This is a genomic window from Paraglaciecola sp. (assembly GCF_051252315.1).
In the GTDB taxonomy this organism is placed as follows: Bacteria; Pseudomonadota; Gammaproteobacteria; order Enterobacterales; family Alteromonadaceae; genus Paraglaciecola.
Genome location: NZ_JBPOFP010000010.1, coordinates 1 through 57,671 on the forward strand (window position 1 = coordinate 1; position 57,671 = coordinate 57,671).

Here is a 57,671-nt window from a genome sequence, read left to right on the forward strand (position 1 = left end):
GACAAGAAACCTTACCTGATGTAATTGGTGAGAAAGCTATTATGGGATTGTCGTTACAAGTCGATAAACCCAATACCGTGCATCAAGCGATTTTAGATTGGCATCATAATGCCAAGGAAAAGGGCAATGAGATTCAAATTAGCATGGATGAAATTGGCATTTGGTACGAAGGCTTAAAACCTGATGCGGATGACCCAGAACATAATGTTCTGCGTCAACAGGTCTTATGGGGCAGCTTAATGGCAGGCGCTTCTGGTACAGAATGGTATTTTGGTTATCGTTTTGACCACAATGATTTAAGTTCTGAAGATTGGCGTGCTAGGGACAACATGTGGAAACAAACAGCCATCGCTGAACAGTTTTTAACTGGATTCCCTCTCCATGAATTTTCTCCATCCGATTCTGTCACCCCAAGAGGAGATGATTTTGTGTTAGCTTCTTTAGGTCAAACTTATTTGGTATACTTGCCTAAAGCAAACGGTGACAATTTAATAAATTTGCCAGATGGACAATATAAAGTGACCTGGTTTAATCCAAGAACAGGTGGGGAGCTTGTTAATGGCACTGTTGAGGTTGTTTCAAATGAAAATAAAAACTTTGGTTTACCCTCAACTGATTTAGATAAAGATTGGTTAGCGGTTATCTCTGTATTGTAATTCAAGCGGACTTTGTTCATGATACAAAGCATAGAGATGGGTATCTCTATGCTTGATAAGCCTTAATATGCAAGGTTTAAGCGCTCCCTTCTTATTTTAGGTTTATTTATTACGCGGACACATCATGAAGCTTCGTTTTCTAGGTTATCGACTGAAGATAATATGGTTATCATTGGTAGTTATTTTCAGTCTGTTTAGCCATCACACATATGCTAAAGACTCACTACCTTATCTAACCAGTTTTGAGTTGCCATACTCTACCTATTTACGAGACATGCAATCGTCACCCGATTCTGTGCTAAATCAGTTAATAGATAACCCACCAAATGCAACGTCTAGCAATATTGTAAAAGCTCAATATTTTGCCACCTTAGGGCAGGCTTATTACAGTTTAACTTATCCACAAAAATCCCTTGAGCAAGCAAGTAAGGCACTGTCATTTGTATCGGTAGAAACGGAACCTTGGTTGGCCCATAATTTACGGATATTTGAAGCATTGTCTTTAGAAATGGCTGGGCAACATGATAGGGGGCTAGAAGGAACAAACGCTGCGATTAAGTGGGCTGAAAAACATGATAATCGGCAAACCTTATTATTGGGGTTGTACACAAGAGGCACTTTACACAATAGTTTAACCAACTATTCATTAGCTTTGGCGGATTTTCAGAGAGCTTATTCATTAGCTACGGATGACCATGGCACTATTTCTCGGGCGGATATTGCTGGTATGCAAGCACAAGTCTATGAATACCGACAAGAAGCTGCTTTAGCTATTCCTTTATTTGAAGAGGCGGAAAAGGCTTATCGAGAAAATCAGGCCTGGGGTGAACTGAGTATCATTTTGTATGGGCTGGGCAGAGCCAATAGAGACATAGGTAAGCAAGAGTTAGGTCAAAGTCAGCTTGAAGAGTCATTATCATTAGCCAAACAAATAAATGATCAACAAGGGGTGGCTTACGCCCTAAAAGATTTAGCTAAAATTAGTATTGCTCTTGGTCATTTCGATAAAGCTAATCAACAATTGAATCAAGCTGCGGAGATTTTATCAACGGCAAATAACGCGCATTTGCAATTCGATGTGTTGGTAACCTTGTCCAAACTTAATTTGCGACAGGGCAAGCTCGAACATGCTAAAGAATACTTGCTTCAGGCTAGTGGCTATTTGGACCGTGAATCCATGCCTATTCATGCGATTCAATATGACGAATACAATGCCAAATTGTTATTTGAACAAGGCGCTTTAACACAGGCCTATGAGCTTATTCGTTCTTCATATTCGGCCTATAAAACTTATAGTAATACTGAGAGTTCAGAGCAGTTACATAGGTTACGAGTACAAAGTGAGTTGGAATCATCTAACCGCCAAAATTTAATTTTAAGTCACAAAAATGAATTACAAACATTAGAGTTAAAAAATCACAGGAGTGACAGTTTAAAAATGTTTGTGATTATTTGTTTGTCCTTTGGTGCCTGTGTGTTGCTAGGAGTAATTTTGTATCGAGGCACCTTGTATAACAGAACCTTAAAATCATTAGTTAATACTGATGAGCTAACAGGTTTAGCTAATAGGCGCTTCATTTTAGAAAAACTGAAGGTTCAATTGAAATTCAGCCAATCGAATAAAGCAGATCTTTGTGTTGCTATGATTGATTTGGACTGGTTTAAACAAATTAATGATCAATATGGTCACTTTACTGGAGATAAAGTGCTAAAAGAATTTGCAAGGATATGTGCCGCTACCATAGGAAAAACAGACATCATTGGACGTATTGGCGGAGAAGAGTTTTTACTTGTTATGCCAAATGTAAATTGCCAAAACGCTAAAATAGAGTTAGAGAACTTAAGGCTGAAAATCGCTAATTTGGCGGATAACATTAACTTACCGGAGACGAAAGTAACCATTTCAGTGGGCGTCAGTAGTAGTTTGGCAACTGATACTTTAGAAGACCTGATACAGCGAGCTGACAGCGCATTATATCAAGCAAAAGAAACTGGACGAAACCGGGTTGTGGTGTGTGACAACCAATAATATCTCTGAAGTTGACCATGACGAATTCAGTTTAGAAGGGTTTATTCTTACCAGCAACATAGTAGAGCACCAATACAAATCTTATCTAGAGTTTTGGTTACTGACAAAAAATGGTCCAGCTAAAGTTGTCACTAATATTCAACAGCAAGTATTTTTTATTGCTCAGTCTGATTTTGACTCCGCCGAAACTTTGCTGCAAAACGCAGGCATAAGGTATTCATACAAAAATATAGAATTAGCAACGTTTGAACATCAGGCGATAGGTGCTTTATATTTTGCCTCACACAACCCCCATTTTAAAGCTAGAACCCTGTTAAAGCAGCACCGTATTAAGTGTTATGAAGATGATATTAGGTTGCCAGAGCGATATTTGATGGAACGTTTTATTTATGGAAGTGCCAGCGCTTTTTGGAAGGGAAAAAACCTAAAGCCTGACAAAATTAACCAAAGTCAGTTTGTTGCAGTATCTAATGTGTCACTAAAACCTAGTCAATATATTCCAAGCTTTAAACTTCTATCCTTGGATATTGAGTGCAGTGAAAAAGGAGTGTTGTACTCTATTGGATTAGCTGGCGAACAGTATCAATCAGTGATTATGATTGGCCCAGCAAAAGCCAGTGAACCTTGGATCACTTGGGTAGCGGATGAAAAATCATTGTTAGAGAGCTTTGTAGATCAGGTGAATCAATTTGATCCTGATGTGATTATTGGTTGGAACGTGGTGAATTTTGATTTTCGCTTGTTAATCAAACGAGCTGCATTACATAAGGTTGCGCTAAAAATTGGGCGAAATAACCAATTACTCCAATGGCGAGATGCTAGGAATGAAACCAATCAAGGTTATGTTTCTATGCCGGGCAGGGTGGTAGTGGATGGCATTGATGCACTTAAAACTGCGACTTACCAATTTGATAGTTTTAGTTTAGAGAATGTTGCCCAAAGCTTGTTGAATAAAGGAAAAGACACAGAAAACGTAGACGACCGTATGGCACAAATTAATCATGATTTTGTGCATAATAAAGTTAAATTAGCCAAATATAATTTACAAGATTGCGAGTTAGTCCTGCAGATTTTTGCCCACACGAAAGTGCTAGATTTTTTGACCTTAAGGGGCCAGTTAACTGGCTTGGAATTAGATCGAATGGGCGGTTCAGTTGCCGCCTTTATCAATCTATATTTACCTAAGTTACATCGATCTGGGTACGTTGCTCCTAATCGTCCTAAGGATGGTGGTTTAGCCAGCCCTGGTGGTTACGTAATGGACTCTAAGCCTGGTTTATATACCCATGTCTTAGTATTAGATTTTAAGAGTCTTTATCCTTCTATTATTCGCACATTTAAAATCGACCCATTAGGTTTAGTTGAGGGATTAAAAGAACCTGAAAATAGTGTTCATGGTTTTTTAGGCGCCAAATTTGATAGGAACAAACATTTCTTACCCGATATTATTACATCTCTTTGGCAGCAAAGAGACCAAGCCAAATTAAACAAAGACTCGGCTCGTAGTCAGGCTATTAAAATTTTGATGAACTCTTTTTATGGTGTTTTAGGATCGGGGGGGTGCCCTTTTTACGATACCCGATTGGCTAGTTCTATTACTATGCGTGGCCATGAGATTATGCAAACAACAGCTAAGTGGATTGAACAAGAGGGGTATCAAGTTATATATGGCGATACCGATTCAACCTTTGTTTGGCTAGATGGCCAGTTTGGTAGTCGAGAGGTTCAAGAAATTGGCCAGCAATTAGCGGCTAAAATCAATCACAAATGGACTGAAAAAATTAAACTCGAACATGAGTTAGATAGTGAATTAGATATTGAGTTTGAAACTCATTTTAGCCAATTTTTGATGCCTACTATTCGAGGGTCGGAAAAAGGCAGTAAAAAGCGATATGCAGGGCTTAAAGTGGGTGAAAATGGTGAAGAGTTAATCTTTAAAGGTTTGGAGAATGTTCGTTCAGATTGGACAAAGCTAGCCAAACAATTTCAGTTAACCCTGTATGAAAGAGTCTTTGCGAAAAAGCCTGTGGATGAATACGTACGGCAAACTATTCAGGATATTCAACAGGGAAAAAGTGACCACTTATTGGTATATCGAAAACGTATTCGACGTCAGTTAAACCAGTATGTAAAAAATATACCACCGCATGTACGGGCTGCTCGTTTAGCTGATGAACGAAATGCTAATTTAGGTAAAGTGTTAAGGTATCAAAACAAATCTTGGGTGAGTTATGTGATGACGCTAAACGGCCCTGAACCTGTCGAATATTTAGAAAGTCGAATTGACTATGATCACTATATTGAGAAACAGATCCAACCCATCGCGGAAGGGATTTTGCCTTTTGTCGGCAAGTCTTTTGAAAGTATTAGTAGTCAGCAGTTAGGATTATTTTAAAGGGCGAGTTTTAGCATTACGAGGTTAAATTCAGCTAAAAATACAAAAAAGGCTGAATATATATTCAGCCTTTCAATTGATATTTGTTTAATTACTTCAGTAAATGAAGATTATTTTTGTTTAGTTAACCAAACAAGCAAGTCAACGTAATCATCAGGGGTCATATCTCGGGTAAATGTGGCTTTATATTTACCGTTTACAATAAACGTCGGTACACTTCTCAAGCTTTTACGGTATTTTTGAATCGTTTTATTGTTTTTTTGGACCATGCTATTCACACCAAAACTGTTCGCCATTTTGTCAAAATCAGCGGGTTCAATGCCATTTACGATAAATACATTTTTTAAATCTTTAAGGCTAGTGACAGAGGATTTTTGAACATGAATATATTTAAAAATAGCGAGGTTTAATGCGTCTTCTCTTTTAAGAGCTCGACCTACCATCATAGCTCGGGTGGCTTCATCCTGAGTTTTAGGACCTGCACTGCCCATGAAGTTCACATGTACTTTTTTGAAATCAGTACCATCAGCTAATTTATTTTTAAGATTTTTTACAATTGGCTCAAAGTTGTAACAATGCGGACACCAAAACGAAAAGAACTCAATGATTTCGGGTGTAGCCGATGCTTTTTCATTGACAACTTCGTAATGTTCACCTTCGTTCCAAAGTGCTTGCCCGCAAGCTTGTAGTGGAATAAAAATAGCTAATAAAGCAGTAAGTAGAATTTTTTTCATAATATTGAATTCTCATTAAATCAAAACTAACGCAAGATTATCATAGCTGATTTAAATTGCCGACTATAGATTGTAACTAGTTATATTGATTAAGGTTTGGTTCAGTTTGCAGATTATAAGTAGAAATAAAAAACGCCCCTGAAAAGGAGCGTTTTAGATAGTTAACGTAGGTCTATTAGAATACGTAGTTAGCACCAAAACGAATTAAGGTGACATCTGTGTCATTTTCGTCGTTAGTACGTTTAGTCACATCCACTTTAAAGGCAATATTAGTATCGTAATCATAACGAAGTGTGGCTGATATCACACTGCTTTCAGAAGTCTGAGAATCCAGCATACTTTGTACAATATTGTCATTTAGTGCACCTGTGATAATTGGACTAGCTGCTTGTGTTGGCAATGCGGTTAACGGCGCTCCTACTTGAGCTTGTACACCTTGATCAACTAACATGCCAATTGGGGTAGCAGCAAATGCAGCGATTTGTGGTGCCGCTAGTTGTGCGCCTAATAATTGATTGACTTGTCCTTCAAATTTCGCTTGAAATGGAGCATCTGATTTTTCATAAGTCACAGACGGCGTCCAAGCCCCCATTCTTAAACCAGCTGTTACATAGTAAGCGTCCGTTTTAGCGATAAAGGTATTTGCTACATCGATGATGGTCATTTCAGCACCGACAAACCAATCGAACTTATCAATTTGAACACTGACTCCGTAAAACTCACCTGTGTCCTCTTCCCATTGTAAGGAATCTGCTAAATCACCAAATCCTAGTGCAGTGACTAAGGATAAACCTCCAGCGGCCGCTACTAAATCACTACTGTCTGAGCTAGCTATATCTAAAGAGGTTTTTGCTGAAGCTGCTACAGCACGAATTTTTAACCAATCGTAAGTCGCTTCTGCTGAGAACAGCATAAGGTTGTCTGCATCTAGATCTGTGCCAAAAACAGGTGCTGTAAAGGCGCCGGCTGAGGCGGTGAAGTTATATTCCCAATCTCCTGCGTAATTAGCGTAGTCAAAACGTACACCTTCGATGTTATTAAATACCACGTCATAGACTGATTTTGGCGTGGTGATCCAATGATATGAATAACCTACGTCTGTTGAAGCTGAGTAGTTGAATAAGGGTAAACGTAATCGACCCGCTGAAATGCTTAGGTTATCAGTGGCTTCATAGGTTAAATAAGCCCATTCAAATTCTGGGTCGTAGTTATTATCACCTCTTGCGACTAATTGGCCGGTGGCAGTCATTTTATCGTTTATATCGCCACTGACTTGAATGGCAAACAAACTTTCTGGTGAAAAGCTGACTCGATCGTCATAGCCATACAATGACTTATCTGACTCGGCCATACCACCAATAAAGTTGGCAAAACCGTTAATTCTTACTTCTGCTTGTGCCGCAAAACATGTAGAGGCACACAAGGTTGCTACTGTGATTATTTTTTTCATTTTTGAAATCCTCAATTAGTTTAATGGAATGGCTTTAACTGCACCCGTTACGGCAGCACTATCAACATAACCAATCGCATTTTGGTTATCTGCAATTACAGATATGACAGCAGCGTCGTTATCTACTTCTTTAGGCGGAATGCCCTTTCCAGTAAAAACTAACTTAGACCAATAGGCTGATACTTGGCTGGAACTTCTACCTAATGTGTCGGAATCAAAGGAATTTCTAGTTGAACTACTTGGGACTTGGTTTATTGGAATGGCTTCTTTACCACCCGAAAACTTATTGGATTTACCTAAAAATATCCGTTGTACGGATTTTTTATCTAATGCAGCGTCGTTACTCGGATGAACTACAACTACAATTTCCGCTAATGACGAAAAAGCAATAGAACAGCCTATAGCTATGCCTATTACGGATTTATAAAGTGTTTTTGTGTGCATATTGCAACCCTTAAATTTACAGATGAAAAACAACATGGAATTCATCTTTATTACAATTTAAGTCCTTCTTCAGATAAATCTCAATAATAATAATGAGTTACAACTACCGTCTATTTGGACCTCTTCTCGCCGAGCTATTATGGCAAAAAAGTTCCCATTTATAATTATAGTAAGGTATGTTTTTTTATACCTTGTTATGGGTTTTGCATAACTTTTTTGAAAAATGGACTCACGAGTGTTAAAAAATGAGCATAGTTAACTTATTGTTAAACTTATTATTATTTTTACCTGTACCGAAGTTTGACGTTTTAGGAGACGAATTAGGGGTAGATCAGCCTAGCATTTTAGGGGTTGTATCTAATACCTAACAGTTTTATTCCTAAGTCAATTTCAAAGATAGCCGTTAATGAGAATTTTGCTAATTTTATTTGCGTGTTTGAGTAAATAATAATCAATAAAATTAGGTAGATAGAAAATTTTAGGTTGATATCTATATACTAATTGGTGATTCGTGAAGAGCGGAGTACTGCTCTTTCAAAGATAGTATTTGTTGTTCCCAGTATTTTCCATCAGCAAACCATGGGAAGGCTTGCGGGAAAGCAGGATCCTGCCAACGTTTAGCTAACCAAGCCATATAATGCACCATCCGCATAGCCCGTAACGGTTCTATGAGTGCTAATTGATTTGAATCGAAATGGTGGAACTCTTCGTAGGCTTCAAGTAGCGTATCTAACTGGATAAATTGTTGCTGTCTATCACCTGATAGCATCATCCATAAATCTTGTATCGCGGGACCAGAACGGCAATCATCTAAGTCTACAAAGGTGGGGCCATCTCGCCATAATATATTTCCTGGATGGCAATCTCCGTGTAACCGGATACTGCTAGAGCTCACGTATCGTGACTGTGTGACTTTGACAACCTGTTCCAAAATAGTAAAAAAAGCTTGGTGTAACTGATTTGGAATTAGAGAACTATTGTGCAACTCCTCTAAAGGCGTAATGAGATGTTCATTAATGCTAAATTGCGGTCTATATTCAAAGGGCTTACTCTTGGCTACTGCATGAATACGGCCGATGAATCTTCCCATCCATTCTAAATGGTCAAGGTTATCAACTTCAAATTGTCTGCCACCGACAGAATTAAATAGTGCAAAATAAAAACCGTTATATTGATGTAGTGATTGTCCGTTAAATTTATTTGGTGGAACAACTGGGATTTCATGTGTGGCTAGTTCAATCGAGAAGTCGTGCTCTTCTTGAATTTGTTGTTGAGACCAGCGTTGCGGACGATAAAATTTAACCACGTAACGTAATCTATCTTCAGCTACAAATTGGTAGACTCGGTTTTCATAGCTATTTAATGCCAATAGTCCAGAATCAACTCTAATTCCTACGGATTCAATCGCATCTAAAATCAGGTCAGGAGTTAGTCCCGAAAAGTCGAAGTTACTCATAAGTTAGGGTACAAAAATTTACTTTTTGCAGCTACAGTTCTAACATCTTCAAGGTGATCAGCAGTGGATAATTCAAAGCTAAACTCAGTGACTGTGTCTGTTAATTTATTGGGGTGAATAGCAATACTTACGGGTAAATTTAATATTTCACCGCTAGCCACAGTGACTTCAGTAGCACCAATAAATTTGTGCCCATCTAAACCATTAATTGAGATTTTATATTCGTGTGAATGTTGAGATTTATTCAGTAATTTTAATGTATATACATTCTCTATTAGGCCATTACCCGTTTCACGATATAGTGAATTACGATCTCTAATCACATCGATAGCTAATGGTTTTCTTGACACGATTTCAAATACTAATAAAGCGGTCATCAATACCAAAACAACAGCGTAACCAATTAATTTTGGTCTAAATATTTTTGTGGTTCCGCCAGCTAGTTGATGTTCAGAAGTAAAACTAATCAGCCCTTTCGGATAATTCATTTTTTCCATTACACCATTACATGCGTCTACGCAGGCGCCACAATTGATACACTCGTATTGCAAGCCGTTACGTATATCAATACCCGTCGGGCATACTTGTACACATAAGTTACAATCAATACAGTCACCTAGGCCTTTTTCTGAATTTTGTTCTCTGCTGGTTTTTCTGCCTCTAGGCCCTCTGTATTCTCCTCTTTTATTGTCATAGGCTACTGTGAAGGTGTCTTTATCGAACATTGCGGATTGAAAGCGAGCATACGGGCAAATATGTAAACACATAATTTCTCGCATCCAACCTGCGTTTCCATAGGTACACACAGTAAAAATGATAATACTTAGCGTTGCCCAGAAACTAGATGACAAGGTAAAAAATTCAATTAATAAATAATCTATCGGAGTGAAATACCCAACAAATGTAATAGAAGTCAGTAAAGCGATAGTGAGCCATGCAAAGTGTTTCAATACTTTTCGCCACACTTTGTCGAAATCAGTTTTACGCTGATCGAGTTTCATACGTTTATTTCGACTGCCTTCAATTTTTTCTTCGAACCAAACGTAAATGAAAGTCCAAGTCGTTTGCGGACACATAAATCCGCACCATACTCTTCCAGCAAAAGTCGTAACAAAAAACAATGCAAAAGCTGAAACCATCAATATCCAGGCTAATAAAGTTAGGTCTTGAGGCCAAAGAGTGAGGCCAAATATATTAAATCTCTGGGCCCCAATATCAAATAAAATGGCTTGGTGACCCTCATATTGTATCCAAGGTAGGATGGCGAACACGCCCAGAAACCATAATCCTAAAAAACGTCTAATATTCTCCATCATGCCCGTTACAGCACGCACATATATTCTACTTCTAGGGGTATAGGCGTTGTCGTGTTTGTTTTTATCGGGTTTGTGAACTTTGACAGGTGAGATGTTTTTTACTGGAATGCGCTCACTCATTATGGTTCCTTGAGAATTCAATATGCTTCAACAAGCCTAGTATATCAGTTAGTTATATCAATCCGTAGTGGTAATCAAAGCTAGTGTGCTTTTATCATGCGTGTGTATTAGTTATCTATAGTTATAAATTGCCATAACCATAAGTGGTTTATTGTTCACTGGGTTTTAGCCTATTATTCTATTCATCTAGTAAACCTGTGTTGTGGATATGTTTAAATTTTTTATAATTACTTTTGAAATTCTGGCTTTAGTGATGGTGCTTCGTACATCATTTGTGCAGTTTTGGTTGTCTGATCTTCAATCGTCGACTGCTGATTGGATGTTAGAGCTGTCTATGGTTATTGATAATCAGCAACTTGAAAAATTAAGAAATGAAATAGCGCCACATACACAGAACTTAAATGGATATCAAAGAGACTACTTACGTCAAATCACTGAAAATAAAGCAGGATTAGATAGTTTTAATCAATTCTATTGTCAAAACGGAGATAAAAACCCATTTATTTATGGTGCTAGTCTTCAATATGTTTGTAGTGAAATCGGTCGTGCGGGTATTTTAAAGAGCTAATTCTATAGTCAATTTAATCCGTATTTTTAAGCTGAATAACAAATTTAGCGCCGCCTAGTGTCGAATCAGTCACAAAACACTGGCCTTTGTGCCAATCAATAATTCTTTTCACAATAGCGAGCCCCAAGCCAGCGCCACCTTGGGTTCTATTGCGACTTTCATCGGGTCGATAGAATGGATGAAAAACCTTGTCACGTAAATCTGGCGCAATACCTTTGCCATCGTCTTCAATACAAATCTGTGTATATTGGGCATCTTTGTATATGTTTATATGCAGTTTATGTTTGGCATAACGAGCTGCGTTAACGATTAAGTTACTTACGGCGCGTTCAATAAAATGTTCATCGGCCAATACATAAATGTCGTCTCCTTGTAACTGAATTTGAATTCCCTGAAGGTGACTCGCTGTAAGTTTTTGGGTTATTTTATGACACAACTGTTTAACTGGAATTTCAGTCCAATTCATTTCAGGTATCTGCACATTACTACTGGCATAATCCAGCATCTCTTGCACTAACCTTTCTAATTCGTTGATATCCTGTTGCATTTCAAGCCAAGGCTCTGATGAATTTTGTGGTTGCATCGCTAGGGAAAATTTTAGTCGAGCTAATGGTGTTCTAAATTCGTGAGCGACAGCGCCACTCAGCTCTCTTTGGTTTTGGATTAGTTCATTAATTTGGGCTCCCATGTCATTGATCGCGTGTGCTATGGGAGATATGAGTGAATTTTTACCAATGTGGTTTGGAGCAATAGTGCCATCTGGTAACACTTGAGATACGGTTTTTTGTAAACGAGTTAAATCACGCCATAATGGCCAAGTCCATAATGCAATTACAACGCCTAGTAATAAGAAAAAAACGATACTGTAGATAAAAAATTGTTGTGAATTCGAGCTTGGTTTGGGCAGAAGTATTTCTAACAATTGTAATTCGTTAACTTTTATATAAAGCTGTTCTCCTAATTGTGGATCTAAAAACGTTAACACTTCTCCTTGGTTTAATGCGGCTAGGTCTTCAGGACTCCAAGCAATATCTTTAATTAATTTTGTTTGAGAGTGGAGGTCCAACTCTTTCAATAATGCGCTTAAATCTAGTTTTTGTTTATTGGCGGACTGAATAAATGTTGCGTATGAAACACCTATAGGCGCAACTTCATTGACTATAAATAACCTCTCTAAACCAGCACTTAAACCAATGAGTGCGAGTGTGATGAATATATATAAGCTGATAAATAAACGGGTCATTAATCATTCCATGCATCGGCAACAAAAAAGAAGCCTTTGCCCCAGATCGTTTTAATTCGATACGGGTGTTGGCTATTGTCTAGCAGCTTTTTTCGTAGCCTAGAAATCCGCACATCAGCGCTACGATCTAGGCCATCATACTCTCGGCCGATCAGTTCTGTGTATAAGGTTTCTCTTTTTACAAGTTGTGAAGGCGTTTCGGCTAATTTCCATAACATGTCAAACTCATGACTGGTTAACATAACGTCCGTACCGGCAAGTGTGGCGGTGCGTGTCGAACGGTCTATGACTAATTGACCAAAGGTAAGTTGCTCTTGATTGTTGGATGATTGAACAGGTTTTATACTACGCCGCAACAAAGCGTTAATACGAGCTAATAAAACCCTAGGTTCAACGGGTTTTATGACGTAGTCATCTGCGCCAATCTCTAAACCAAGAACGTGGTCAAAGTCATCATTCTTTGCCGTCATAAATAGCAGTGGTCCGGCGTAATGTGGCCGAATATTTTTACATAAAGTAAATCCGTTTTCGCCTGGTAACATTATGTCTAACACTAAAATGTCAGGTGAAAAGTTTTGTACTTCAGAGAGTAGGTGTGTCCCATCAATAAGGGTTTTAACGATAAAATTATTATCGGTTAAAAATTTACATATGAGTGCGCTTAACCTTTCATCGTCTTCGACTAACAAGATTTTTTTCATTAGAAAATGCTCCAAGGGTTACGTACTCTTCTTCTCGTTTTAGACAATTGCTGGTACTTAACTGATAGCGTATGGGTGAGAACAGTTTGGTTATCTTTATTCTTAAGTTGTAATAATCCGTTTTGGGTTATTTCAATCGGGATTTGATTTAAAAATTCCCCTTGTTTAGAGCACGCTATTTTTTGATTATCTAAAAATAGACAGTATAAATTAGCAGGTAAGTTTTCAGTTTTAACATGGATAATCATCTTACAGACATCCCCAGCCTCTTTGGCAATGCATACATTTGGCTGAATAACCCACGCAGGGGGCATCGCAGCAATCTTATGGCAAAAAAAGATACTGATTATTAAGAAAATTGGTTTCAACTTATTAACCCATTAAAAGCGATAGGCAATACCCATAAATATTCGTTTAACATTTGAGCTCTGTACTAAAGGGCTGGCGTACATTGATTTTGGTAGGGCCCGATAACTCACATTTGCTAGCCATGCCCATTTATCGTTAATGGGTTTTTGCAGCGCAAGTGCAATATATTTTTCAACTCCCGCTTTAGCACTGAACCATTGACTGGGATCTGAAGTATCTGTTTGATTTACCCCATAGTAATAATTGACTAACTTTTCAGATTTCCAATCCATCCCAACCTGAGTGCTTAGGTGTAAGTCTTGCCAAACCCAATGAAAGCGATATGCCAATTCAACTATGCTTCCCTTATGAACCCCACTGATATCATTTTGCCAACTAGCTGAAAACTCCATATCGTCGAGGAAATAGTGCCAGCGTATACCTGCATTCACAGCCCACTTACGTTTAGCTATTTGTTCTACCGAAATTCTAATATCACTAGGCGAACTTATACTCTCATCAAATTCTTTTTGCTCTTGATCGTTTGGGCCAAAACCAGGTGGCACGATTGAGCTGATATTACCGTTTGGAATTAATATATTGGCAGGGTGAAAAAAACTAAAAAAAGCACGTTCTTTATCAAGTGTAATAAAGGTTTCGCTGGCAAAATGATTTTGATTTAACCACTGGTAGCCTAATTCACCATTATCAAAATATGCGCTTTCTGCATACCAAGCAATATCCGGTAGTAAGACTAGTGGAATATGATCTCCATCAACAAGAGGATTGGTTTTAACCCCTAGCCCCATAGCTAATCCAATTTGCCAACTATCTGTTTCAATGCAATTTTGCTCTGAGCACGCAAAGCTCATGTTGACGTAACAAAGCAGATATAGGCAAAATACAAGGCGTAAAAAAGCTAACAAACAGGGCTCCTAGAAATATTGAACATGCATAGGTTAGCAAAATTTTCGGGCAACTTGTGCCAGGGTTACAATTATTAACATTTAGAAGAAATTTGGATCGTTATTATGAGTTTGAATTACCTACACTTTGTTTGAACTAAATTATAGAAGGATTTGTATTATGCTTAAAAAACAAAAAAGAAATGTGGGTAACCAACTTTGTGTGCTTGTCATGGGAATGATTATTGTCACCTTGGCAGCGTGTTCTGGTGATAATAAGGTTAAGGTTGACCCTGAACCTCCAAGACCCACTTCCGTCCCTGAAATTAACTCAGCCACTACATTTGAAGGACCTTTAGTTCTTGCTGGAGAAAATGCAGTGGGTCAGTTTCTTAGAAATGGCATTTATTCAGCTACTTTCCAATATTCAACGGAACAAAGGTTGGAAACAGCGTTGCCTGCGGCCCCTACGGCTGACGAAAGTGCTTCTAGTAATTTTTCTGTTACTAATACTCAAGAAGTGGGTGTAGATGAAGCCGATAGGATTAAATATAACGGAGATACTTTATATATTGCCGCTGATGCGCAATGGCATCTTGATAGTCAAAGTCCGGCCCATGTAAGGGTGTTAGAAAGACAAAGCGACTTATCTTTCGCCGAATCGGCGGTATTGCCTCTTATTGATGAATATTCACATATTGATGGGTTATATGAGCAAAATAACCATTTAGCCGTGTTAAGTAATACAGGACAAATGTATACATTATATAGCTTCGCGCCAGAACCTTGGTTACCGGTTGAAAGTAAGCTTTTATTGGACATTTACGATACCAGTTCACCAGCCTCTCCAATTGCTAAGAATCAAGTTAAGATAGATGGAACTATGTTATCTAGTCGCAGAATTGGCGATTATTTATTTATCGTGAATGGTTATACAGCGACGGTTGATGGGCTCAATACAAATGCCAGTAGCGACAAGGAACAGTTAGATAATTACCTCGCAATTCTTGATACCCCAGATAGCGAATTGATGCCTAAAATATATATTGATGGCGACGAAGGTACGCCACTTAATCAGCCTGCAGATTGTATGATCCCACAGCAAGCTTCAGATAGTGATGGTTATGCCCATTTATTAACTGTGATCCGTATTAATATGACTGATATTTCAGATATTTCAGCAAGTTGTATTAGCGCTGTGGCAGAAGTGATGTATATGTCTCAAGATAATCTGTATCTAACATCAAGCCTAGATAATAAAACGGTTCTTCACAAAATGTCCTTGGATTCAGAGTTAACATATCAAGCTACGGGAGCAGTAGATGGCGTCATTGGCTGGCGTAGTGCGGCGAATTTACGTCTAAGTGAATACCAAGACAATCTACGAATAGTGTCAACTGATTATTCAGCAGCTGATCCGGTGCACAAATTATCTGTATTGGAACAGGTGGGTAATCAATTGCAAGTAATAGGCTCGTTGCCTAATGAAAATTCTCCAGAACCTATTGGTAAGCCGGGTGAAGATATATATGCGGTACGCTTTTTTGCTGACCGAGGTTACATAGTGACGTTTGAACGTATCGATCCTTTATATGTTATCGACTTATCTACTCCAACAGCACCTTCAGTGTTAGGTGAATTGGAAATACCTGGTTTTTCTAATTATTTGCATCCCTTGGATAATGGTTACCTATTAGGCGTAGGTCAGCAAGTTAATCCTAGGCTTCTTCCTGAAGATGGCTCAAATTTGAGTGAAGATACTCTGGTGATTGAACCTGTATCGGAAGAAGGGATGAAAATTAGTTTGTTTGATATAACTGACCCAAGTGCCCCAACGGAACTCAGTAAATTAGTATTTGAACAAAGTTATACACCTGTTGAGCATGATTACAGAGCTTTAACCGTGCTTAACACAGGGGGAAGTTATCAACTCGCATTACCTCTAGAAACCTGGGGGCAGTCAACTACCGAAGAAAGGCGGGTTTGGTGGTCACAAAATAGTCTACTGCTGTTGGAAGTTGACACTAACGCCGACAAGCCTGAGTTGATACAACGAAGTCAAATTACGGTTAAGCCAGATCCTGAGCAATATATTTATGGTGGACAAGATCGAAGCGTTATTCATGGGCAAGAAGTCTATTATATTCATGGCGATCAAGTTTGGCATACTCAATGGGTTGAGGATGGAAATGTACTTGGGCCATACTAATATCTTTGATAAAGGTTGGCGTGTGTAAATCGCCAATCTTAATTTACTGTTAGTATGCGAAGCTTTGGTATTAGAAAAGGTAAAGTCAGAATGAATAAAGTAGCTTTTATATTTATCCTAACATTAGGGCTTAGTATGGTGGAGTATGCTTATGGGCAAGCTGTTGTTGAAATTGAATGGCATGCACCACAAGAATATACAGATGTAAAACCTAGTCAGACTAAACGAAGTCGATTCATGCAATCTACTTTTACGTCTATTGATGCCTACATATTAAAGTTAGCTCAGTCATTTCCAGCTGGATATAGATTGAAATTGAAGGTCACAGACCTAGACTTAGCTGGTCAAGTTTGGCCAGCGTCTTTTGCTGGACTTGGCAATAGTGCTTCAGATGTAAGAGTGATTAAACGTCTTGATATCCCGCGTATGAATTTTAGTTATGAATTAACTAATGCAGAAGGAGATATTGTAAAGCAGGCTAACGTCAACTTGAAAGATATGTCATTTCAAATCGGGCATAGTAAACACTTTGCAAGTGATTCTTTAACTTACGAAAAAAATATGTTGAAAAAGTGGTTTTTGAAAGAATTTAAAACTGCTTTTATCCACTAAATGAGCTTTCTACTCAAAAACTATATGTCTGGTTGTATACTGACCTTAGTTGAATAAATCTTATAATTATTTTTCCCCGCATGTTTTGCCGCATAAAGCGCCGTGTCCGCTTGTTTCAAGATTGTTTCAGGCATCAATACTTGTAGCGGAGTTGATAATGCGACACCGACACTTATTGTGATCCGATTGGCTACACTACTGTATTCGTGCGGTAGGTTATGAGTTTTAAGAGAATCAAATATATTTTTAACCATCTCCTCTGCGCCAGTCAGATCTGTATTTGGCAGCACACAGACAAATTCTTCTCCACCATAACGAGCCACGAAGTCACTTTCTCTTTGTAGGGCCTTTGAAATAATTTCAGCTACACATTTTAAGGCCTCATCTCCAGCAGCATGACCGTAATTGTCGTTATATAACTTGAAAAAATCGATATCAATAAGTAATACAGCCACCGATGATTTTTGTCTTACGGATAGCTCAATATCGTGTTGTAACCTAATATCTAAAGCTCTACGATTGGCGATATTGGTTAACCCATCAGTCATCGACATAAGTTCGAGTTTTTGGTTTTGTTGTTTAATGGTGTAAGCGAACTCTTGAAAAGCTTCTGCTAAATCGGTTATTTCGTCATTCCCTTTAAGTGAATCAAATTGAATATTGCCTTCTGTTTTGTTTTTGACTATTTGGTTAACCTGACGAATTCGTTTTATGATCCTTTGTTGAATGAATAACAAAATCGCAAATATTAGCAGGATTACCGCGATGATTATCATGCCAATTAAGCGAATCTGTTGTTGGCTTTTTAAAGCAGAGTCAGCGACTTGTTCAAATATCTTATCTTTCGTTTCATCGGTGCTCATTTCCAATAAACGTGAAAAATCTTCAATTAAATGACGCATAAAGCTTTCTCGGCCTATCACTCGCCCAGCCAGTTTTAAATGGTTGATAATTAAATATTCCAACCCTTCGTCTGAGAAAAGGTTTTGTTCAAATTGACGAATGATGTCGCTTTTAGTTTGTGGAGCATTGGTTTCGGCTAATACCGCTTTGGTTGCCGTTATTTTATCTCGAATCTGTGCAAATAAACTTCTGGCTTCTTGCATGCGTGTAGCGCCTACTGCATGGTCGGTCAATATCATTAACTGAGGGATTTCTGCAAACCACAGTAAATCAATCTTTTGGATTTGAGTATTTTTTTGTTGCTCGTATGAAGGGTAGGCTTTTACAAAGTTTGCATATATGTTTTTATGTTTTATCTGCAGTTGTTTCTCGATATTGGCTTTTTGCCAAATTAAGTCTGAAAACTCTAATAGTTCTAAGTTAATCACCTCTAACTGTTTTTCTAAAAAGCTGTTATTCAGTTTTTGATTGGATAAATCTATAATATGATTAATGTAAGTATTAAGTTTTTGCTCTGCCAAGCGTTTTGCTGCATCTGAGTTAGCGTTGGCTAATAGGTCGGTAAAATCAAGTAACTTAGTCGCTTCGTTATATAAATCTCCAGAAAGCGCTATTTCGGGCAAGGCGTTATTTGAGATGTTGTTTAAGATAGTTTCAAACGACAGGAGTTTCGAAAACGTTATCCAACTCACTAATAGAAATAGACTAAAAATAATGCCTAAAGCAAAACTAAAAACTCGAATGATAGGAAAGCGTATAAAGGGTCTTGTTGTCATTTATCTATCCTCACAATTCGGCCATCAATTTTAGGTTTGATGTAAGGATTTTTTTGAATATTTAAGATCACTATGTCTGAAATGAGGGGTAAAGAGGCGTTTATGGCGTGCACCTCTAGTTTATTTGAAAAACTAATAAAGCCATCTCCACCATTTGCTAAATAGTCAGATGTTGCCACTGTATAACTTTTATTCAGGTTTATTTTCTGGCCCGAAACTTTTATGTTACTTATTCGCTGGCCCACTTTATGACTTGCAGTGAACTCGTAGCTAAGCCCCGATACATGGGGAAATTTTCCTCTTATAAGTTGAACTTCGCTGACGCCGTGCTCTAGTGCTTGTTTAATTTGTTCTCCCGTTGCTGATACCCTGGTAATTCGGCTTCTAAAGGGGAGCTCTGTGGCTATATCTCGGCGAGTAAGTCTTTGGCCTTTGGGGTAGATTTTGTTACCTCGTATTAAGCCTCCGTTGATAAACCCTATATCAGCTTGTTTGTATTCTCTAATTGTATCAGCAACAAAGTTAGCGAAAGCATTCTCTTTGGTTCTAACTGACTCCCTAAGTGTATCTATGGGGTTGCCCAGCTCTCCTATAGTTTGATTTAGCAAGCGATCGAGTCTGTGATTGTATTCGTCAATTTGATGATTGACTTGCGGGTCTTCAGGGTAATCAGATAATAAAACTTCAGTATGTTTCACTTCTACAGATTGTGTCGAGTTCTGTAGCCAATTTATGTCTAAAATTAAGGCTCTGTCATCCTCAGACAAGCTATATACCTTAGGGTGGGGTAGAGTGTTAACTTGGCCATTATCTTGATCTGAACGCGCTCTAATCGCGATATCTATGGTCCCAGAATCTAATAGCTTTTGATAATAAGAACGATTTTTTGAAAATACCATAACAATCACGTCAGCACCTTCTCGTCTTAATTTTTTAGCTTGTCCTTCTATCATGGTTTGGGATTCAAACACCCTAACTCGATTAAGTAAGTATTCTTGAACGACGTCTTTTGGTAATACAGACATAAAGCCAATTTTTCGGTTGTTCTTGTTGACGATAAAATCGTCATAAATACCTTCAATGTTGCCCGTAGTAAGTGGGTCAATGATATTGCTGGCAATCAGAGGAAATGCCGCTTCGTTTGCTCTTAATGACAGTTCGTCTTCATAGTAACTAAATTCTCTTTTTCTAACTGTCATTAAATCCGGTTCTAGGGTATTTAAAATATCAAAGATATGGGAACCACGATCGAAACCTGACATCGGACTTGGGCCTAAACTGCCTCCACCAAAAGTGAAGATAGTATTTTCCGTATTGCTTTGTCTGATATGTTTGAGTAGAGAATAGAGGCGGCTATAGCCTCCTTCTTTGGGATTGGATATGTCTTGCATATTAGCTGCAAAGACTATTTTTACGTGATTATTCTCAGTCGCAAAGCTGTTTGATACTAAGCAAAGATTACAAATAAATAGTAAAACAACACGTAAGGTCAAAGATTAGCACCAAAAAAGAGAGTGTGTTTATACATTGTACAAAAAACCGCGAAAGACGGTAGATCAATCGCGGTTTATTTTTACATCTTTAATACTAATTAACTAGATTATTGGCTTTAAAGGTTAGAAATTGTCTCTTTCTGTTCCTTTAATTTGTCAATTTGCATACTAAAGTCAGCTAATTTAGCTTTTTCTTTATCGATGACCGCTGGTGGAGCATTGCTAACAAACTTTTCGTTGGCTAACTTGCCACTGGTTCTGGCACAGTCTTTTTCGAGTTTATCTAATGCTTTGGCAATACGCGCTAATTCGGCGTCTTTATCAATTAAACCCGCCATTGGGATCATGATTTCTAATGCGCCAAGTAGAGACGTTGCACAAGCTGGAGCTTGTTCATCTTTATTGAGTGGTGTAACGGCCTCTATTTTTGCAATAGACTGCAAGAATATGTTGTTTTCTTCCAAACGTCTTAGGTCTTCATTAGAAGCATTACGGATAAGCACTGATAGAGGTTTGCTAGGTGCAATGTCCATTTCACCACGAATTGTCCTGATGGCTAATACAAAACCTTTAACCCATTCCAAATCAGCCATAGCAGTGGCATCCACTTTAGACTCATCATATTCAGGATAAGCTTGATTCATTATGGTGGCAGATTGGCAATCAGCTAATGGTGCAACGCTTTGCCAAATGGTCTCAGTAATAAACGGCATAATCGGGTGCATGAGTTTAAGCAAGGATTCCAATACAGTAACTAATGTGTGGCGTGTGCCACGTTGCTGTAGCTCGTCGCCTTTCAACAATACTGGTTTGGTTAGTTCAATATACCAACCACAGAACTGGTCCCAAGTGAATTCATACAATATTTTAGCAGCGATATCAAAGCGATAGGTGTCCATTGCTTCGCGGTAAGCTTTAATTGTGTGCTGGTATTGCCCCATAATCCACTTATCAGCCAATGACAAGGTTTTAGGAGCTTCAGAGGTAAATCCACAATCAAACTCTTGAGTATTCATTAATACAAAGTTACTGGCGTTCCATAACTTATTACAGAAGTTTCGATACCCTTCTAAACGTTTCATGTCCCAATTAATATCGCGGCCAGTAGAAGCTAGAGCAGCTAAAGTAAAGCGCAATGCGTCGGTGCCGTGAGACTCAATACCATCTGGAAATTGTTTCTCGGTTTGTTTTTTGATCTTTGCCGCCATTTTCGGCTGCATCATATTACCAGTACGTTTTTCTAATAAGTTGTCTAACGAAATACCGTCGATCATATCTAAAGGGTCAATCACATTTCCTTTAGATTTAGACATTTTATTGCCTTCGTCATCACGTATTAGGCCGGTCACATACACGGTTTTAAAGGGGACTTGAGGTTTGCCATTTTCATCTTTAATGAAGTGCATAGTCATCATGATCATTCTGGCTACCCAGAAGAATATGATATCGAAACCCGTTACTAATACATCGGTAGGATGGAAGGTTTTTAAGTCTTCGGTGTTTTCTGGCCAACCTAAAGTAGAGAATGTCCATAACGCAGATGAAAACCAAGTGTCTAACACATCGTCATCTTGTCTCAATGTAACACTGGCGTCTAGATTGTTGTCAGCGCGCACTTGCGCTTCGTCTCGACCTACATAAACCTTGCCGCTTTCATCATACCAAGCCGGTATTCTGTGGCCCCACCATAATTGGCGAGAAATACACCAGTCTTGAATATCGTTCATCCAAGAGAAGTACATGTTTTCGTATTGTTTTGGTACAAACTCTATGTCGCCATTAGTCACAGCTTCGGTGGCTACTTTAGCTAATGGAGCAGCGCGCACATACCATTGATCCGTTAACATTGGTTCAATGACCACACCGCCTCTATCACCATAAGGAACGGTTAAGTCGTGATCTTTTATTTCATCTAATAAGCCGATTTCTTCGAATTTGGCCACGACTGCTTTACGAGCGGCAAACCTTTCTAAACCTTGAAATGCTTCAGGCAATTCTGCTGATTCAACATCACTTGCTTCACCATTGGTATCAAATACTTCTGCCTCTTGACGAATTTCGCCAGTAAAGGTCAAAATGTTGATCATGGGTAATTTGTGACGTTTGCCAACTTCATAATCGTTAAAGTCGTGGGCTGGGGTGATTTTTACACAACCTGTACCTTTTTCCATGTCAGCATGTTCATCACCAACAATTGGGATTTTACGACCGACTAGTGGTAACTCTATAAATTTGCCAATCAGGTCTTTGTATCTAGGATCTTCTGGGTTTACTGCAACACCTGTATCACCTAATACTGTTTCTGGACGTGTGGTAGCGACAATTAGGTAATCTTTGCCATCAAGCGTTTTTACGCCATCAGCTAAAGGATAACGGAAATGCCACATGTGGCCTTTTTTGTCTTTGTTCTCTACTTCAAGATCAGATATAGCCGTTTGTAATTTAGGATCCCAGTTTACTAAACGTTTGCCGCGATAGATTAAATCTTCAGAGTGAAGTCGAATAAATACTTCGTTAACAGCACTTGAAAGCCCTTCGTCCATGGTGAATCTTTCGCGATCCCAATCAACAGAGGTGCCTAAACGACGCATCTGATTAGTAATGGTATTGCCCGATTCTGCTTTCCAATCCCAAATTTTTTCAATAAATTTATCACGGCCTAACTCTTTACGAGTTGGGCCATTTTCTGCTGCCAATTTACGTTCGACTACCATTTGAGTGGCGATGCCCGCGTGGTCTGTACCTACTTGCCATAAAGTATTGTTACCAGACATACGTTTATAACGAGTTAATGCATCCATAATGGTTTGCTGAAAAGCATGGCCCATATGTAAGCTGCCAGTTACATTTGGCGGTGGGATCATTATGCAGTAAGGTTCGCCTTCACCAGAAGGTTTAAATTGCCCACTGTCTTCCCAGTTTTGATAAATTTTTTGTTCAATATTTTGTGGATTAAAAGTCTTATCCATTTTCTTGTGTCTCGTTAATGCTAGAAGCGGGCTGGGTATCGAGTTGATTTCCTGCTGCTCTATAATGTTTATATCGTTCTCTGGCTTGTACTTTTAACGCCTCTAGGGCAGGTACAAAATCAATGACTTGTCTAAATCTTTGATGAAAAACCGGAATTGTGTCTGTTAAATTAATTAGTACAGGACGGTTAAATTGGCTTGGGGCTTGCCAACATATTTCTACTGGAGCACCGCCTACAGGGCCTTCTCCAGCTAAATTGTGCGGAACAAACGCATCGTTTGGTAGCTGCCACAATAATTCGTCAAATTGTTCTGCTTGTTGTTGATCTTGGCAATAGATCAGACATCTTTGCTTGTTACGATAACTGCGGGTTGCCAACAAACAAGCCAGCGCAAAGTGCGCTGGCTGTTGGTTTATTTCTGCAGTTTCATCAAGAAGATAAAACGTCACATTAGACATTTAGTTCTTAGCCTTAATCAATAATTGGGTATTAATCTTCTGTCTCAATGCCAGCGCGATTCATTAAAAACTGCGACAACATAGGTACTGGTCTACCTGTAGAACCTTTATTCTTGCCACTCACCCAAGCTGTTCCCGCTATATCCATGTGAGCCCAATTGTATTTGCGCGTAAAGCGAGATAAGAAACAAGCTGCAGTAATAGTGCCTGCAGGTCGGCCACCGATATTGGCCATATCAGCAAACGGACTTTCGATTTGTTCTTGATACTCGTCCCATAACGGTAAACGCCAAGCTTTGTCACCACTTTGTTCCGAAGCGTTAATCAGTTCATGTGCAAGAGGATTGTGATTACTCATGACACCTGTTGCATGTTTTCCTAATGCGATAACACATGCACCGGTTAAGGTGGCGACATCAATGACCAATTCAGGATCAAAACGTTCTACATAAGTGAGTGCATCACATAAAACCAAGCGGCCTTCTGCGTCAGTATTGAGAACTTCGACAGTTTGACCTGACATAGTCGTCAATATGTCACCAGGACGATAGGCGTTAGCGTCGGGCATGTTTTCACAACCCGCTAATATGCCAACTATGTTGATTGGCAGGTTTAATTCACAAATGGTATGCATAGCACCGAGTACACCGGCTGCACCACCCATGTCGTATTTCATTTCATCCATGCCTTCACCTGGTTTGATTGAAATACCACCTGAGTCAAAGGTTAAGCCTTTACCTACTAATACAATAGGAGCTTGTCCAGCGGGCCCGCCTTTATGTTCCATAATAGTCATAATGGATTCATTTACAGAACCTCGACCCACAGCTAAGTATGAGTGCATGCCCAATTCATCCATTTGTTTTTCGTTTACCGAGCTAACCGATAAGTTTGCATACACTTCAGCAAATTGTTCGGCTTGTTTTAGTAAATAAACTGGGTTGCAGATATTGGGCGGCATGTTAGCAACGTCTTTAGCTGTTTTACTTCCTTCAGCTACAGCTAAACCATGTGCTAGTGCACGTTCACCGGCAGGCAACTCTCTACGAGTAGGAACATTAAACACAATTTTACGTAAAGGGCGGCGTAGCTCGCCTTTTTTGGTTTTAAGTTGCAAAAATGTATATAACGAATCTTGTGTGGCTTCGACAGCTTGACGTACTTTCCAGTAGGTATCACGACCTTTAACATGTAATTCTGTCAAAAAGCTTACCGCTTCCATTGAACCGGTTTCATTTAAGGTTTTAATGGTTTTAGAAATGATTTGTTTATATTGGCGTTCGTCTAATTCTCTTTCTTTTCCACAACCAACCAGTAATACACGTTCACTAAGAATGTTTGGCACATGGTGCAATAATAACATTTGCCCCGCATGGCCTTCTAAATCGCCTCTTCTAAGTAGATTACTTATGTAACCTTCACTGATGATATCCAGTTGCTCAGCAACTGAAGTTAAACGTCTAGGTTCAAATACACCTACTACAATACAGGCACTGCGTTGCTTTTCTGGGCTGCCACTTTTAACGCTAAATTCCACTATTATTCCTCAGTGCTAGACGGTTTAACTGTATCTGTAATATTCTAACCTAGGTCGCTTATTTCTAATTAATAAAACGCTAGGATTGGGTTATACAGTGATTATATTGTAAGATTAATTTTAGCTAGGCTAAATCTAAAAACATATTAGGTTTTAGAGCCTATTTTCGGGCTATAATTAAATTAAACTTGTGAAAACGTTAAGTTTACTTAAAATTTCCCATAGTGCCACTAAAAATACTACTTTTCCTATGGATACATTGTGCTTATTTTCCGCTATTTAGTTTTTGAAACTCTTAAGTCTCAGTTGGCTGTTTTTATGCTGCTGATGGCAATTTTTATTACGCAAAAATTTGTGCGTGTTTTAGCAGAAGCTTCAAATGGTGAAATCCCTGCCGGCTTAGTGTTAGGATTTTTAGCTCTTAGTACACCTGTTCTGGCGTCTTTAGTTTTGCCGTTAAGTTTGTTTTTAGGGATCATGTTGGCTCATGGCAGGTTGTATGTTGACAGTGAAATGGCTGTGATGCGCGCTTGTGGAATTAGTGAGTGGTATATCACTCGGGTGATGATGGTACTCGCTGTCAGTATGTCAGTGGTTACCGCGGTATTAACTTTATGGCTAGCACCGTTAGCAGTGGAAAGTGAATATCAACTTGAAGATGAGCTTGGAGCCAAAAGTGGTTTAACAACCTTGATCCCAGGGCGATTTCAACAAACCGCCAATCAGCAGGCCGTGATGTTTGTACACGATATTGATAATGGAGAATACGGCCTTAGAAAAGTGTTTTTAGCACAAAGAGGTGAGGGAGACGCCGAAGATAATGTACGAGTAGTATATGCGCAGACGGGTGGAGTCATAGCGAGCCCCGATGGCTCTGAAAAATTAGTACTCAACAAAGGTAAACAATACGAAGGTAAACTAGGCCAACAAGATTATCGTGTTATTGAATTTGACGAATATGATATTCAAATAGCAGAACAACAAGCACAAAAAAAGCGTCGAAAATTAACGGCGTATTCAACACCTGATTTAGTCAAAGACCCATCCATTGAGGCTATTTCGGAATTACACTGGCGAATAGCTATTCCTTTGTCGTTACCCTTTTTGGTCTTGATAGCCGTGCCTCTTAGTGCTGCCGACCCTAGACAAGGGCGCTTTGGTAAAATGTTCCCTGCCTTAATGTTATACCTCGGGTATTTTTTATTATTAATGGCAGGGAGGAAAGCCCTTGAAGATGGCAATATTCCTCCGCAACTGGGTTTATGGTGGGTGCATGGCGTGTTGTTATTTATAGGTGCAATATTAATTCTCAAAGGTCGGCCACTTGGGGTGAAGTTAAGAGCACGGATTAAAGGAGGTGTCCGTGTTTAAAATTTTAGATATCTACATTGCTCGAACATTATTGGCCACAACGGCTATGAGTCTTAGTGTGTTAGTTGGGCTTAGTGGGCTCATTAAATTTATTGAACAAATGAAACAAGTGGGGCGCGGTAGTTATGATATGACGACCGCGGGTATATATGTTTTATTAAGTTTACCTAGAGAAATAGAGCAATTTTTCCCTATGGCTACCTTGATTGGTGGTTTAGTCGGTATGGGAATATTAGCCAGCAATAGCGAATTGGTTGTGATGCAGTCTGCTGGGCAAAGCCGATGGAATATTATTGTATCTGCCATGAAATCGGCATTACTCATGGTGTTATTTGTGATGTCTATAGGTGAATGGATTGCACCTGTGACCGAAACCAAAGCCAAAGAAATACGCACACAATCGATTTCTGGCGGCAGTCTCTTTGCTGCGGACAAGTTAACTTGGGCAAAGGATGGCGACGATTTTGTCAGCATAGGTGAAGTAGTTGATCGTTACACCTTAAGAGATATTAATGTCTATCAATTTGATGAAAACTTAATTCTAAAACAAATCACCAACGCTAAACATGCAACGCACTCAGAGTTTGGTTGGGCATTAAGTCAGGTTCAATATACTTATATGGGTGATAATCAAATTCGTTATGAGCAAGTTGACAATGGGGTATGGCAATCTACGTTGACCCCAGATAAGTTAGGTGTTGTTAAAGTTAAACCTGAAGCTTTGTCTATTCGAGGATTAACTGAGTATGTAAATTATAGAAAGAATAACAGTTTAGATCCCAGTCGTTATGAACTTGCCTTATGGCGAAAAGTCTTTCAGCCCTTATCAGTAGGTGTGATGTTATTAATGGCACTGTCTTTTATTTTTGGACCGCTACGTAGTGTGACAATGGGAGCTAGAATTATTTTAGGGGTGTTAACGGGTTTTGGTTTCTTTGTGAGTAATGAAGTATTTGGCTCGGTAAGTTTAGTATATCAATTACCACCTATTATAGGTGCTGCGTTACCCAGCCTAGTTTTTGCTATATTCTCAATTTTTTTATTGCAGAAAAAAGGCTAAGGAACAAAATTTCTATTTGCTTTTAGTCTTGTATATCTTTCCATGAAGCATGGTGGTTTGCATCTTTTGATAAGACTAAAATCTCAGTTGCACAAATTCGGTCTTGTAAAGATTGTTTGGATTTCCAATCGAATAGTACAAGTAAAGTGCCTAATCCTCCCAAAGAGCATATTAAGCGTAAAAAAGCACGGGCATATCCGAAAGGTTTATCGTTAGTGCTAAACAAACGTAACCTCCATGCTCGCATGCCAATAGTTTGTCCACCATTGCGCCAGAACCAAAGGAAAAAGCCTATGACCCAAGCTGCGACCCATAACTGCAAGGTTAATTGAAACAAGCGGGACTGTTGCAATACGTCGCTAATATGTTCAATCCCATTTTTATCCAAAATACCATTTTCGTATAATAAGGTAAAAAAAACTGTCATTATTATGGCCGCGCACATGCCAATAGCGACGGCAACCAATAAGTCATAAATGATTGCTGCCAATCGACGGAAAAAATTAGCTCTAACGAAATTTGTTGGCGTTTTACTCAATTGAACTTACTTCTAGCAAATAAAAATCATTCTATCAGTAGCAAGGCGTTATACCAATCGTAATAAACAAACGGTCACTCAGTATGAATTAAGTAGATCTTGCATAAATCTTCTCTAAATATACTTAAGGGGTTTCTTATTTAAAATAAAAAGAGACTCAAATACACTCCTGTAGAACTAATTTAAGACCTCATTGCAAGACCAATTTGTTTATTACAATGAGCAATAATGGTAAAATTTACCAAAGAAAGTAATCACTACATCAAAATTGGTCACTATTTATTCCCATTTATTAGTTTTTTTCAATCATCGCCGATGTTATTTTATTAACAAATGAATCCCTTTTTTATCTGAAAAATCAGCGGAAACTCGATAAATAACTGACTCTTAGCAATGATTGGAATTTAAATTATATCATTTGGTAATACCAAACTTAAATAATTGGTTGACACTTACTGATGTATTGGTTATTTTTATAACACGAACTCGATTGGTTATTATCTTATTACGCGCCGCGGAATGTCTTTGGTTACCAGTTGTAGGCTTAATTTTATTTATCCATTAAAGATTCAACGGAGAACGTTATGACATTAAAAGGCAAAGTAGCCATTGTAGCAGGCGGCGGTAGAGATATTGGCCGAGCTAGTGCAATTGAGTTAGCAAGTAAAGGTGCTAATGTTGTACTTACATATCATTCAAGTGCTGAAACTGCACAAAGCGCTGTAAAAGAAATTGAAGCATTAGGTGTGAAAGCAATTGCGATTCAAGCTGACTTAACATCGGTAACAGATGTTAAAAAGACAGTTGATGCAACACTTGAAGCATTTGGTCAAATAGATGTATTAGTGCATGTTTCTGGTGGCTTGTTAGCACGCGTAACAATTGACGAAATGTCTAACGAACATTGGGATAACGTTATGGATGTTAACCTTAAGTCTTTATTCATGATGTGTAATGCTGTCATTCCACATTTATCTGCGGGAAGTTCAATTGTTACTTTCTCTTCGCAGGCAGCACGCGATGGTGGTGGCCCAGGTTCAGTTGCTTATGCAGCATCAAAAGGCGCTGTAACTAGTTTCACTCGCGGTTTAGCAAAAGAGTTAGGCCCTAAAGGTATTCGTGTTAATTCTTTATGCCCAGGCATGATTAGCACAGGATTCCACGATACATTTACTAAAGACGCTGTACGTACTGCTGTTGCGGGTATGACTGCGCTTAAACGTGAAGGTACTTCTGAAGAAGTGGCTAAGTTAGTAGGCTTTTTAGCTAGCGACGATGCATCATATATGACTGGTAATAATGTTGATATTAATGCCGGTTTAGTTTTCTCTTAGAGTAAACAGAAAAATCTAATAATAAAAGTAGACAAAAATTAGCTACTGTACCCTACAAAAAAAGGCCCATACGGGCCTTTTTTTTATTAGTTTTAAGTCAATTAATTCCTAAAAAATTAATTACTCATTTAACTAATTGACTAAGTGACTTAGTGAATATAAATCTCTTGTTTGGCTTGTTTGTCTGCGAACTTCTTCTAATGCTTTTGCCTCACTGGCTTCAAACAAAGCATTAATCAAACGATTAAAGTGGTGGTGCATTGCAGCTCTAGCAGCTTGTGAGTCTCTAGCTTCAAGTGCTTGATAAATACTCATATGCTCTTCAGTACGTTTTTCATCACTTTGTCCACATACGCCTTTATAAGCCGTTTTAACAGTGGGGCTAGAATCTCTTAACTTCCAAAACTCTGAAACAGCCATAAGTATTGCGTTGTTTCTGGTGGCCATGGAAATGATCAAATGGAATTCTTTATCAGCGGCATCGGGGTTAATGCCCTTTTCCATCTGAACTAAAGTTTGTTTTAAACGAGCTAGCTCTTCTTCTGAAATGGTCGTAGCTGCTAAAGCCGCAGCTTCGCCTTCAACCAAGGCTCTGGCCTGAGTAAGTTCAAATGCACTAATAATATGTTCAGTGCTTTGCTTGGTATGTTCTAATACATAAACACCTGACCCCGTTTTGACTTCAACGCGCTCTAGTACTTCTAAAGCGATAATCGCTTCACGAATAGTTGGACGACTGACTTCAAAGTTTTCAGCTAGTTCTCGTTCTGGAGGAAGGCGACTACCGGGCGGGTACTGCCCCGAATCTATCAACTTCTCAATTTTTTCGACGATATTCCAAAATAGTCGACGATTTTTCATCCTCTTACCTCTTAAAAAAACATATCTATGTAGCAAAAACTTGTAAATATACGGATATATTAACTATAGATAATTACGCTATAGACTTGTTATACCATGAAACGCCCGAAAACCAAATTGGTAATATTTTAGTAGAAAATATTGGTAAATCCAATTTCTTTCATATTGGTAATAATTCAATTGTAAAATTGGTTAATAAATATTTGACAAATTGTTCTCGTATTGGTTACATTGGTATCGTCTATTATTAAAAACGTAAAACGAGATAACACATGATCAAACTTAATAAGGTTAGCCAAGCCTTTCTGTCTAGCAATAGAAGCAACGTTCTAGCTAAAAGCATTTGTGCTACAGCACTTCTTTCACTAATTGCTTTACCTGCTACCTCTCAAGAAACAGCAGATGCACCAGCAGCTGGCGACGACACTGAAGTTATTCAGGTCAAAGGGATCCGTGGAACTATTCAAGATTCTATCGCTATCAAAAAGTTATCAACGAGCATTGTTGATGGTTTATCTGCTGATGACATTGGTGAATTACCTGCATTGTCTATTGGTGAAGCGTTAGAAACACTAACAGGTGCTTCTTCACACCGTGAACAAGGTGGTGCGACAGAGATTTCAATTCGTGGCTTAGGTCCTTTCCTTGGTAGTACTGTGTTTAATGGTCGTGAAGCTGCAAACGGTAGTGGCGACCGTTCAGTTAACTTTTCTCAATTTCCGTCAGAACTTTTTAATAAAATAGAAATATACAAAACCCAAGAAGCCAGCTTAATCGAAGGTGGTGTATCTGGACAGATTTCATTAGGCACCATGAAACCTCTAGATTATGGGAAACGTCGTTTTCAAGTTCAAGCTAAAGCAAACTGGAATCCCGCAGAAGGTGATATAGAGAACAGCGCACGTGATTTTGGTACGCGTTTTACTGCTAGTTATGTTGACCAATTTGAAACTGAAAACTTCGGTGAAATTGGTTTTTCAATCGGTGGTCAAAAAAGAAGTAATACAAACCCTGAACAAGAAGCTCGAACTACAAGTGGCTGGAGAGATTGTCGTATAGATCCTAACGGTGCAGAAGGTTTGTATGACGATGGTGATGATTGTGATGATGGTGGTATTAATAATCAAATTGATCCCGTAACAGGTGTTTCGCCTGATGCAGGTGTTCCATATCTGTTTGTACCAAGTTCTTATTCTTATCGTCAAAATACCAGTGATGATTCAAGGGATTCAATATTTGGTGCCATTCAATGGCGTCCAAACGAGTCATTTGAATTGAATGTCGATGCTGAATATGCCGAACGTTTGTTCTCTGAAAAGCGTAATGACTTAGTTTTTGCTAGCAGTAGACGTGTAGATGATCCTACTGTTGATCGTGAAGGTCAGTTACCAGTAGATCTGGTTATTACTGATGGTGGTTCATTGGTATCAGGAACATACAGACAAAGAATTGAAACACTTAGTACCTATCTAGAACGCCTAGAAGAATATAAAGGTGGCGGTGTTTCATTTGCTTACGATGTAAACGATGTATTAACCATTACAGGTGATTTATCTGTATCAGAAACTGAGCGTCGCGAAGGCCTATACCACACTCGTTTACAATCTGAGCCGAATGATATTCTAGGTAATCCAGTACCAGGCGCTGCAGATGGTGGTTATATTAATACTGCGGTGGAAATTGGTCAAAATGGTTCTTTGATACCACTTATGACAATCAGAAATTTTGACGTAACTAACCCTAATAATTTTGCTGACTCTGCTCGTACTCGAGTTGATCAAAACCAATTTCGCAACAATAAAATTACTGCGTTTAGAACCGACTTTGAATACTTAACTGATAGTGACGTGTTTAGTTCTGTAAAAGGCGGCCTTCGTTTCTCTAAATTGGAATTTGATAGTAACCCAAGAACTCGTGATACTTTTACCAATGACGACGACTCGGTTATGTATGAAGCGATTGCTCGATGCCAAGATAGTCAATTCCCTGAAAGTGGATTCTTAACTTCTGTAACAGGTGGTCAGCCACTTATTACTAATGTTGATGATAACGGAAGTGTAATCTCACAAGGAACAGGAAATGCTTATGCGTCTTTTGATCCATTGTGTTTAGCCACTGCCGTTATTGGAAGTGCGCCAGTTATCCCTGAGCCTCGTCCTAGTGTGGCAAACGTTGAAGTAGAAGAAGAAACAACTGCTGCATATATCCAAGCTGACTATGATACAGAGATTGGTGATTATGCCTTACGTGGTAACTTTGGTGTGCGTTATGTGAATACAGACGTTGTTTCTCGTAGTTTACGTGGTGCATTAATCACAGTATTAAATTCAGAAGGCGCAATTAGCAATATCGTTGAAGATACAAGCGTTGATCTATATGAAGTTGCTGGTGGCAGCAGTTATACAGAAATATTACCGAGCGTGAATGCTGTTCTTGATTTAGACGATGACCTTTTATTAAGGGGCGCTATCTATAGAGCACTATCAAGACCTTCTCCATCTGATATGGGATTCGGTCGTAGTTTTAGTGGCCTATCAGACGATAGTGAAGATCCTGCAACAATTGAAGCGGCTATCGGTACTGCTACGGCAAATGGTAATCCAAATATTCAACCTTTCACTTCTTGGAATGCTGATGTTGCCATCGAATGGTATCCAAATGACGATACTTTGCTTGCCTTTGGTACGTATTACAAAAGTTTTGAAGGTGGATTTGAAAATAACTCAACTACAGAAACTTTCATAGTAGATGGGCAACCTTTAGACACTTTAGTAACGGTTCAAGAAACAACTGAAGACACCAGTACTATTTACGGTGTAGAAATGACTGCAACCCATGCATTTAATTACTTACCAAGCTTCTGGCAAAACTTTGGTGTGAAATTAAGCTATAACTGGGCTGATTCAGATTTTGAAGTTGAAGATGCTAACTTTGGTGCATCGACTGTAATTGATAACAGCACTGGTGAGTCTGTTGAAAGGATTGGATTAGTTGCTCCAGCTGAAATATTTGGCTTTTCAGACACGGTTATTTCTGGTCAGTTCTATTATCAAGAAGGTGATTTCAACGCACAATTGATTTACAAATACAGAAGTGAATATTTTCAACAATATATTTCGACTCCAGGTAACTTAAGATACGTAGATGACACTGCTGTAATTGAAGCTCGTGTTAGCTATAAACTTAATAAAAACCTAAAACTATCAGTTGAAGCTATCAACATATTTGATGAACCTAAAAGACAGTTTATTCCGTCTAGAGAAAACTTTGGTGAAATCAATGTTTATGGACCTCGTATTTATGCAGGGTTTGTATACAAACTTTAATAAGTTTGGCTAGATATACACAGTATGACTAGCGCTCTTATTGAAATTTAAATTGAGCTCTCTATGACCGCACTTGTAGAGGGCTCTTCCATCTTAGTAGGGCAGCCTTTGGGTTGATAAAGAGGACCACATGGGATTTCATTCAAATTTACAAAGTCTCAAATGTTTTAGTTTTGTATTTCTTTTTGTATTAGCAAGTTGTTCATTCCCGAGTACAAATGTAGTAGCCAAAGAGCATTTAGTATCTAACCAAAACGAATACATCAAAGCAGTTAAACAAGTTTCAGCTGGTGACACGATTGTTTTAGCAGATGGTGTTTGGAAAAACTTTGAAATTGTTTTTAAAGGCCAAGGTTCAAAAGATGCGCCTATCACTTTAAAGGCTCAAACACCGGGCAAAGTTATTTTATCTGGCCAATCTAATTTGCGTATTGCAGGCAAGTATTTGGTGGTCTCTGGCCTAGTATTTAAAGACGGTTATACACCTACAGGAGAAGTCATCTCCTTTCGTCGCAACAAGGACGATTTAGCCTATCATAGCCGAGTAACCCAAGTTGTGATTGACAACTTTAGTAACCCTGAAAAATTTGAACAAGACAAATGGGTGGTGATGTACGGTAAACATAACCGTTTTGATCATAGTAACTTAGTGGGTAAGAAGAACGCAGGCGTCACAATGGCAGTGCGTTTAAATACTAAAGAAAGTCAACAAAATCATCATCGAATTGACCATAACTACTTTGGTCCACGTCCAGTTTTAGGATCAAATGGTGGCGAAACATTACGCATTGGCACCAGCCATTATTCATTAACAGACTCGTTTACTACCATTGAAAATAACTACTTCGACCGCTGTAATGGTGAAGTAGAAATCATTTCTAATAAGTCTGGTAAAAACAAAATCCTAAACAATGTATTTTTTGAATCTCGCGGCACACTTACATTACGCCACGGTAATGGCAACCTAGTTGAAGGCAATGTGTTTTTTGGAAACGGCGTTGATCATACCGGTGGCATTAGAGTTATTAATAAAGATCAAGTTATTCGTAACAACTACATGGAAGGCCTAACAGGTTACCGATTTGGTAGCGGGTTTACGATTATGAATGGTGTACCTAATTCAAAAATTAATCGTTACCACCAAGTAGACAACGCGTTGATTGAAAACAACTCAATAGTGAACGTAGATCATATCCATTTTGCTGCAGGCAGTGACGCTGAAAGAAGTGCCGCTCCAGTTAACAGTAAATTCCAAAACAACTTGGTCATTCATGACAAAGATACCGACGGCATTTCAATTTTTGACGACATCAGTGGTATTCAATTTGATGGAAATATCGTCAGTCAGCAAACCAAACCTAAAATTGAGTCTGGTTTTACGCCTACTCAAGTGACAATGAAACGTGCTGATAATGGTTTGCTTTATCCCGTTGATAGCGCGTTAAAAAATGCTGGCGCTTCGGCAGACTTAACGCTAGTCAAAAAATCTGAGATTGGTGCGAGTTATTATCCTAAAGCCGAGCCTGATGTGGCGTTTGATTCAGGTAAAACAGTGAGTCTAAAGCCTGCCGAAAATGTGTTGTTTAATGCTATTAAGAACGCAAACTCTGGTGATACTTTATTGCTAGAAGATGGCGATTATGATGTGGCTAAAGTGATAAAGCTGAGAAAAACCATCACAATTAAAGCTGTAAATAAAGGTAAAGCAACGTTATTACCAAGTCGTTCTACTTTTGTTGATATCAATGATTTTGGTAACTTAAAGTTAGATGGTCTAATCATTGACGCTAAACAAGCACCAGATTCGGCGGGTAATACCTTGCTTAGAACGTCTAGATTACCTATGCAGCGTAACTACCGCTTAATCATTCAGAATAGTGTCATTACCAACTTAAATAAAAACCATTCTTTCCATTTCTTTGATGCCGGTTATAGAAGTTTTGCCGATTACATCAATATTTCTAATAGTAAATTCAGTGAGATCACGGGTGATATTTTGCGTCTTAATAAAGAAACAGATGACCTAGGTATTTATAACGCTGAATATATCCGCTTAACTGGAAACGAGTTTAAAAACGTAGAAGGCGCTGTCGCTAAAGTTTATCGTGGCGGGACTGACGAAAGTACCTTCGGACCACATTATTTGGTGAGTAAAAACGTCATTAATAATGTAGGCATGGGCTCTCGCAACAAAGATAAAGCCTCTGTTAAGCTGCATGGTGTGCAGGTCACAGACCTATCCTCTAACAAATTTCTTAATTCAGCTCCAGTTGTGATTGAACATACAGTTGGAGAACCTGTTACTAAAGTCGTTGGTAATATTTTTGATAAGACCAAAGGCCCCAGTATTGTTGAATTAAGGGTAAAAGGGCCTCATACAGCACAAGTTTCTAATAACCAAGTGCTTTAATTGGGGTAATCCCGAACTGTTTTGAGTAGTCTGACCGTGCCATATTTTAGAGTTGGTCCTCTGTTGACATGGTTAGTCTGCTCACTTTATTCAAGATTGTTAAAACTTGCATAAACCCTCTGTCAAAAAAGCTAAGTCAATATTTGCAGTTGGGCATTATAAGTAACTTAAAGTGGGTAGTTTGCCCCTTTGAAGAGCGTTTTTAGCCTAGTAATTAAGCTAGGCCAACAAGAGTATAAAAATATGAAAATGAAGAACTTACGTTGGTGGGTAATCGCACTAATTGCACTTGCTACCGTCATTAACTACATAGATAGACAAGCACTAAGTGTGCTTTGGCCATATATGGGTAGTGAAATCTACCCTGAGAAAAATGCTGATGAACTTAAACAAGTGTTAGGTACGGTAAGTGTTGTCTTCTTGTTTTCATATGCGATAGGTCAGGCTGTATTTGGTAAGATATTTGACTGGATTGGTACGCGAATTGGGTTTGTTTTATCCATAGGTGTATGGTCATTAGCAACAGCATTACATGCATTTGCTCAAGGCGTTTTAACCTTTAGTATTTTCCGTGCGCTTTTAGGTATATCAGAAGCCGGAAACTGGCCTGGTGCTGCAAAAGCTAACGCCGAGTGGTTCCCAAGTAAAGAGCGTGCGTTAGCACAAGGCATCTTTAATTCGGGTGCTGCAATTGGTGGTATTATCTCTGTGCCACTTATTGCCTATTTAGCACTGTTTTTTAGTTGGAAGGTTATTTTCGTATTAATTGGTCTTGTCGGCCTTTTATGGTTAATTCCATGGTTAGTGTTAGTTAAAGCGCCACCCATTAAACACCCTTGGATTACCGATGAAGAGCGTGAGTACATATTAACAGGGCAAAAAGCAGGCGCTGTTGAAGGAAGCGAAGTTAAAGTAGATGAATATGTACCTAGTTATGGTGAGATGTTGCGTCGTAAAGAAAGCTGGGGTGTTATTATCGCTACTGCTGCAATTGATCCAATTTGGTGGTTATTCATCGTTTGGATTCCAACATACCTAGTAGAAGTTTATAATATGGATGTTAAGGGATTAGCTATCATTGGCTGGGTTCCATATGTTGGCGCTATGTTTGGTGCGTGGTTTGGTGGTTTATTATCTCAAAACCGAATTAAAGCTGGTTGGAGTGTAAACAAAACTCGTAAAGCCGTTATTGTGTTAGGTTGTTTAATCATGTTGCCTTCATTGTTAATGTTATCTAACCCAGGTAGTGCGAACACTGCCGTGCTTATAATGGCTGCAATATTGTTTGGTTTCCAAACGTCGATTGGTAGCATTCAAACTTTACCAAGTGATATGTTAGGCAAAGACAGCGTTGGTTCGTTAGCAGGTTTTGCTGGAATGGCTGCAAAATTTTCTGCGGCAGGTTTAACAGCAATGGTTCCATTTTTGACTGCTGGTGCAAACTACCACAATGTTTTCATTCTTGGTGCGGCATTGGCTTCTATTGTAATGGTAAGTATTTTGTTCCTTTGCCCTAAAATAGAGCCATTAAAAAGTCAAAAGTAGTTTTTAAAAATTAATCATTGAGGCATATACAAGGTTTATCATGCAAAAAGTAGTACTGTTCGGCGAGTGTATGCTTGAATTAAAACAAAATGACGCAGCAACTATGCGTCATGCATTTGCGGGAGACGCATTAAATTCGGCGGTTTATTTGAAGCGTCAATTTTCTCAAATTGACGTGAGTTTTATGAGTGCAGTTGGTGACGACAGTATCAGTCAGCAAATGCTCGATGTGTTTACTCAAGAGGGTTTAGATAACTGTTTTGTTTATGCAGATAAAACAAAAGCTCCGGGTGTTTATTTGGTGCAAACAGATGAAGATGGTGAACGTTCGTTTGTCTATTGGCGTGAGAACTCAGCTGCAAGAGAAGTGATGCAGTTTGTTGACCAAGATGTTATCGACACACTTGGTTCTCAAGATTTGTTTTTCTTCTCTGGCATCAGCTTAGCTGTCATTAAGCCAGAACAAAGAGCCATGTTTTGGGACATGTTAAAACAGTTGAAACAGGCTGGTGTAAAAATAGTTTTCGATCCAAATTATCGCCCAAGGTTATGGCGTGATGAAGACGAAGCTAAAGGTGAGTTTGAACAAGCTTTTGCGCTATCTGACCTTTTATTACCAGGCATAGAAGACTTTAGCCAGTTATATCAATTAGAGTCGGTGAACGAAATCCTAGATTTTTGTCAGCCCTACCAAATTGAAGAAATTGTGATTAAAAATGGCCCTGAAAGTGTCTTTATTGCAATAGATGGACAAGTACAAGAAGTGAAGATCCAACCTGTAGCTAAAGTGGTCGATACCACTTCTGCCGGTGATTCGTTTAATGGTGTTTATTTAGGTGCAAGAATGACCGAACAAACTCCACAACGAGCCGTTGAATTAGCGTCAGCAGCCGCTTCTTGTGTTATACAGCACCCAGGTGCGATTGCCCCAGCTCAAGCTTTTAAAGACTTCATGCAATCACGTTTTGGCTAAATTGCTCTAAATTGTGAGTTTGGTGAAAAAACCATCAAACTCACAAGGTGTTGTCATAAAAAACTTGCAAGCCAAGCATTGAACGCTATAATGCCTGCCTCTTGAAGATAGCTCGATAAAGTCTTCATTAGAACAATGCCAGAGTGATGAAATTGGTAGACATGACGGATTCAAAATCCGTTGCCTTCACGGGCGTGCCGGTTCAAGTCCGGCCTCTGGTACCACTTTTACTTGTTAAGAGTAAAAGACATAAACCGACTTAATGTCGGTTTTTTTGTGTCTGGAGTTTGAGATAATCGTGGGGCAAGTCAATCACACGTCCTTGATGATCTGCACCCAATCTCAGCGTCCTTGCTGAGATGAAAAGCTAGGCGCTGCTTCGCAGCTAAAGAGTCTAGCTTTTCCCCTGATGAACAGCTCCCAGCTTTTGCTGTGTTATACATTCTCCGGTGTGGGATGTTGCCAATCTCCTTGGTAAGGCCTAGAAAGAAGTGCGGTGCCTTCTGGATCGTCTAATACCGTTCTGGTTTTTGGATCATATCGAAGGCTTCGGCCAAGTTGTAAAGACAAGTTGGCTAAAATACAACAAGCACTTGATATATGGCCTTGTTCTACGTCTGCATTGGGTTTCTTGCGGCTTTGAATCGCTTGTATCAAGTCTTGTTTGTGGAAAGCACTTAATTCATCGAACGCTTCTTCCCAGTTATCAAAATCAATATTTTCTAAGTCTTTTGAGCGAGACATCAAATGGTAACCTTCTTTTGGTGAGCCATCATTGGGTTCGAATTCATAGCCAAATAAATTGACGGTTAAAGTGCCTTTGGTGCCAACAAAACGAGCAGCCCATTGATCGGTCCAATGACGTTGCGGTATGGGAGATTTTCCCCACATTCGATGCTCCCAAGTGACAGTAAGGTCGGGATAGTTAAAGACACTTGTTTGTGTGTCTGTGCGGCTGCCTGTGGCGTTTTTATTCACAAAAATTCCGCCGCTGGCACTAATTGAAGTGGGCCAGTTTATATCTAGCATCATTCTGACCATATCAAACATATGTACGCCCATGTCACCCCCATATCCGTTGCCGTATTCTTTAAATCGACGCCAGCCAGATTTTTCCATAGGGGCTATGTAATCAACTTTGGGAGCAGGTCCCGCCCACATGTCGTAATCTAAATGTTCGGGTGGTTTTACACTATCGAATTTTTTATCAGATTGGTGTCCATAAAAATAGGACTCAACAAGTGCCACTTTGCCTAGTTTACCGCTATCAATATATTTGGTTTTTGCTTCTTTTTGAATTGGGCTACTGCGGCGTTGCAGATTAACTTGCACTATACGTTGGTATTTTCGAGCCGCTGCTACTACGGATTCGCCTTCTATGACATCTATGCTAACCGGTTTTTCTAGCAATAAATCGGCCCCCGCTTTCATTGCAGCTATGGCTGGCAATGCATGCCAATGATCAGGTGTGGCGATTATCACAATGTCGTGATGCCTTGCTTGAAGCATTTGGCGATAATCAGCATAGGTGTTGGGTGATAATTTTTGATATTTGGCAACCTTCTCCATGGTGTTAGTCAACATTTTCTGGTTCACATCGCAAAGTGAATGCACTTGGATACTGGCATTTTTATGCAGCAATTCTAAATTAATGTTACCAAACCAACCGCAGCCAATTAGACCTACCGACAAAGGTTGTGTGGTATCGGCGGCAAAACTCTTGGTCGAAGCTGCTACAACGGCGCTGGTTGCGGCTATGGAAGAGAGGAAGTTTCGGCGATTCATTGTGGCACCATTTTATTTAAAGTGAGTAGTATCCACCCTAGCAGATAGTGCTGAAAATGCTCAAGGTTACTTTATACCAATTCCATTAAATAACTGTACACTCAGAACGATCCAGCGTTTTTTGAACAAGGCGTCGGTGTACTTCAGGCATCCTGCCTTTCGCTAAAGCCAGCAAAGCTGTTCAAAAATATTCCAGATATCTTTGTGCAGGAATGGTTATTCCCTTTCAAAAACCAAGAACGAAGTGCAAAATACGCTGGAACGTTCCCTTGGGCGAGTTTTAAAAGCACATATTCTGCGTTCTTCGAACTCAAAAGAGCACCACTATTCTTTCGTTCAAACGCCTTGATTATATGCTTGTAAATTCTCGCTGAGGGTGCAGTTATTTAATGGAATTGGTATTAGAGTTTGAACGTGTGACTCCTTGCCTAAAGCCGATTTACAGTAAAATAGTCGATGTTGAGCGTTTCCGAATTGCCGCTAACATTAATTTTTTTAGCTTAAAATTGAGTTTTGGCTATCTGCATTACTTTCTAATTTGATTAATTATCTTGAGTAGTTTTGTATTTTAGTTAGTTTTACGTAAACTAGTCTGCTGGAGAGTAGGCAGATTGCACAGGAGTTTTAAGTAAGTGGCAAAAAAACAAAAAGAAGCCCCCGCTATAGAGCGTGAGTCGGCAAAGCCATCGTCAAATCAGGGGGTATCCCTAAATAGAGCCGCCTATGACAAAATTCTTAAATGGGTTTTTGACGGACGATTAGCACCCGGTGCGTTTATGTCACAGAGTGAACTTTCTAAGTCGATGGATATTCCAATGCAGCCATTAAGAGATGCGTTGCGTGTGCTCGAAAGCGAAAAAATGCTCATTATCCATCCAAGGTCGGGCATACAGTTTAGAAAACCTGATTTAGAGTTTATCCGTGCGACTTATCAATTTCGTTCAATCATTGAAAGCGCTGCCGCACGTCACTTTGCCCAGTACGGTCATGAAAGTGTAATCACTGATTTGATTGACGAACACCATAAGTTAATCGAAAAACTAGCTCAAGAGGGTATTACTAAAGGCATGTTAGAAGACATAGAAGCCATAGAAATGAAATTTCACGGTACTATGATTTCAAGTTTAAAAAATGAATTTGTTGAGGTGACGGCAACCCGCCTGAAATATTATATAAAGCTTATTCAACTAGAACATCACTTTACACCCAATTTAGTCAAAAGTTCTTTACTAGAACACATTGAAATACTGCAAGCTTGTTTAGATAGAGATCAAGAAGCGGCGTCACATGGATTACTTTTACATTTTAAAGAAGCGCTACATCGCCACATGGGAATGTTTTAAAATAGCGATTTAATTTGTTCTATTTGTTGCTGCAGTAACAAGCTAACAGAATGGGGCATGATTGCATGCTCAATTTGGTTGTTTATTATTGCGCTGCACACCTGTGTTGCTTCGTGGTTCAATCCCCACCCTAAAGAGGCGTCATTAAATTCCTCAATTTTTTCATCTAGTTGATATAGAGCGCAAGATTTCGCCCGCCAGAAATTTGGAATTTTGATGTAACCCTTGTCACCAATGATTAACGCTGCATTTTGTAAACGACATTGAAAAGATGTGGCTAACGAAAGTGTTACCTCATTGGCTTTGGCTAATATGACCAGATCATTATCTACGCCTGTTTTAGCAAATTGCACTTTAATATTCACTTCACTAAGCGGTGCAGGTTTAAAACAGTGAGCTATGGCTAGTGGATAAATGCCCATATCGAATAAACAACCTCCGGCTAACTCAGGGTTATACATTCGACCTTTAGGTTCGTAGGGCACAGCATACCCAAAATCAGCTTTGATATGTTTTATATTGCCAATACGACCTTGTTCAACCCACTTTTTAGCTTGTAACACAGCAGGCAGAAAGTAGCTCCACATGGCTTCCATTAGAAATAGATTTTTCTTCTTAGCTAAACATGAAAGTGTTTTAAATTCTTTACTGCTAATAGTGATGGGCTTTTCACATAACACATGTTTATTCGCCATCAAGGCTGCATAGACTTGTTGAAAATGGAAATTATGTGGTGTCGCGACATATATGACATCTATTAAAGGATCATCAAATAACGCTTGGTAACCTTGGTAAACCTTTTCAATATTATGTTTTTGTGCAAACTGCTCAGCATCTTCGAGCTTTCTTGCGGCAACAGCAGTTACTTTGGCATTCTCTACAAATGGCATGTCGGTACAAAATTTATCAGCAATTTGACCGGTACTGACTATTCCCCAGTTTAATATTTTAGTTTGATGCATTTTTCTACCAAGTGAGAGGGTAAGGTTGTTACTTAAGATATTTCAATTTTCATTATTGAAATATCTTAAGTCTGGGGAAGCCGATTATATAGCTAAAAATCTATGCACAGCTTGGCTTAAGCTCTTTAATCGCTTGCTCTGACAGAGTTAGGCCATGTCCTGAATCATCGGGTAACAAAATATAGCCATCTTTTACGGCAAAAGGTTTGTCGATTATATAGTCCCAATTCAGCATGGAATGTTCTGTATAGACGGTTTCAGGTAACGCAGAAGCAATATGTGCTCCCATTTCCATAGGTGTGTTTCCTAGGGCAATAGGAATGCCTTTTTCTGCACATAACCAGCCTATTTTTAATGCTGCTGAGAAGTCACCATGAATATTTAGGATATCAGCGGCGTTGTTATCGACTAGGGCTTTTTTACCACTTAAAGGCAGATATTCACCTGCGTTTAAATAAGTATCTTTGAGTCCGGCTTTGACCTCTTGCAGGCCCGCTATATCATGTCTCAAGATTGGATCTTCTATCCAAAATATATCTAACCCAGCCTTTTCGTAAGCTCTAATTTTAAATATAGCTTCTTTAGGAGACCAAGCTTCATTGGCATCAATCATCAACAATTTATCTTTACCGATAATTTCCGACACTAACTGTAATCTTTTAATATCCCATGCTAATTCAGAGTGCCCAACTTTTACTTTATAGCCACTAAAATTATGTTGGAGTGCTGAGGTATAAAAATTTGTCACTTCTTGATCAGATAGATGAAAGCATACACCGCTACCATAAGCTTTGACTTTGCCCTGATCCCCGCCAAGCAATTTGAATAAAGGTAAGTTCACTCGTTTTGCCGTTAAGTCCCACAAAGCTTGATCTATGGCTTGGTCCAAGTGATAAGGAAGGTGCTGTATGTTACCTCCTCTGGGTCTTGATATCTTATGGATCAGGGCTTCTGGTGATTGACCAAGTATGCCATCTAAGCAAGTCGATTCTAATATGGATTTTATAACATTAGCACTAGGTAAAGGCGCAGTTAGAGATTGGAAAAAACCTAATCCGGATAAGCCATTAGTATCAAAAATTTGCAATGCACCAATCCACACATTGGTTGAGGTGATTTGAGAATCACCAATGACCCTATCCCTAGGGTAATCAAAGCAATGGATGCGAATGTTTTTAATGTTAGAAATCATAATGTTCCTGTTTAATAATGTGTATAAAGTGGCAATGCATTTATTAAAAGCCCCATAGTCCCATGGCTCTTTTGATTGACTTGGCTAAGTGATCGTCTAAACATTCAAGGGCTTTAATTTGGTCTCTAGCAGCAATGGCGTTTATCAACTCAAGGTGTTCTTTTATAGAGCTAGAAATCATCTCTTCAGAAGCTAAATCTAAGCGATCTAACCGTGTGAGTCTGATTAAATCTTCATTAGCTAAGTAAGATTTAGTGATGATTTGGTTATCCAGTGACAAGATGAATTTTTTATGTAATTCAGAATCCAACTTAGCTAACTCTGTTTGTCCGTTAATCTTGCTAGACGGGGAAGATATTGCCTGTTGTAGCTCGATATGTCGGGTCTTAAAACTTTGGATTTCGGCATCAGTAACAGAACGAATATATGACTTTAATCCTTCTCTTTCGAGAATGACTCTTAGTTGATAAGTATTTCTTGTCAGTGCAAAGTCGGTATCTATTATCTGTATACCACTTCTTGGGAAAACTTTAATCAACCCCTCCGACTCCAACTTATTAATAGCCACTTTGATTGGGCTAATGGCCATATCGAGCGTTTTAGCCACTTCTCCTTGGGTATAAGTTTTTCCTCTTATAATGTTGCCGCTTAATATCCCTTCTTTTAGTTTATTATATGCGTCTTCACTGAGTTTTAACTTATTGTCTGATATATCAGATGCTAGATTCATTTTTTGCCTTCGGCTTCCATCGAATTACATAGTGATTGTATAGTCAACACTACGATTAGTGGGTTTTTGTATACTTAATGAGGCCTGGTTCGTACTTGTTATGAAATGATATGCTATTAAACATATTGTAATTCCAGCATTAATTCTGGTTCATTAAGTTTCACTGTGGTTATCAATTTAGCTTAATGATATATTGAAAGTCAATATTAAAATCATTTTAAGTGAATGTTAAAATATTAACAAATAGTGTTGATATTTTAAAAGGTCTGTGTAATATTTGATTACATAGGTTGAGTTGGTGATGAATATCGTTATCTCGACATTAAAACAATAATGGGGAGCACACATGAAATTTAACAAATCTATTCTCGCAACTGCTATTACTTCAGGGTTGCTATTTACACACTTTAATATTGCTGCTCAAGACGCAGGCAATGCCACTACCAAAGCCGATGACACAGAAGTCATCGAAGTAGTAGCAGGGATTAGAGGCAGCATCATTAATTCGCAAAACCTTAAGCGTAGTGCTCAAGGTGTGGTTGATGCCATTACCAGTGAAGACCTAGGTAAATTTACAGACGACAACATTGGTGCCGCTATAGCTCGGATCCCAGGCGTGCAAATTCAACGTAATGATAACGGGATTGGCGGTGATCGTGCTTCAATACGTGGCATGGGGCCATTATTTGTTAATACGACTGTGAATGGCCGAACACCTTTATCTCATGGTGATGAAGGTATTGGTAACATTCGCCAGTTTAACCTTGATGTCATTCCTACAGAGATTATTAGTGGTGTTGCAGTACGTAAAATGCCAACAGCCGCTACCATTGAAGGTGGGATAGGCGGTTCAGTAGAGCTGCAAACAATGGAGCCATTAAAAGCTAATAGTTTATATAAGAATAATAAAAATTACGGTGGCGTAGTGACTGTCTCTGCTATTAATGACAGTTTGACTGAAGATTGGTCACCTAAGTTTTCTGGTGTGTTCGGCGCTAAAAATGCTGATAATACTTTGGCTGGTTATGTGGCTATAGTGACCTCTGACGCTGATTATTCGGTAGACGAAGCATTTACCCGCGCTCAAGAACGAGATATTCAAATTGATACAAACGGTGATGGTATTGCCGACAGAGTTGAAGAAGGTGTGATATCTCATAGTCGTATATCGTTGAACGCAATTCGTGGAAGTAAAGAACGTCAATCTGTGTCTTACGGACTTGAGTGGCAAGCAAAGGACGATTTAAAACTTGGCGTTAACGGTTATACCTCCACCTATGATGTTTATTCTCAACGTCCAACAGTCGATTTATTCTTTGATTACAATGGTGTATTTGATCAAAGTGCCATTGGAATTGAAAATAATTTTGTGCAGTCAGTAAATGGTGCAGGTGTTACCAACCCGGGTGGAGACTTTAAAGTAGAAAATTTTGATCTGTTGTTTGATAACTTGTCTGAAAACAATGTGATTGGTTTTAACGCTGTTTATGGCGACTATAGCGATTTCACGTTAAAGGCTGACATTTCTTATTCAAGTGTGGAGTTTGTTCAAGATTTGCGTTTAGGGATCATGGGCGCTTATGGACTTGACCCAAGTGATTTCCGTTTTGATGGAACCGGAGACGTACCTTCTTTTAGCTACGGAAGCGAAGTTAACGATCCAGATTCTTATGTTAGTGTGGGCTTTTTTGGTCGAGATCGTCGAGGAAACAATGAGCAGTTAGCCATAAAGTTAGATGCGGAGTGGGTACTTGATGATGGTGTGAAGATTAAAGCAGGTGTTCGTCGAGCAGATACTGAAATTGATGTGCGTGAAACGGGTCGATTCACCTTAATATGGGATGACGCTGATTTAGCTGCCGCATCATTTGATGGAAGCGTAACTGAGCCATTGTTTCCAGGCTCTGGCATTAACTTCGACCAATATTTGGTTGCTGATTACGACGCACAAGCCGCATTGTTCTCAAGTGTTTTCAACGAAAGAGCTTCCGATGCCGCTGTTAATGGGTCGTTGTTAAATGCTAATGACAGTGCAGGATTGCCGCTAGATAAAGCCAATTCATTTGTAGTTGAAGAAAAAACTACGGCCTTTTATGTGCAAGCAGATTTGGACGGTGATATTGGTGATAGATACTTTACAGCGAACATGGGTGTACGAGCAGTGGCAACAGACCGTACAGTTTACGGTTTTCAATCGACTCGTATAGTGAACTCTGTGAACGCAGTGGTTGAAGAGTTAGGCAATGTGGGCGCGGAAGCAGATAATACTGATTTTCAAGTCTTACCCAGTGCAAACTTTATGCTTGAGTTAAATGAAAATACGCAATGGCGTGTTGGTTTGGCAAAAACCATGTCTCAGCCTGAATATACTGACTTAAAGGTTAACGGTTCGGTAAATTTACAAGACACAAGCGGTATCGGCTACGACTCTACTATTAACTCAACGGCTGAAATCGGTAATGCTGACTTGAATCCATACACAGCATGGTCATTTGATACAACGTTAGAATACTATACAGATGAAGGTAGTGCTTTATTTGCCAGCCTTTTCTATAAAGATGTATCAGACTTCGTATTACGTGAAGCGCGAACTGATGTCGCCATTGATGGATATAATCAATTGTTTGACACCACTCAGCCAATTAACGTGGCTAAAGGGCAGGTATACGGACTTGAGCTCGGTGGAAATATTGTAATGGGGGATTTCGGTCTGCAAGCTAACTATACCTTTGTAGAGTCTGAATTTGAAAATCTAGATAACAATCCTTTGTTAGATAATGGTTTCCCAGGTGCTTCAAAGCATAATATCAATGCGATTGCGTATTACGAAACAGAGCAATATTCAGCTCGTTTAGCCTACATCTACCGTGACGATTATTTCCAAGCCCTTGGCGGCGGATTTGACCGTGCTAACCAACCAGCATTTGGTGAAGGTTCAGGACAAATAGATATGAACTTCTCGTACAGTGTGAATGAAGACATTGACGTGAGTTTAAATCTTATTAATGTAACGGAAGAAAACTCTCGTAATTACATCAACGAAAGTACTAATTTCCGAGATTATGTGACTCGCCCAAGAACAGCTGTGTTGAGTGTTCGTGCGGCTTTTTAATTAAAAGTGTGTGGTTAGAAAATGACGCTAGGGTTTAGCGTCATTTTCTTTTTTTTAATGTACGAATAAATATGGTTGAAATAGCAGTGCTCCATTCAATAGATTACTACGTTATCGGTATTTACCTCGTTTTGTTAATGGCCGTTGGTTTATTTGTCTCCATGCGACAAGCTAAAAACAGTAGCTTATTTGTCGGTGACAAAAGAGTTGGTTTTGCCAGCATAGGTATGTCTATTTGGGGGACCAATATTGGCCCTTCATTTTTAATTGCCAGTTTTGGCGCGGCATACAGCTCAGGTATGTTGATTGCTAATTTTGAATGGTTCGCTTGGATATTTTTATTTTTATTGGCAATGGTGTTTACGCCGTACTATTTATCCTTAAATATCACCACTATTCCACAATTTATTAAACGTCGTTTCGGCGAAACCATGTACCGTCTTCTTACCGCTTATTCTTTGCTCACTATAGTGATTATTTGGTTGGGCGGTGGTTTGTATGTAGGTGGTTTGTTGTTCTCTCAATTTACCGGCTGGGAATTATGGGCGTCTGTTGCCTTGTTATTAACTGTGGCAACCAGTTTTACTGTGGTCGGCGGATTAGCTGCGGTTATCGCAACGGATGTATTTCAAACTATTTTAATGATAGTCGGCATGTCTGCCCTAACATTTATTGGTCTTTATGAAATCGGCGGAATTGATGGCTTAATGGCTAAAACCCCGCCTGAATACTGGAAGTTAATAGATTTCGACTCTGAAAGTGTGCCTTGGTTGGCCTTTATTTTAGGTTACCCCATTATGGGGGTTTGGTTTTGGTGTACGGATCAAACCATAGTGCAGCGAGTATTTGCTGCGAAGGACTTACCTACCGCACAAAAAGGTGTGCTGCTAGCAGGTGTACTAAAGATTCTTCCTCCTTTTATATTCATCTTGCCGGGTATTATTTTCTTTGGATTACAGCCAAATTTAGAAAACACCGATGGCGCATTTATCGCCATGGTCAGTGAGTATATGCCTGTTGGGTTTAGAGGTTTGATGATAGCTGTACTTATGGCTGCCTTAATAAGCACTTTAGATTCTGGACTTAATTCTTTTAGTACCATATTCACATTAGATTTTTACGCTCCAGTCGTGGCTAAAAATAGAGAGATGACGCACAAAGAAACCCGTATGGTCGGCCGAATAGTGACACTAGTTGCTAGCCTATTAGCGTTTTTTTGGGCCATTGCCATGGAAAATGTGGCGGCAAATCTATTTGAACTCTTACAAAGTTTGATTGCGTTTTTAGCGCCACCTCTTACCACCCTGTTTGTGGTGGGCTTATTTTGGCGACGTGTTACTTCAACAGCAGCCATTTACAGTTTTGCTATTGGTTGTATCACTTGTATCTCCATAGGATTTTTAAGCGTTAATGGGGTGACCTTTGGGTTGTTTGAACATTGGCCGCATTTCTTAATGTTATCTTTTTATCTGTTTCTTTTTACCTCAGCTCTGACCATTGTTCTGTCTTTGTTGACTCAGCATTCTGCGGAAGAAGAGTGTTTACCTAGCTACAAAGAACTTTCAGAGAACAACAAAACGTCCAAAAGTATATGGCGTGGATGGGCAATTTTGGCTTTGATCATGATTGGTTTATATGCTGGTTTTCAATACTTATCTACCGGTAAAGGGGGGGTAAATGAACCTACAGCAGCAGAAGTGGTTCCCGCTGAGCCTAATTCACAGTCTAAATCCACAGCTGAATCTAAGCTCAATTCTAATCCTAACGAGGTCGCTGTTTACCGTGGTCGTACACCAGAATTTGATGGTTATATTTCTGAAAATGAATACCAAGACGCAACACTCATTAGCGGAATTAAAGATTGGACACCACAGTTTTCAGCCGTTCTGGACTCGGCTGACTTGTCGGGCAAAGTGTGGATCAAACATGATGAGGAATTTTTATATTTCGCTTTTGATATCACTGACAATAAATTGTACGCCATTGATACCGAACGTTGGTTGCCTGAAGAGAATGTAAATGCTCACAAACTTACGCGAGAAGGTTTTCCTTGGTTTGGCGATAGTGTGGAAGTCTTGATTAATGCTCAAAACCAATATAGCCAAGATGATGGCGAGTTAAATAAAGGAAATGGGCATAGTTGGCAAATGGTGGTCAGTACGCATAAATCTCGTTTGGGTGGTGTTGGCGTAGCTGGCCTAATGGAAGGTGAAGAACGTTCAATGGAGTCGGCCTGGAACAATTACCAACAATGGATAATGACTAAAGCTATGGAAGCCAAAGTACAATTCAAACCTGATGGAAAGGGCTATACGGTTGAATGGAAAATACGCCCTGATCCCTGTTTAGAAATCTCGCCTGGACTGTTTTGGTCAGCCGATATGCCCGTGACTAAAATGGGCTTAAATATTGCGGTGGGTGATTTAGATGATAAACAAGATGGAGCAGGTAATTGGGGAAATTTTCACCATGAGAATTGGTGGTCTGGCGAAAAAGATAAACGCACTTGGTTAAAGCAGTGGGGCACCATGATCCTACACGGCGGCGTTAAACCTTAAAAATAGTCGTTAGCTAAAATTAGAGTTAGAAGTAGCTAAGTTGTAACGGGCTAATCATAGATAAACACTTTGTTATCAAAAGTGTTCTTGCAGGAGATAATTCAACCATGTCCACTCTACCCACAAGACGGATAGGTCAAACTGATCTAGAGGCATCGACTCTAGGATTTGGAGCGGCCTCTTTAGGTAATTTATATAAAGCCGTATCTGATGATGAGGCCAAAAAAACGTTAAAAGCCGCGATTGATTTAGGCATAAACCTTTTTGATACGGCACCAAGGTACGGGCTTGGATTAAGTGAAAGGCGGGTAGGGGATGTTTTACGCTCTGTTAACTCGAATGATTATGTTTTATCGACCAAAGTGGGCCGGATACTCACGCAAGACATTAATGCAGACACAGCAAAGTTGAGATACGGGTTTGATACACCCATGCCTTTTGATGCTCATTATGACTATACCTATGATGGCATTATGCGTTCATTTGAAGATAGCTTACAGCGTTTAGGTTTGGCTAAAATTGATATTCTATTGGTGCATGATATTGGACCTGATACCCATGGTGCGCAGGACGAATATTTCTATCAGCAATTTCAAAATAGTGGTTACAAGGCATTAGCAGAATTACGTCATCAAGGGTTGATAAAAGCTGTTGGGCTTGGCGTTAATGAAACTGAAATTTGTGAGAGGGTAATGGAACTTGGACAGTTTGATTGCTTTTTATTGGCCGGTCGTTATTCCTTGCTAGAACAACAAGCGTTAACGAGCTTTTTGCCAAAGTGTGAAGCGCATGGTGCCTCTATTATATTAGGGGGCCCTTATAATTCGGGTATTTTGGCAACGGGTGTAAAAGGGCAAAGTGTTCCAACTTATAATTATGAACCCGCTCCTCAGGCCATCATTCAAAAAGTATCAGACATTGAAGATGTCTGTAGTGAATTTGATGTATCTTTAGCTGCCGCAGCATTGCAGTTTCCATTAGCCCACAAAGCTATCGCCACCGTAATTCCAGGTATTGGTAGTGTAGATAGGGCAATAAAAACACATCAGTTATTTTCAGAATATATTCCCTTTGAGTTTTGGCAGACATTAAAAGATTTTGGATTACTACAACAAGAAGCCCCAGTGCCTAGAGAAAACCTGTTATGACGCTTATACAGCCATTAGAAATAGTCGATAGTCACCTACACTTTTGGCAGTTGAGCCGAAAAGATTATTTTTGGCTTTCTGCAGAATTAGGTGACTTGTATCAAGATTTTTTACCAAAAGACTGGCAGCAAACAACCCTAGGCTTGAGTGTGAATAAGGCAGTAGTCGTACAAGCGGCTCAGACAGACGCAGAAACTGATTTTTTGTTGGCTTTAGCAACAGAAAATAAAGTTATAGCTGGGGTTGTGGGGTGGGTGAATATGTTGGATTCACCCTTACTCGTGGCCAATCGATTGCTGATGTTAGCAGGAAATACTGCTTTCAAAGGGATTCGGCCCATGCTTCAGGATATTGAAGACATTAATTGGATTCTAAAACCCAACTTTGAGCCAATATTTGAGTTGCTGGTGGAGCATCAGCTCACTTTTGATGCTTTAGTACGGCGAGAACATTTATCTGCAATTTTTGCAATTGCTAAAAAATACCCAGGTTTAAATATCGTGATTAACCACTGTGCGAAACCTAGTATTAGTCAAAATGAATTTGAGCTTTGGGCTAAGGCTTTGTCAGTGTTTTCAGAGCTTTCTAATGTGTATGTGAAAGTTTCAGGATTACCCACCGAAGCCAGTAAAACCCAGCAAAATATTATTTATTTCACTCGGTATTTTGAGCATGTATTAAGTGTTTTTGGGGTTAGGCGAATGATGTGGGGCAGTGACTGGCCTGTGGTTAATCTTAACAGTAGCTATAAAAATTGGTTTGAACTCAGCCAACGTTTAGTGAGTGAATTGGCGTTAGATGAGCAAAGTCGTTTTTGGTCTGGCACTGCTAGCGAGTTTTATCGGCTTAAATAAGAGTAAACAGCATGAAAAAAGAGAATAAAACCGCCCTCGTAACAGGTGGTGGTAGTGGCATAGGTCAAAGTATATGTCTACGCCTAGCGACAAAGGGAATCAAAATATTGGTTGTGGATCTGGACTTAGATGCAGCCAACGAAACCGTCAATAAAATCCGTAACCAAGGTGGAGAGGGTAAAGCTGTTAAGTTAAATATTGCTAATCATGGAGATGTAAAAAGAGTGTTTGCAGACTTATGCCAACAACAGCCTATCGATATCTTAATTAATAACGCGGGTATCGCTCATGTGGGAAATATTGAACAAACTACAGAAGCTGATTTAGACCGTTTATACCAGGTTAATGTTAAAGGTGTTTATAACTGTGTCTCGGCATGTATCGAAAGCATGAAACAACAAAAAAGTGGTGTGATTATTAATATGGCATCTATCGCCTCTTCTGTAGGAATTACAGATAGGTTTGCTTATTCAATGAGTAAAGGTGCCGTCTTGACTATGACCTATTCTGTCGCACGGGATTACATTCACGACGGCATTCGATGTAATTGTATTTCACCCGGCAGAGTTCATACCCCCTTCGTCGATAACTTTTTAAACGAGAACTACTCAGATAACCGAGAAGAAATGTTTGAAAAATTATCAAAAAGCCAACCTATTGGCCGTATGGGGGAGCCTCAAGAAATCGCTGCTCTGGTTGATTATTTATGCTCTGATGAGGCTGCATTTATTACGGGTAGCAATTTCCCAATAGACGGTGGCTTTGTCACCTTGAATAACTAACCTAAGCTCGGGTTAACTAGTATCCCCAATTTGGAAGAGACAAAATTAAATGAAATTACTTCGTTATGGGCCCAAGGGCCAAGAAAAACCAGCAATTATCGATAATCAGGGACTTATTAGAGATTTATCTGCTTATGTAAGTGATATTAATGGAGATTTTTTTAGCAAAAACTGGATTAAAAAAATAGCCTCGTTAGATTTAAGCGCCTTACCAGTAGTTGATAAAAATCAACGAATAGGCCCAGTGGTTTCTAAAGTAGGGAAAATGATCTGTGTAGGGCTAAATTATGCGGATCATGCTGCAGAATCAGGTATGGACGTACCACCAGAGCCCGTTTTGTTTTTCAAAGCAACCTCATCAATTATCGGACCTAATGACGCAGTCGTTTTACCCCCTAAGTCAGAGAAAAGTGATTGGGAAGTTGAGCTAGGAGTGGTGATCGGCAAAGAAGCGAAATATGTTTCTGAAGAAGATGCCATGGATTATGTTGCTGGATTCTGCGTGGTGAATGATTTATCAGAGCGCGAATATCAAATTGAGCGAGCAGGTCAATGGTGTAAAGGCAAAGGATGTGACACCTTTGGCCCAGTGGGTCCTTTTTTAGTTACACCAGATGAAATTGAAGATTCTAATAATTTAAGTATTTGGTTAGAGCTTAACGGCAAGAAAGTTCAAAACGGTAATACCAACACTATGGTTTACAAAGTGCCTTTCCTAGTGCACTACATTAGCCAGTTTATGAGTTTACAACCGGGTGACATTATTAGCACGGGAACACCTCCCGGCGTGGGTTTAGGTTTTAATCCACCTATTTACCTAAAAGAAGGCGATGTGATGCGTTTGGGTATTGATGGTTTAGGTGTTCAGCAGCAAACAGTTGCACGTTACAAAGGCTAATAAAGATTAGTGTTAATTACATTACATCATCTCTTGATGGGGGTTAATGCGGCAGCAATAGCCCCCTCACAATCTAGGTAGCGCAGTCAATCTCTGGCGCTGAAAAACTAAATTCTATTATATCCGCCTGTTAGCTTAACCTCCCCTCCTTGTTTAATACGGATTGATATTTAAATCCTTCTACGCGTTTTACTGAAAGATAAATCAATAATGGGAAAGTCATTCCCTTATTAATCCTAATTACAATTGTGAGTGCCGGTTTGTTAATTGGCTGTAGTCAACCTGAAAAAGAACAGCCTTGGAATACACGTTTTTGTCTCAAAAACTAATGGATTAATCACATTTATGGCAGCTAATAGCTATGCACCTAAAGCGATTTAGCTGCCATAAAATTTACTACTTCTGGCTTTTAAGCTCGTTTATAAGTGCAATCATTGCTTGATTAAACAGGGTTAGTTGGGCATTCAGGGTAGGGTCGTTTTCCTGTGTTTTATTAAACAAAGCGCCTTCTAACGTTTTCGCTAGTTTTGCTAAGTTGTATGCGCCTATGTAGGCAAGAGCAGGATGCATGTCGTGAATGACTTTGTAAATACCGGGGTAGTCATGTTCTTCGATGAAGGTACTTAAGGTATTAATGACAGGTTCTTTCTCAAGAAAATCGTCCAAGATGCTGGCAAAGCTCTCTTGGTCCACAAATAGCTTTTGCATGGCATTTTTGTGATCCATTATCAGCAATGTTTCGATTGAGGGAATGGTTTTTTCCTCAATATTGGGGACTGATTTTTGTGTTAGTACGGGTGAACTAGCGAGTAATACCTCTGCTAAAACCTGATACAGGTAGGCTGGGTCGATGGGTTTGGTAATATGTGCTGTCATGCCTACATCGGTACTTTTTTGTATATCTTGCTTCATTGCATTGGCCGTCATGGCGATAATCGGCAAAGTACACCCAAACTCATTACGTAGGGTTGATGTGGCGGTTAGACCATCCATTTCAGGCATTTGAATATCCATCAAAATACAGTCAAACGCTTCTTGGTGTTTATAGGCTTCAATCACCTCTAGGCCATTTTCAACCAAAATAACCTCGGCTTTAGTATATTTTAAGAAACCCAGTGCCACTTTTTGATTTAGCGTATTATCTTCTGCTAATAAAATGCGTTTAGCGCTTAAATCTGGCACGTTTTGCATTTCTGTAAATTGTAATGAAGTGCTTGGTTTTATATTAAAAGTAGTTTCTTGAATAGTATTAATTAACTCACTGGCGCTAAAAGGTTTTTCAATAAAACTTTTTATGCCTAAGTCTTTGGCCTGTTGTCGCATGTGCGAAAAGTCAAATGCTGAAAGCATAATGATTTTGGGTTTGTTGGCGCTAAACTCTTGATTAATAATGGCAGCAACCTGTAGGCCATCGATATCCGGCATTTTCCAATCTAGGATTAATAGGTCATAAGGTTTTTGTTTGGTTTGTGCAAGGCGTAATTTGTTTAACGTCTGTTGTCCGCCTTCGGCTAATTCTGTACTGATATTCGCTTGTCGTAGTGTTTCTGCTATGACTTGGCGTGATAAACTTACATCGTCGGCTACCAATACATTAAGGCCAGAAAGTAGTTTTGAAGGGGAGTTAATGTGCTGGTTTTTTTCTTCTTCCAGCGGCAGGGTGAAAAAAAAGGTCGATCCAATTTGAGGCTGACTCTCAACCCAGATCTTACCACCCATTAACTCAACCAGTTCTTTACAGATAGCCAAGCCTAATCCTGTGCCACCATACTTACGTGAAATAGACTCGTCTACTTGAGCAAAGGATTGAAATAACCCCTCAATCTGGTTTTGACTGAGCCCAATACCCGTGTCTTTGACTGAAAATTCGAGCAAAACACCCTTGTCTGTTTGTTTGTTTTGTACTCTAACGGACACCAAACCATCGTCAGTAAATTTCACCGCATTGCTGAGTAAATTAACCAAAACTTGTTGAATACGTAGACCATCGCCTTTTAAATATAAAGGCACATCTCTAGCGATATGTTGAATCAGTTCAATGTTTTTCTGAGTGGCTTTTATCGATTGTAAACGAATCGCTGTACCTATTATTTTATCTAGCTGAAAATTCGTGGTTTCAATATCCAGCTTACCCGCTTCTATTTTTGAAAAGTCCAGAATATCATTGATAACACCCATCAAAGTATCAGAAGCTTCGTCAATTTGGCGCAAATTCGTCATATCTTCTATATGTTCAGCGTTTTTTTGCATCAATTTAGTCAAGCCTGAAATGGCATTGATTGGTGTACGAATTTCATGGCTCATACGGGCCAAAAAGTCTGACTTAGCATGGTTAGCTGCTTGGACTTCTTCTGAATAGGCTTGTAACCGCTGTTTATGTTTTATATTGCGGTAAATCAGCATAGTTAACATCAAAAGAATAATTAGAAGTAAAGCAATGACATATTGTTGATTCAGGTTAAGTTGTGCGTTTAATTCTTGCTCTTTGGTCAACTGAGATATTTGTTGATCTTTTTCTTGTACATCCATTTTTGCCTGGTTAAGGGCTAACTGCTGAGATTGACGTTCATTGTAACTTTGTTGGTATACCTGTCTATATTGGCTGGCATACTCATAAGCATGCTTAAAATCACCTTTGGCTTGATGTAACTCGCTGAGTTTGTCGAGTAATTTCAAAACTTGTTGTTTGTCGTTTTGGATAGGGGGGGTGTCTAACTTGTTGGTTAATTCTGCAATGGCTAATTCGGGTGTACCCTGACCCTGGTATACCTCAGCTAGTTGTAAAGTTCTTAGGCCTTCTCCAAACAAAAAACCGACTTTCTTGTCAGACTCAGCTGATTGAATAATGCTATTTAGTGCGGCTTCTAAATTGCCTTCTTTTAAATGTAACTTAGTTTTTGATGAATAAAAATTTCCGATAAAAGGGTATTCGGATTTTTTGGCTAACTCTTCTGACAGTGCAATATGGTATTTAGACTCAGATAATTGTTCGAGCTCAATTAACGCGTCACCTATTATCCATTGAGCAACAGCTTTATCAGTGTCACTATCAAATTGTTGTGCAAGTGAATAGAGCTTCTTACCGGTCATTAATACTTGCTCGTATTGGTTTAACGAGATATAAACGTTAGCTAATGAGCCATATATTCGAAGGGATTGTTTGGGGTTAATGCTATTAAATATGGCTAAAGATTCATTCAGGGAGGCTATGGCTTTAGCATGTTCGCCAACAAAATCTAAAATCAGTCCTTCAAACCTTAGGGATTTTGCAATTTCTAGTTGATTGTCAATCCTAGTTGCTGATTTTCTAGCCTCTAAAAGGTTTTTGAAAGCTTGTTGGTAGTCCTGTTTAAGAATATTTGCATAGCTTTGTAAGTTTAATAACTGGCTGGTTAAATCGTCATATTGGTTTTGTTTAATAATAGATTGGATCTGCTGCAACTCTTTGTCGGCAGTTGGCATATCTTGTTGAATGATTTTTTTTAAACCATCTAATCGTTGTATAACTTGTTGTTTTTCAGACACAGCAGAGTCAGCCTGCCCATAACAAATGGGCAGAGCTAAA

The 57,671-nt window shown here is 39.1% G+C and carries 42 protein-coding genes and 1 tRNA gene (1 of these 43 running past the window's edge); 22 read left to right on the forward strand and 21 right to left on the reverse strand.

Going from position 1 to position 57,671, the window contains the following annotated elements; translation table 11 throughout:
• From ACSHXM_RS03225 to ACSHXM_RS03235, 3 genes are all read left to right on the forward strand, one after another.
• Positions 1–656: putative collagen-binding domain-containing protein (locus tag ACSHXM_RS03225; RefSeq protein WP_435687286.1), on the forward strand; the 656-nt coding region annotated here is incomplete at its 5' end.
• Positions 657–780: 124 nt separating this feature from the next.
• Positions 781–2,685 (forward strand): GGDEF domain-containing protein, encoded by a 1,905-nt coding sequence (locus ACSHXM_RS03230; protein WP_435687287.1) that lies wholly within the window; start codon positions 781–783, stop codon positions 2,683–2,685.
• Positions 2,672–5,080: a DNA polymerase II gene (locus tag ACSHXM_RS03235; protein WP_435687288.1), complete on the forward strand. Its 2,409-nt coding sequence runs from the start codon at positions 2,672–2,674 to the stop codon at positions 5,078–5,080. The genes ACSHXM_RS03230 and ACSHXM_RS03235 overlap by 14 nt, the downstream gene beginning before the upstream one ends.
• Before the next feature lie 110 nt (positions 5,081–5,190).
• Here the strand turns inward: ACSHXM_RS03235 and ACSHXM_RS03240 are convergent, their stop codons facing one another.
• The 3 genes from ACSHXM_RS03240 to ACSHXM_RS03250 all read right to left on the reverse strand — a co-directional run bounded on the left by ACSHXM_RS03240 (position 5,191) and on the right by ACSHXM_RS03250 (position 7,708).
• Entirely contained in the window at positions 5,191–5,814 is a 624-nt protein-coding gene (locus ACSHXM_RS03240; RefSeq protein ID WP_435687289.1) for a thiol:disulfide interchange protein DsbA/DsbL, read from the reverse strand.
• Positions 5,815–5,989: 175 nt separating this feature from the next.
• Positions 5,990–7,264, reverse strand: a complete 1,275-nt coding sequence (locus ACSHXM_RS03245) for a porin (protein ID WP_435687290.1) — start codon at positions 7,262–7,264, stop codon at positions 5,990–5,992.
• Positions 7,265–7,279: 15 nt separating this feature from the next.
• Positions 7,280–7,708 (reverse strand): phosphate ABC transporter substrate-binding protein, encoded by a 429-nt coding sequence (locus ACSHXM_RS03250; RefSeq protein WP_435687291.1) that lies wholly within the window; start codon positions 7,706–7,708, stop codon positions 7,280–7,282.
• A gap of 245 nt (positions 7,709–7,953) precedes the next feature.
• Between ACSHXM_RS03250 and ACSHXM_RS03255 the strand changes: the two genes are divergently transcribed.
• On the forward strand, positions 7,954–8,076 hold the full coding sequence (locus ACSHXM_RS03255) for a hypothetical protein (protein ID WP_435687292.1): 123 nt from the start codon (positions 7,954–7,956) through the stop codon (positions 8,074–8,076).
• Positions 8,077–8,198: 122 nt separating this feature from the next.
• Here ACSHXM_RS03255 and ACSHXM_RS03260 read toward each other — a convergent pair whose 3' ends face one another.
• Together ACSHXM_RS03260 and ccoG are read right to left on the reverse strand one after the other, a co-directional pair.
• A complete protein-coding gene (locus tag ACSHXM_RS03260; RefSeq protein WP_435687293.1) occupies positions 8,199–9,164 on the reverse strand; it encodes a serine/threonine protein kinase in 966 nt (321 codons plus the stop codon).
• On the reverse strand, positions 9,161–10,600 hold the full coding sequence (gene ccoG / locus ACSHXM_RS03265) for a cytochrome c oxidase accessory protein CcoG (RefSeq protein ID WP_435687294.1): 1,440 nt from the start codon (positions 10,598–10,600) through the stop codon (positions 9,161–9,163). Before ccoG ends, ACSHXM_RS03260 begins: the two co-directional genes overlap by 4 nt.
• Before the next feature lie 208 nt (positions 10,601–10,808).
• Here ccoG and ACSHXM_RS03270 point away from each other — a divergent pair, with 208 nt between their 5' ends.
• Positions 10,809–11,168, forward strand: coding sequence for a hypothetical protein (locus ACSHXM_RS03270; protein WP_435687295.1), 360 nt, complete (start codon positions 10,809–10,811; stop codon positions 11,166–11,168).
• A gap of 13 nt (positions 11,169–11,181) precedes the next feature.
• On the opposite strand, the gene ACSHXM_RS03275 is transcribed toward ACSHXM_RS03270, so the two are convergent.
• From ACSHXM_RS03275 to ACSHXM_RS03290, 4 genes are all read right to left on the reverse strand, one after another.
• Positions 11,182–12,411, reverse strand: a complete 1,230-nt coding sequence (locus ACSHXM_RS03275) for an ATP-binding protein (RefSeq protein ID WP_435687296.1) — start codon at positions 12,409–12,411, stop codon at positions 11,182–11,184.
• Positions 12,411–13,112, reverse strand: coding sequence for a response regulator (locus ACSHXM_RS03280; protein WP_435687297.1), 702 nt, complete (start codon positions 13,110–13,112; stop codon positions 12,411–12,413). The genes ACSHXM_RS03275 and ACSHXM_RS03280 overlap by 1 nt, the downstream gene beginning before the upstream one ends.
• On the reverse strand, positions 13,112–13,426 hold the full coding sequence (locus ACSHXM_RS03285) for a DUF3019 domain-containing protein (RefSeq protein ID WP_435687298.1): 315 nt from the start codon (positions 13,424–13,426) through the stop codon (positions 13,112–13,114). Before ACSHXM_RS03285 ends, ACSHXM_RS03280 begins: the two co-directional genes overlap by 1 nt.
• Before the next feature lie 66 nt (positions 13,427–13,492).
• On the reverse strand, positions 13,493–14,332 hold the full coding sequence (locus ACSHXM_RS03290; RefSeq protein WP_435687299.1) for a MipA/OmpV family protein: 840 nt from the start codon (positions 14,330–14,332) through the stop codon (positions 13,493–13,495).
• Between the two features lie 214 nt (positions 14,333–14,546).
• Here ACSHXM_RS03290 and ACSHXM_RS03295 point away from each other — a divergent pair, with 214 nt between their 5' ends.
• On the forward strand, positions 14,547–16,574 hold the full coding sequence (locus tag ACSHXM_RS03295) for a beta-propeller domain-containing protein (protein WP_435687300.1): 2,028 nt from the start codon (positions 14,547–14,549) through the stop codon (positions 16,572–16,574).
• A gap of 90 nt (positions 16,575–16,664) precedes the next feature.
• Complete coding sequence (locus ACSHXM_RS03300) at positions 16,665–17,186, forward strand: DUF3016 domain-containing protein (RefSeq protein ID WP_435687301.1); 522 nt, start codon at positions 16,665–16,667, stop codon at positions 17,184–17,186.
• Between the two features lie 20 nt (positions 17,187–17,206).
• Here the strand turns inward: ACSHXM_RS03300 and ACSHXM_RS03305 are convergent, their stop codons facing one another.
• The 5 genes from ACSHXM_RS03305 to pepA form a co-directional block, all read right to left on the reverse strand.
• The gene (locus ACSHXM_RS03305; protein WP_435687302.1) at positions 17,207–18,865 is read right to left on the reverse strand and encodes a diguanylate cyclase; all 1,659 of its coding nucleotides are present in this window, start codon (positions 18,863–18,865) and stop codon (positions 17,207–17,209) included.
• On the reverse strand, positions 18,862–20,256 hold the full coding sequence (locus ACSHXM_RS03310; RefSeq protein WP_435687303.1) for a bifunctional metallophosphatase/5'-nucleotidase: 1,395 nt from the start codon (positions 20,254–20,256) through the stop codon (positions 18,862–18,864). The genes ACSHXM_RS03305 and ACSHXM_RS03310 overlap by 4 nt, the downstream gene beginning before the upstream one ends.
• A gap of 218 nt (positions 20,257–20,474) precedes the next feature.
• Positions 20,475–23,327 (reverse strand): valine--tRNA ligase, encoded by a 2,853-nt coding sequence (locus ACSHXM_RS03315; protein WP_435687304.1) that lies wholly within the window; start codon positions 23,325–23,327, stop codon positions 20,475–20,477.
• Complete coding sequence (locus ACSHXM_RS03320; RefSeq protein ID WP_435687305.1) at positions 23,320–23,787, reverse strand: DNA polymerase III subunit chi; 468 nt, start codon at positions 23,785–23,787, stop codon at positions 23,320–23,322. The genes ACSHXM_RS03315 and ACSHXM_RS03320 overlap by 8 nt, the downstream gene beginning before the upstream one ends.
• 31 nt (positions 23,788–23,818) lie before the next feature.
• A complete protein-coding gene (gene pepA / locus ACSHXM_RS03325; protein ID WP_435687306.1) occupies positions 23,819–25,324 on the reverse strand; it encodes a leucyl aminopeptidase in 1,506 nt (501 codons plus the stop codon).
• 261 nt (positions 25,325–25,585) lie between these two features.
• On the opposite strand from pepA, the gene lptF reads away from it, so the two are divergent.
• On the forward strand, positions 25,586–26,695 hold the full coding sequence (lptF, locus tag ACSHXM_RS03330) for an LPS export ABC transporter permease LptF (protein ID WP_435687307.1): 1,110 nt from the start codon (positions 25,586–25,588) through the stop codon (positions 26,693–26,695).
• Entirely contained in the window at positions 26,688–27,755 is a 1,068-nt protein-coding gene (gene lptG / locus ACSHXM_RS03335; protein WP_435687308.1) for an LPS export ABC transporter permease LptG, read from the forward strand. The genes lptF and lptG overlap by 8 nt, the downstream gene beginning before the upstream one ends.
• Positions 27,756–27,777: 22 nt before the next feature.
• On the opposite strand, the gene ACSHXM_RS03340 is transcribed toward lptG, so the two are convergent.
• A complete protein-coding gene (locus ACSHXM_RS03340) occupies positions 27,778–28,293 on the reverse strand; it encodes an RDD family protein (protein WP_435687309.1) in 516 nt (171 codons plus the stop codon).
• 584 nt (positions 28,294–28,877) lie between these two features.
• On the opposite strand from ACSHXM_RS03340, the gene ACSHXM_RS03345 reads away from it, so the two are divergent.
• Entirely contained in the window at positions 28,878–29,627 is a 750-nt protein-coding gene (locus ACSHXM_RS03345) for an SDR family NAD(P)-dependent oxidoreductase (RefSeq protein WP_435687310.1), read from the forward strand.
• A 132-nt stretch (positions 29,628–29,759) separates the two neighbouring features.
• Here ACSHXM_RS03345 and ACSHXM_RS03350 read toward each other — a convergent pair whose 3' ends face one another.
• A complete protein-coding gene (locus ACSHXM_RS03350) occupies positions 29,760–30,488 on the reverse strand; it encodes a FadR/GntR family transcriptional regulator (RefSeq protein ID WP_435687311.1) in 729 nt (242 codons plus the stop codon).
• Positions 30,489–30,760: 272 nt separating this feature from the next.
• Here ACSHXM_RS03350 and ACSHXM_RS03355 point away from each other — a divergent pair, with 272 nt between their 5' ends.
• The 5 genes from ACSHXM_RS03355 (at position 30,761) to ACSHXM_RS03375 (ending at position 38,966) form a co-directional block, all read left to right on the forward strand.
• A complete protein-coding gene (locus ACSHXM_RS03355; protein WP_435687312.1) occupies positions 30,761–33,814 on the forward strand; it encodes a TonB-dependent receptor in 3,054 nt (1,017 codons plus the stop codon).
• Between the two features lie 130 nt (positions 33,815–33,944).
• Positions 33,945–36,224: a chondroitinase-B domain-containing protein gene (locus ACSHXM_RS03360; RefSeq protein WP_435687313.1), complete on the forward strand. Its 2,280-nt coding sequence runs from the start codon at positions 33,945–33,947 to the stop codon at positions 36,222–36,224.
• A 243-nt stretch (positions 36,225–36,467) separates the two neighbouring features.
• Positions 36,468–37,769 carry an MFS transporter gene (locus ACSHXM_RS03365; protein ID WP_435687314.1) on the forward strand — a complete coding sequence of 434 codons (1,302 nt, stop codon included), beginning with the start codon at positions 36,468–36,470 and terminating at the stop codon, positions 37,767–37,769.
• A 40-nt stretch (positions 37,770–37,809) separates the two neighbouring features.
• A complete protein-coding gene (locus ACSHXM_RS03370) occupies positions 37,810–38,742 on the forward strand; it encodes a sugar kinase (protein ID WP_435687315.1) in 933 nt (310 codons plus the stop codon).
• A 137-nt stretch (positions 38,743–38,879) separates the two neighbouring features.
• Positions 38,880–38,966: transfer RNA gene (locus ACSHXM_RS03375), tRNA-Leu, on the forward strand.
• Between the two features lie 211 nt (positions 38,967–39,177).
• Here the strand turns inward: ACSHXM_RS03375 and ACSHXM_RS03380 are convergent.
• Entirely contained in the window at positions 39,178–40,527 is a 1,350-nt protein-coding gene (locus ACSHXM_RS03380; RefSeq protein ID WP_435687316.1) for a Gfo/Idh/MocA family protein, read from the reverse strand.
• A gap of 632 nt (positions 40,528–41,159) precedes the next feature.
• On the opposite strand from ACSHXM_RS03380, the gene ACSHXM_RS03385 reads away from it, so the two are divergent.
• A complete protein-coding gene (locus ACSHXM_RS03385) occupies positions 41,160–41,870 on the forward strand; it encodes a GntR family transcriptional regulator (protein WP_435687317.1) in 711 nt (236 codons plus the stop codon).
• Here ACSHXM_RS03385 and ACSHXM_RS03390 read toward each other — a convergent pair.
• The 3 genes from ACSHXM_RS03390 to ACSHXM_RS03400 all read right to left on the reverse strand — a co-directional run bounded on the left by ACSHXM_RS03390 (position 41,867) and on the right by ACSHXM_RS03400 (position 44,754).
• The gene (locus ACSHXM_RS03390; protein ID WP_435687318.1) at positions 41,867–42,832 is read right to left on the reverse strand and encodes a Gfo/Idh/MocA family protein; all 966 of its coding nucleotides are present in this window, start codon (positions 42,830–42,832) and stop codon (positions 41,867–41,869) included. The two genes, ACSHXM_RS03385 and ACSHXM_RS03390, sit on opposite strands and share 4 nt — an antisense overlap.
• A gap of 100 nt (positions 42,833–42,932) precedes the next feature.
• Entirely contained in the window at positions 42,933–44,024 is a 1,092-nt protein-coding gene (locus ACSHXM_RS03395; RefSeq protein ID WP_435687319.1) for a mandelate racemase/muconate lactonizing enzyme family protein, read from the reverse strand.
• Between the two features lie 43 nt (positions 44,025–44,067).
• Positions 44,068–44,754, reverse strand: coding sequence for a GntR family transcriptional regulator (locus ACSHXM_RS03400; protein ID WP_435687320.1), 687 nt, complete (start codon positions 44,752–44,754; stop codon positions 44,068–44,070).
• Positions 44,755–45,100: 346 nt separating this feature from the next.
• On the opposite strand from ACSHXM_RS03400, the gene ACSHXM_RS03405 reads away from it, so the two are divergent.
• The 6 genes from ACSHXM_RS03405 to ACSHXM_RS03430 all read left to right on the forward strand — a co-directional run bounded on the left by ACSHXM_RS03405 (position 45,101) and on the right by ACSHXM_RS03430 (position 54,106).
• Entirely contained in the window at positions 45,101–47,866 is a 2,766-nt protein-coding gene (locus tag ACSHXM_RS03405) for a TonB-dependent receptor (RefSeq protein ID WP_435687321.1), read from the forward strand.
• Between the two features lie 71 nt (positions 47,867–47,937).
• Complete coding sequence (locus tag ACSHXM_RS03410) at positions 47,938–50,424, forward strand: sodium:solute symporter family transporter (RefSeq protein WP_435687322.1); 2,487 nt, start codon at positions 47,938–47,940, stop codon at positions 50,422–50,424.
• A 107-nt stretch (positions 50,425–50,531) separates the two neighbouring features.
• Entirely contained in the window at positions 50,532–51,572 is a 1,041-nt protein-coding gene (locus tag ACSHXM_RS03415; protein ID WP_435687323.1) for an aldo/keto reductase, read from the forward strand.
• Positions 51,569–52,426, forward strand: a complete 858-nt coding sequence (locus ACSHXM_RS03420) for an amidohydrolase family protein (protein WP_435687324.1) — start codon at positions 51,569–51,571, stop codon at positions 52,424–52,426. Before ACSHXM_RS03415 ends, ACSHXM_RS03420 begins: the two co-directional genes overlap by 4 nt.
• A gap of 11 nt (positions 52,427–52,437) precedes the next feature.
• Positions 52,438–53,208, forward strand: coding sequence for an SDR family NAD(P)-dependent oxidoreductase (locus ACSHXM_RS03425; RefSeq protein WP_435687325.1), 771 nt, complete (start codon positions 52,438–52,440; stop codon positions 53,206–53,208).
• Positions 53,209–53,257: 49 nt separating this feature from the next.
• Entirely contained in the window at positions 53,258–54,106 is an 849-nt protein-coding gene (locus ACSHXM_RS03430) for a fumarylacetoacetate hydrolase family protein (RefSeq protein ID WP_435687326.1), read from the forward strand.
• A 396-nt stretch (positions 54,107–54,502) separates the two neighbouring features.
• On the opposite strand, the gene ACSHXM_RS03435 is transcribed toward ACSHXM_RS03430, so the two are convergent.
• A protein-coding gene (locus ACSHXM_RS03435; RefSeq protein ID WP_435687327.1) for a response regulator crosses the window boundary here: on the reverse strand, positions 54,503–57,671 show its 3' portion. 56 nt of this gene lie beyond the right edge of the window; the window shows 3,169 of its 3,225 coding nt (coding positions 57–3,225); the start codon falls outside the window, past its right edge; its stop codon occupies positions 54,503–54,505.

Excerpts from the sequence above, each read along its gene's own strand:
- ACSHXM_RS03230 (WP_435687287.1), top strand. The coding sequence starts at position 781 with ATGAAGCTTCGTTTTCTAGGTTATCGACTGAAGATAATATGGTTATCA.
- ACSHXM_RS03240 (WP_435687289.1), bottom strand. The coding sequence starts at position 5,814 with ATGAAAAAAATTCTACTTACTGCTTTATTAGCTATTTTTATTCCACTA.
- ACSHXM_RS03245 (WP_435687290.1), bottom strand. The coding sequence starts at position 7,264 with ATGAAAAAAATAATCACAGTAGCAACCTTGTGTGCCTCTACATGTTTT.
- ACSHXM_RS03250 (WP_435687291.1), bottom strand. The coding sequence starts at position 7,708 with ATGCACACAAAAACACTTTATAAATCCGTAATAGGCATAGCTATAGGC.
- ACSHXM_RS03255 (WP_435687292.1), top strand. The coding sequence starts at position 7,954 with ATGAGCATAGTTAACTTATTGTTAAACTTATTATTATTTTTACCTGTA.
- ACSHXM_RS03260 (WP_435687293.1), bottom strand. The coding sequence starts at position 9,164 with ATGAGTAACTTCGACTTTTCGGGACTAACTCCTGACCTGATTTTAGAT.
- ccoG (WP_435687294.1), bottom strand. The coding sequence starts at position 10,600 with ATGAGTGAGCGCATTCCAGTAAAAAACATCTCACCTGTCAAAGTTCAC.
- ACSHXM_RS03270 (WP_435687295.1), top strand. The coding sequence starts at position 10,809 with ATGTTTAAATTTTTTATAATTACTTTTGAAATTCTGGCTTTAGTGATG.
- ACSHXM_RS03275 (WP_435687296.1), bottom strand. The coding sequence starts at position 12,411 with ATGACCCGTTTATTTATCAGCTTATATATATTCATCACACTCGCACTC.
- ACSHXM_RS03280 (WP_435687297.1), bottom strand. The coding sequence starts at position 13,112 with ATGAAAAAAATCTTGTTAGTCGAAGACGATGAAAGGTTAAGCGCACTC.
- ACSHXM_RS03285 (WP_435687298.1), bottom strand. The coding sequence starts at position 13,426 with ATGCCCCCTGCGTGGGTTATTCAGCCAAATGTATGCATTGCCAAAGAG.
- ACSHXM_RS03290 (WP_435687299.1), bottom strand. The coding sequence starts at position 14,332 with ATGAGCTTTGCGTGCTCAGAGCAAAATTGCATTGAAACAGATAGTTGG.
- ACSHXM_RS03295 (WP_435687300.1), top strand. The coding sequence starts at position 14,547 with ATGCTTAAAAAACAAAAAAGAAATGTGGGTAACCAACTTTGTGTGCTT.
- ACSHXM_RS03300 (WP_435687301.1), top strand. The coding sequence starts at position 16,665 with ATGAATAAAGTAGCTTTTATATTTATCCTAACATTAGGGCTTAGTATG.
- ACSHXM_RS03305 (WP_435687302.1), bottom strand. The coding sequence starts at position 18,865 with ATGACAACAAGACCCTTTATACGCTTTCCTATCATTCGAGTTTTTAGT.
- ACSHXM_RS03310 (WP_435687303.1), bottom strand. The coding sequence starts at position 20,256 with ATGCAAGACATATCCAATCCCAAAGAAGGAGGCTATAGCCGCCTCTAT.
- ACSHXM_RS03315 (WP_435687304.1), bottom strand. The coding sequence starts at position 23,327 with ATGGATAAGACTTTTAATCCACAAAATATTGAACAAAAAATTTATCAA.
- ACSHXM_RS03320 (WP_435687305.1), bottom strand. The coding sequence starts at position 23,787 with ATGTCTAATGTGACGTTTTATCTTCTTGATGAAACTGCAGAAATAAAC.
- ACSHXM_RS03345 (WP_435687310.1), top strand. The coding sequence starts at position 28,878 with ATGACATTAAAAGGCAAAGTAGCCATTGTAGCAGGCGGCGGTAGAGAT.
- ACSHXM_RS03350 (WP_435687311.1), bottom strand. The coding sequence starts at position 30,488 with ATGAAAAATCGTCGACTATTTTGGAATATCGTCGAAAAAATTGAGAAG.
- ACSHXM_RS03355 (WP_435687312.1), top strand. The coding sequence starts at position 30,761 with ATGATCAAACTTAATAAGGTTAGCCAAGCCTTTCTGTCTAGCAATAGA.
- ACSHXM_RS03360 (WP_435687313.1), top strand. The coding sequence starts at position 33,945 with ATGGGATTTCATTCAAATTTACAAAGTCTCAAATGTTTTAGTTTTGTA.
- ACSHXM_RS03365 (WP_435687314.1), top strand. The coding sequence starts at position 36,468 with ATGAAAATGAAGAACTTACGTTGGTGGGTAATCGCACTAATTGCACTT.
- ACSHXM_RS03370 (WP_435687315.1), top strand. The coding sequence starts at position 37,810 with ATGCAAAAAGTAGTACTGTTCGGCGAGTGTATGCTTGAATTAAAACAA.
- ACSHXM_RS03380 (WP_435687316.1), bottom strand. The coding sequence starts at position 40,527 with ATGAATCGCCGAAACTTCCTCTCTTCCATAGCCGCAACCAGCGCCGTT.
- ACSHXM_RS03390 (WP_435687318.1), bottom strand. The coding sequence starts at position 42,832 with ATGCATCAAACTAAAATATTAAACTGGGGAATAGTCAGTACCGGTCAA.
- ACSHXM_RS03395 (WP_435687319.1), bottom strand. The coding sequence starts at position 44,024 with ATGATTTCTAACATTAAAAACATTCGCATCCATTGCTTTGATTACCCT.
- ACSHXM_RS03400 (WP_435687320.1), bottom strand. The coding sequence starts at position 44,754 with ATGAATCTAGCATCTGATATATCAGACAATAAGTTAAAACTCAGTGAA.
- ACSHXM_RS03405 (WP_435687321.1), top strand. The coding sequence starts at position 45,101 with ATGAAATTTAACAAATCTATTCTCGCAACTGCTATTACTTCAGGGTTG.
- ACSHXM_RS03410 (WP_435687322.1), top strand. The coding sequence starts at position 47,938 with ATGGTTGAAATAGCAGTGCTCCATTCAATAGATTACTACGTTATCGGT.
- ACSHXM_RS03415 (WP_435687323.1), top strand. The coding sequence starts at position 50,532 with ATGTCCACTCTACCCACAAGACGGATAGGTCAAACTGATCTAGAGGCA.
- ACSHXM_RS03420 (WP_435687324.1), top strand. The coding sequence starts at position 51,569 with ATGACGCTTATACAGCCATTAGAAATAGTCGATAGTCACCTACACTTT.
- ACSHXM_RS03425 (WP_435687325.1), top strand. The coding sequence starts at position 52,438 with ATGAAAAAAGAGAATAAAACCGCCCTCGTAACAGGTGGTGGTAGTGGC.
- ACSHXM_RS03430 (WP_435687326.1), top strand. The coding sequence starts at position 53,258 with ATGAAATTACTTCGTTATGGGCCCAAGGGCCAAGAAAAACCAGCAATT.